43 protein-coding genes and 1 pseudogene (1 of these 44 only partly in view) are annotated in these 57,671 nt (G+C 73.4%); 19 read left to right on the plus strand and 25 right to left on the minus strand.

Translation table 11 applies throughout. The annotated features are described in order from the left end of the window. The 3 genes in view from FHS34_RS35310 to yczE are tightly spaced (at most 56 nt apart) and all read right to left on the minus strand, a layout consistent with a single transcriptional unit that may run on beyond the window. Positions 1-60: the beginning of an MFS transporter gene (locus FHS34_RS35310; protein ID WP_184973213.1), read on the minus strand. The gene continues 1,287 nt to the left of window position 1, outside the view; 60 of the gene's 1,347 nt are visible here — the first part of the coding sequence; the start codon lies at positions 58-60; its stop codon lies beyond the left edge, outside the window. Positions 61-116: 56 nt separating this feature from the next. Further along, a complete protein-coding gene (locus FHS34_RS35315; RefSeq protein ID WP_184973215.1) occupies positions 117-893 on the minus strand; it encodes a glycerophosphodiester phosphodiesterase family protein in 777 nt (258 codons plus the stop codon). Further along, entirely contained in the window at positions 890-1,633 is a 744-nt protein-coding gene (gene yczE, locus FHS34_RS35320; protein WP_245002520.1) for a membrane protein YczE, read from the minus strand. The genes FHS34_RS35315 and yczE overlap by 4 nt, the downstream gene beginning before the upstream one ends. A gap of 30 nt (positions 1,634-1,663) precedes the next feature. On the opposite strand from yczE, the gene FHS34_RS35325 reads away from it, so the two are divergent. Next, a complete protein-coding gene (locus FHS34_RS35325; RefSeq protein WP_184973217.1) occupies positions 1,664-3,172 on the plus strand; it encodes an SCO1417 family PLP biosynthesis transcription factor in 1,509 nt (502 codons plus the stop codon). Between the two features lie 162 nt (positions 3,173-3,334). Here the strand turns inward: FHS34_RS35325 and FHS34_RS35330 are convergent, their stop codons facing one another. After that, positions 3,335-4,942 (minus strand): ABC transporter ATP-binding protein, encoded by a 1,608-nt coding sequence (locus FHS34_RS35330; RefSeq protein WP_184973220.1) that lies wholly within the window; start codon positions 4,940-4,942, stop codon positions 3,335-3,337. A gap of 40 nt (positions 4,943-4,982) precedes the next feature. Next, positions 4,983-5,177: a hypothetical protein gene (locus tag FHS34_RS35335; protein ID WP_031174416.1), complete on the minus strand. Its 195-nt coding sequence runs from the start codon at positions 5,175-5,177 to the stop codon at positions 4,983-4,985. A 321-nt stretch (positions 5,178-5,498) separates the two neighbouring features. On the opposite strand from FHS34_RS35335, the gene FHS34_RS35340 reads away from it, so the two are divergent. From FHS34_RS35340 to FHS34_RS35360, 5 genes and pseudogenes are all read left to right on the plus strand, one after another. Then, positions 5,499-5,891, plus strand: a complete 393-nt coding sequence (locus tag FHS34_RS35340) for an ankyrin repeat domain-containing protein (RefSeq protein WP_184973222.1) — start codon at positions 5,499-5,501, stop codon at positions 5,889-5,891. Positions 5,892-6,191: 300 nt separating this feature from the next. Next, positions 6,192-7,610, plus strand: coding sequence for a HEAT repeat domain-containing protein (locus tag FHS34_RS35345; RefSeq protein ID WP_184973224.1), 1,419 nt, complete (start codon positions 6,192-6,194; stop codon positions 7,608-7,610). A gap of 311 nt (positions 7,611-7,921) precedes the next feature. Then, positions 7,922-9,049 (plus strand): glycosyltransferase family 4 protein, encoded by a 1,128-nt coding sequence (locus FHS34_RS35350; RefSeq protein WP_184973226.1) that lies wholly within the window; start codon positions 7,922-7,924, stop codon positions 9,047-9,049. After that, a complete protein-coding gene (locus FHS34_RS35355; protein WP_184973228.1) occupies positions 9,046-10,221 on the plus strand; it encodes a glycosyltransferase in 1,176 nt (391 codons plus the stop codon). Before FHS34_RS35350 ends, FHS34_RS35355 begins: the two co-directional genes overlap by 4 nt. Continuing rightward, a pseudogene (locus FHS34_RS35360) lies at positions 10,218-11,051 on the plus strand (SGNH/GDSL hydrolase family protein); the annotation flags it as partial. The gene FHS34_RS35355 and the pseudogene FHS34_RS35360, both read left to right, overlap by 4 nt. A gap of 239 nt (positions 11,052-11,290) precedes the next feature. On the opposite strand, the gene FHS34_RS35365 reads toward FHS34_RS35360, so the two are convergent. From FHS34_RS35365 to FHS34_RS35385, 5 genes are read right to left on the minus strand one after another with little or no spacing between them, the layout of a single operon-like run. Continuing rightward, a complete protein-coding gene (locus FHS34_RS35365) occupies positions 11,291-12,160 on the minus strand; it encodes a 5-oxoprolinase subunit C family protein (protein WP_184973230.1) in 870 nt (289 codons plus the stop codon). Then, complete coding sequence (locus FHS34_RS35370; RefSeq protein WP_184973232.1) at positions 12,157-12,774, minus strand: 5-oxoprolinase subunit B family protein; 618 nt, start codon at positions 12,772-12,774, stop codon at positions 12,157-12,159. The genes FHS34_RS35365 and FHS34_RS35370 overlap by 4 nt, the downstream gene beginning before the upstream one ends. After that, positions 12,771-13,529: a LamB/YcsF family protein gene (locus FHS34_RS35375; RefSeq protein ID WP_184973234.1), complete on the minus strand. Its 759-nt coding sequence runs from the start codon at positions 13,527-13,529 to the stop codon at positions 12,771-12,773. Before FHS34_RS35375 ends, FHS34_RS35370 begins: the two co-directional genes overlap by 4 nt. A gap of 48 nt (positions 13,530-13,577) precedes the next feature. Then, a complete protein-coding gene (locus FHS34_RS35380) occupies positions 13,578-14,408 on the minus strand; it encodes a putative hydro-lyase (protein ID WP_184973314.1) in 831 nt (276 codons plus the stop codon). A 5-nt stretch (positions 14,409-14,413) separates the two neighbouring features. Further along, entirely contained in the window at positions 14,414-15,733 is a 1,320-nt protein-coding gene (locus tag FHS34_RS35385) for an MFS transporter (protein ID WP_184973236.1), read from the minus strand. 126 nt (positions 15,734-15,859) lie between these two features. Here FHS34_RS35385 and FHS34_RS35390 point away from each other — a divergent pair, with 126 nt between their 5' ends. The 4 genes from FHS34_RS35390 to FHS34_RS35405 all read left to right on the plus strand — a co-directional run bounded on the left by FHS34_RS35390 (position 15,860) and on the right by FHS34_RS35405 (position 23,871). Continuing rightward, positions 15,860-16,567: a GntR family transcriptional regulator gene (locus FHS34_RS35390; protein ID WP_184973239.1), complete on the plus strand. Its 708-nt coding sequence runs from the start codon at positions 15,860-15,862 to the stop codon at positions 16,565-16,567. A 69-nt stretch (positions 16,568-16,636) separates the two neighbouring features. Further along, positions 16,637-18,166, plus strand: a complete 1,530-nt coding sequence (locus FHS34_RS35395) for a hypothetical protein (protein ID WP_184973241.1) — start codon at positions 16,637-16,639, stop codon at positions 18,164-18,166. Between the two features lie 136 nt (positions 18,167-18,302). Continuing rightward, positions 18,303-19,181 (plus strand): hypothetical protein, encoded by an 879-nt coding sequence (locus FHS34_RS35400; protein WP_184973243.1) that lies wholly within the window; start codon positions 18,303-18,305, stop codon positions 19,179-19,181. Between the two features lie 37 nt (positions 19,182-19,218). Further along, complete coding sequence (locus FHS34_RS35405) at positions 19,219-23,871, plus strand: hypothetical protein (protein WP_184973245.1); 4,653 nt, start codon at positions 19,219-19,221, stop codon at positions 23,869-23,871. Positions 23,872-23,938: 67 nt separating this feature from the next. Here FHS34_RS35405 and FHS34_RS35410 read toward each other — a convergent pair whose 3' ends face one another. The 8 genes from FHS34_RS35410 to FHS34_RS35445 form a co-directional block, all read right to left on the minus strand. Continuing rightward, on the minus strand, positions 23,939-25,492 hold the full coding sequence (locus FHS34_RS35410) for a GMC family oxidoreductase (protein ID WP_184973247.1): 1,554 nt from the start codon (positions 25,490-25,492) through the stop codon (positions 23,939-23,941). Between the two features lie 82 nt (positions 25,493-25,574). Continuing rightward, positions 25,575-27,146 carry an APC family permease gene (locus FHS34_RS35415; RefSeq protein WP_184973249.1) on the minus strand — a complete coding sequence of 524 codons (1,572 nt, stop codon included), beginning with the start codon at positions 27,144-27,146 and terminating at the stop codon, positions 25,575-25,577. Between the two features lie 19 nt (positions 27,147-27,165). Continuing rightward, positions 27,166-28,632 (minus strand): aldehyde dehydrogenase family protein, encoded by a 1,467-nt coding sequence (locus FHS34_RS35420; protein WP_184973252.1) that lies wholly within the window; start codon positions 28,630-28,632, stop codon positions 27,166-27,168. Continuing rightward, on the minus strand, positions 28,625-29,755 hold the full coding sequence (locus tag FHS34_RS35425; protein ID WP_184973254.1) for an aromatic ring-hydroxylating oxygenase subunit alpha: 1,131 nt from the start codon (positions 29,753-29,755) through the stop codon (positions 28,625-28,627). The genes FHS34_RS35420 and FHS34_RS35425 overlap by 8 nt, the downstream gene beginning before the upstream one ends. A gap of 10 nt (positions 29,756-29,765) precedes the next feature. Continuing rightward, positions 29,766-32,228, minus strand: a complete 2,463-nt coding sequence (locus FHS34_RS35430; protein ID WP_184973257.1) for a GcvT family protein — start codon at positions 32,226-32,228, stop codon at positions 29,766-29,768. 41 nt (positions 32,229-32,269) lie between these two features. After that, on the minus strand, positions 32,270-32,890 hold the full coding sequence (locus FHS34_RS35435) for an MBL fold metallo-hydrolase (RefSeq protein ID WP_184973316.1): 621 nt from the start codon (positions 32,888-32,890) through the stop codon (positions 32,270-32,272). Positions 32,891-32,892: 2 nt separating this feature from the next. Further along, on the minus strand, positions 32,893-33,978 hold the full coding sequence (locus FHS34_RS35440) for an S-(hydroxymethyl)mycothiol dehydrogenase (protein WP_184973259.1): 1,086 nt from the start codon (positions 33,976-33,978) through the stop codon (positions 32,893-32,895). A gap of 279 nt (positions 33,979-34,257) precedes the next feature. Continuing rightward, positions 34,258-35,097: an IclR family transcriptional regulator gene (locus tag FHS34_RS35445; RefSeq protein WP_184973261.1), complete on the minus strand. Its 840-nt coding sequence runs from the start codon at positions 35,095-35,097 to the stop codon at positions 34,258-34,260. Positions 35,098-35,397: 300 nt separating this feature from the next. Between FHS34_RS35445 and FHS34_RS35450 the strand changes: the two genes are divergently transcribed. Continuing rightward, entirely contained in the window at positions 35,398-35,721 is a 324-nt protein-coding gene (locus FHS34_RS35450) for a bifunctional 3-phenylpropionate/cinnamic acid dioxygenase ferredoxin subunit (protein ID WP_184973263.1), read from the plus strand. 103 nt (positions 35,722-35,824) lie between these two features. Continuing rightward, complete coding sequence (locus tag FHS34_RS35455; protein ID WP_184973265.1) at positions 35,825-37,042, plus strand: NAD(P)/FAD-dependent oxidoreductase; 1,218 nt, start codon at positions 35,825-35,827, stop codon at positions 37,040-37,042. Between the two features lie 85 nt (positions 37,043-37,127). Here FHS34_RS35455 and FHS34_RS35460 read toward each other — a convergent pair whose 3' ends face one another. Beyond that, positions 37,128-37,661 carry a hypothetical protein gene (locus FHS34_RS35460; RefSeq protein ID WP_184973319.1) on the minus strand — a complete coding sequence of 178 codons (534 nt, stop codon included), beginning with the start codon at positions 37,659-37,661 and terminating at the stop codon, positions 37,128-37,130. A gap of 419 nt (positions 37,662-38,080) precedes the next feature. On the opposite strand from FHS34_RS35460, the gene FHS34_RS35465 reads away from it, so the two are divergent. From FHS34_RS35465 to FHS34_RS35485, 5 genes are read left to right on the plus strand one after another with little or no spacing between them, the layout of a single operon-like run. After that, positions 38,081-40,888, plus strand: coding sequence for a nitrate- and nitrite sensing domain-containing protein (locus FHS34_RS35465; RefSeq protein ID WP_184973267.1), 2,808 nt, complete (start codon positions 38,081-38,083; stop codon positions 40,886-40,888). Continuing rightward, positions 40,885-41,319, plus strand: a complete 435-nt coding sequence (locus FHS34_RS35470) for a roadblock/LC7 domain-containing protein (protein ID WP_184973269.1) — start codon at positions 40,885-40,887, stop codon at positions 41,317-41,319. Before FHS34_RS35465 ends, FHS34_RS35470 begins: the two co-directional genes overlap by 4 nt. Before the next feature lie 9 nt (positions 41,320-41,328). Continuing rightward, on the plus strand, positions 41,329-41,724 hold the full coding sequence (locus tag FHS34_RS35475; protein WP_184973271.1) for a DUF742 domain-containing protein: 396 nt from the start codon (positions 41,329-41,331) through the stop codon (positions 41,722-41,724). 24 nt (positions 41,725-41,748) lie between these two features. Then, on the plus strand, positions 41,749-45,387 hold the full coding sequence (locus FHS34_RS35480; RefSeq protein ID WP_184973273.1) for a hydantoinase B/oxoprolinase family protein: 3,639 nt from the start codon (positions 41,749-41,751) through the stop codon (positions 45,385-45,387). Further along, a complete protein-coding gene (locus tag FHS34_RS35485; RefSeq protein ID WP_184973276.1) occupies positions 45,368-45,973 on the plus strand; it encodes a GTP-binding protein in 606 nt (201 codons plus the stop codon). Before FHS34_RS35480 ends, FHS34_RS35485 begins: the two co-directional genes overlap by 20 nt. A 118-nt stretch (positions 45,974-46,091) precedes the next feature. Here the strand turns inward: FHS34_RS35485 and glpK are convergent, their stop codons facing one another. The 5 genes from glpK to FHS34_RS35510 all read right to left on the minus strand — a co-directional run bounded on the left by glpK (position 46,092) and on the right by FHS34_RS35510 (position 52,226). Beyond that, on the minus strand, positions 46,092-47,612 hold the full coding sequence (glpK, locus tag FHS34_RS35490) for a glycerol kinase GlpK (RefSeq protein ID WP_184973278.1): 1,521 nt from the start codon (positions 47,610-47,612) through the stop codon (positions 46,092-46,094). A 94-nt stretch (positions 47,613-47,706) separates the two neighbouring features. Next, the gene (locus FHS34_RS35495; protein ID WP_184973281.1) at positions 47,707-48,456 is read right to left on the minus strand and encodes an MIP/aquaporin family protein; all 750 of its coding nucleotides are present in this window, start codon (positions 48,454-48,456) and stop codon (positions 47,707-47,709) included. Between the two features lie 349 nt (positions 48,457-48,805). After that, positions 48,806-50,458, minus strand: coding sequence for a GGDEF domain-containing protein (locus FHS34_RS35500; protein ID WP_184973283.1), 1,653 nt, complete (start codon positions 50,456-50,458; stop codon positions 48,806-48,808). Between the two features lie 134 nt (positions 50,459-50,592). Continuing rightward, positions 50,593-51,783 carry a lipid-transfer protein gene (locus FHS34_RS35505; protein WP_184973286.1) on the minus strand — a complete coding sequence of 397 codons (1,191 nt, stop codon included), beginning with the start codon at positions 51,781-51,783 and terminating at the stop codon, positions 50,593-50,595. After that, positions 51,780-52,226: a Zn-ribbon domain-containing OB-fold protein gene (locus tag FHS34_RS35510; protein ID WP_184973288.1), complete on the minus strand. Its 447-nt coding sequence runs from the start codon at positions 52,224-52,226 to the stop codon at positions 51,780-51,782. Before FHS34_RS35510 ends, FHS34_RS35505 begins: the two co-directional genes overlap by 4 nt. 222 nt (positions 52,227-52,448) lie before the next feature. Between FHS34_RS35510 and FHS34_RS35515 the strand changes: the two genes are divergently transcribed. Continuing rightward, a complete protein-coding gene (locus FHS34_RS35515) occupies positions 52,449-52,985 on the plus strand; it encodes an NUDIX domain-containing protein (RefSeq protein WP_184973290.1) in 537 nt (178 codons plus the stop codon). Positions 52,986-52,995: 10 nt separating this feature from the next. Here FHS34_RS35515 and FHS34_RS35520 read toward each other — a convergent pair whose 3' ends face one another. Further along, positions 52,996-55,359: a glycoside hydrolase family 31 protein gene (locus tag FHS34_RS35520; protein WP_184973292.1), complete on the minus strand. Its 2,364-nt coding sequence runs from the start codon at positions 55,357-55,359 to the stop codon at positions 52,996-52,998. 213 nt (positions 55,360-55,572) lie between these two features. On the opposite strand from FHS34_RS35520, the gene FHS34_RS35525 reads away from it, so the two are divergent. Continuing rightward, complete coding sequence (locus FHS34_RS35525) at positions 55,573-57,540, plus strand: acetoacetate--CoA ligase (RefSeq protein ID WP_184973294.1); 1,968 nt, start codon at positions 55,573-55,575, stop codon at positions 57,538-57,540. Positions 57,541-57,671 lie beyond the last annotated feature (131 nt).

Genomic DNA, 57,671 nt, shown 5'->3' on the forward strand with positions numbered 1-57,671 from the left:
CTCGCGTCTGCGCCCGGCGGTCTCGTCCGCCGTCCGTACCCGCACGGTGTCGGTGCCCACCCGTGCCCTCGCTTCCCCGCTGTACTGCGAAGGCTCGGGCCGGGACGGCCGGGCGGTCAGGCCCAGACGCCGCGCTCCTCCATGACCTTGCGCAACGTGTCGATGTGGTCGGTCATGATGCCATCAACGCCCAGGTCCAGGAGCCGGTGCATCCGCTCCGCCTCGTTGACGGTCCACACGTGCACCTGCAGCCCGCGCGCGTGCGCCACACGGACGAAGCGCTGGTCGACCACCTGCACGCCCGACTGGGCCTCCGGCACCTGCGCGGCCACGGCCGACCGGCGCACCGCGGCCGGCAGCCCCCAGGAGCGCAGCCGCAGGCTCAGCACCCCGCGTGTGCCGAACGAGGTGGCCAGCCGGGGCCCGGCCAGCCGCTGCGCCCGCAGCACCCGCGCCTCGGAGAAGGAGCCCACACAGACCCGGTCCCAGGCGTCCTCGCGCTCGATCAGCTCCAGCAGGGGCCGCAGCGCCGCCTCCGCCTTGATGTCGACGTTCCAGCGCACCGTGGGGAAGGTGTCCAGCAGCTCCTCGAACAGCGGCACCGGTTCCCGGCCGCCCACGCGCGCCTGCCGTACGTCCGCCCACGGCAGGTCGGCGATCCGGCCCGCGCCGTCGGTGACCCGGTCCAGGGTCGAGTCGTGGAAGGCGACCAGCCGGCCGTCGGCCGTGGCGTGCACGTCCGTCTCGATGTACCGGTAGCCCAGCTCCACGGCGCGCCCGAACTGCGCCACGGTGTTCTCCAGGCCGTCGGCCGCACCGCCCCGGTGGGCGAAGGCGATCGGCCCCGGGTGGTCCAGGTAGGGGTGGCGCAGGGGTGGTGTCGTGAGGGTCACGGACGCAGTATGACCCGCTCTGGTGTCGCGGCGGCAACGACCGTGCTGCCCCTTGGTGCCGACGGGACGGCGAACCACCGCAGGAACACCTGTGCCAGCGGGCCGATGGACACGGCGTACAGCACGGTGCCCACCCCGATGGTGCCGCCCAGCGCGAATCCGGTGACCACCACCGCCACCTCGACCGCCGTCCGTATCAGCCGGATCGACCGGCCCGTGCGCCGGTGCAGCCCCGTCATCAGGCCGTCGCGCGGACCCGGGCCGAAGCGCGCCGCGATGTACAGTCCGGTGGCCATGCCGTTCAGCACGATCCCCGCGACCATGAGCGGGATCCGCACCGCGAGGGAGCGGAGGTCCGGCAGGAGCGCGAGCGTGCCGTCCATGGCGAGACCGATGACGAAGACGTTGGAGACCGTGCCGAGCCCGGGCCGCTGGCGCAGCGGGATCCACAGGAGCAGCACGGCCGCGCCCACGATGATCAGCACGGCCCCGATGCTCAGTCCGGTCAGCTCCGCGAGCCCCTGGTGCAGCACGTTCCACGGCTCCAGCCCCAGTCCCGCCGCCACGAGCAGCGCCGAACTCACGCCGTACAGCGTGAGTCCGGCGTAGAGCTGGACCAACCGTCGTCCGAGACGGCGACCGGACACGGACGCGCCGGGAGTGGACACGAGATACCCCCCTGGGTGGTGGAAGTGGCCTGACGCATGACACTCTGTGGCTTGGAAGCAATCGTCATCCATGGCCAATCCGGGGAAGGTGGACTGATCTCCATGGCGCAGTGGACCTCGGCGGTGGGGGCCGCGCAACTCGCCCGGCTCCTCACCTCCCAGCAGGACCGCCCGGCCGGTCCCGGCACCCGCCGTCCCCCCGCCTATCGCGCCCTCGCCGACGGCGTCCGGCTGCTCGTGCTGGAGGGCCGGGTCCCGGTGGCCGCGCGGCTGCCCGCGGAACGCGAACTGGCCCTGGCCCTCTCCGTCAGCCGTACCACCGTCGCGGCGGCCTACGAGGCGCTGCGCGGCGAGGGCTTCCTGGAGTCCCGGCGCGGAGCGGGCAGCTGGACCGCCGTGCCGGCCGGCAATCCGGTCCCGGCCCGCGGCCTGGAGCCGCTCCCGCCGGAGTCCCTCGGCTCGGTGATCGACCTCGGCTGTGCCTCGCTGCCGGCCCCCGAGCCGTGGCTGACCCGGGCGGTGCGGGGTGCCCTGGAGGAGCTGCCGCCGTACGCCCACACGCACGGCGACTACCCGGCCGGGCTGCCCGCCCTGCGCTCGATGATCGCCGAGCGCTACACCGCGCGCGGGATCCCCACCATGCCCGAGCAGATCATGGTGACGACCGGTGCGATGGGTGCCATCGACGCGATCTGCCACCTCTTCGCGGGCCGCGGCGAGCGCATCGCCGTGGAGTCGCCGTCCTACGCCAACATCCTCCAGCTCATGCGCGAGGCCGGCGCCCGGCTCGTCCCGGTCGCGATGGCGGCGGGCCTGTCCGGCTGGGACATGGACCGCTGGCGCCAGATCCTGCGCGAGGCCGCGCCGCGCATCGCGTATGTGGTCGCCGACTTCCACAACCCCACCGGCGCGCTCGCCGACGAGGACCAGCGGCGCCGGCTGGTGGACGCGGCCCGCTCTGCCGGCACGGTCCTGGTCGCCGACGAGACGATGTCCGAACTCTGGCTGGACGAGGACTTCCGGGACGGCGGCATGCCGCGCCCGGTGTGCGGCTTCGACCCGGCGGGCTCCACGGTGATCACGGTCGGCTCGGCCAGCAAGGCGTTCTGGGCGGGGATGCGGATCGGCTGGGTGCGTGCGGCGCCCGACGTCATCCGCAGCCTGGTCGCCGCGCGCGCGTACGCCGACCTGGGCACGCCGGTGCTGGAGCAGCTGGCCGTGAACTGGCTCTTCAGCACCGGCGGCTGGGCGGAGGCGGTCGAGCTGCGCCGGGTCCAGGCCCGCGAGAACCGCGATGCCCTGGTGGCCGCCCTCCGCCGGGAACTGCCGGACTGGGAGTTCGAGGTCCCCCGGGGCGGCCTGACCCTCTGGGTCCGCGCCGGCGGCCTGTCCGGCTCCCGCCTCGCGGAAGCGGGCGAGCGGGCCGGTGTCCGTGTGCCCTCCGGTCCCCGCTTCGGCGTCGACGGCGCCTTCGAGGGCTACGTACGGCTTCCCTTCACCGTCGGGGGAGCGGTCGCGGACGAGGCGGCGGCACGGCTCGCCGCGGCGGCCCGCCTGGTGGAATCCGGCGCCACGGGCGGCGCGGAAGCACCCCGCACATTCGTGGCGTGACCGGGCACGCCCGCCGGTGCCGTGAGGCCGACGGTGCCGGCGGTTCCCCAGGGGCGCGGGGAACTGCGCGCCGGGCCGTCGGCGGCGCGCGGTCGCCGACGATGCCGCACCGGCCGAACCGGTGGGCGCTCACCCGGCGGCCGGTGGAGGGTCACGGATCCCTCAGCCCTCGGCCGGCACGGCCTCCGCGGTCACCGGTGTCTTCTCCTCCACCGGCTTGGTGAGATCCGGCTCCGCCCCGCCGGCAGCGGTCCGCGCCGGCAGCAGATCCAGCACCGCCTGCCGGTCGGCATCGCTCGTCGCGTCGTCGTAGGGGTCCGGCGTACGCGGCACCTGGAGCCGGTGCACCGGACCGGACCCCAGCCGGGCGTATCCCCGCCCGGGCGGCACCTGCGCGGGCGGCGTGGTGTGCGGCGGCGCCCCGAGCACCGCCTCCACCTGCTGCGGCGCGGCGGCCCCCAGCACGACACGCGCGCGCGTGTGCTGCCGTACCGCGTCGCTGAGCGTCTCCGCGTTGTCGAACTGTTCGGCCACGACCACGGTCACGTTCGCCGCGCGCCCGTGCCGCAGCGGCACCTGGAGCAGGGCCTGCGGATCCTTGCGGCCGTCCGCCGCCGCGAGGTGCGCGAACACGCCGGGCCGGTCCAGCAGGACCCACAGCGGGCGCCGGGTGTCCGCGGGCGGCGGGTCGCCCGCCTGCCGGGCCAGATTGATCGCGATCAGCCGCCGCTCGGTCTCCTGCGCCGCCCACTCCAGGCTGGCCAGCGCCCCGGCGAGGGAGCACTCGACGGCCAGTACGCCGTCCCGGCCGGTCAGGCAGGCGTACTCGCCGGTGCCGCCGCCGTCGACGATCAGCACGTCGCCGTACTGCAGGGCCTGCAGGGCGATGGAGCGCAGCAGCGTGGACGTGCCGCCGCCGGGGTGGCCCATGGCCAGCAGGTGCGGCTCGGTGGAGCGGATGCCGGTGCGCCAGACGACCGGCGGGACGTCGATCTTCTCCTCCCCGTACGAGAGAGGGAGGGTGCGCTGGACCTCACTGGGGTCGGTGTAACCGAGCACGGTCTCGCCGGGCGCGGTCACGAAGCGCTGGGCGGGAACGTCGGCGGGCAGCGGGGCGAGGACGGTGACGGCGAGCCGATTGCCCTCCTCGTCCCAGTCGAAGTGGTACTCGCGGCTCCGCCCCGCCTTCACGGTGAGCAGCTGCTCGATCCGCGCGCGGGCCGAGGGCTCGCCGTCCGGGAAGTAGGCGGGGTACCGGATCTCGAGGTGGGCGAAGCGCCCGGAGTCGTCGAACTCGTGCGCGGCGAAGGCCTTCTCCCACTCCCCGCCGTGCGCGTACAGCGGAGCCGGGTCGTCGGGGCCGGAGAAGTACGGCACCAGGGCCTCGTACAGCGCCTGGAGCCGTTCGGTCTGGGACTCGTCGGGCCCCTCGGACGCCGACGGGGCGCGGTCGCGGCCCTGCCAGCCCGCTGCCGCCATCAGGGTGATGACGGCGAGCAGCGGGCCGTACGGCACCAGGGCCACGACCAGGACGACGGAGGCCGCCAGGAACAGCAGCGGCCCGCGTTTGTCCTTGGGCGTGTCCGCCCATCTGCGCCGGCCGGCCGCGGCCAGCAGGCGCAGCCCGCGCGTGACGGTGATCAGCGGGTGGAGGACGTCGGTGGCGCTGTCGGCCGCCGTCCGGGCCAGCTCCCTGCTCCGGGCGAGCTGCATCCGGGCGATCTGGGCGCTGTCCTTGCTCAGAATGCGGGGGAGGGGGCGCCGGGCCACTGCTGACTCCTGATCGTGCGTGCGGGTGGGGTGGGCGGGGTCAGAACTTGAGGCCGCCGAGGAGGCTGGCGAGACTCTCGCCGCCGGCCTTGATGCTCGGCGCGATGGCCGTGCTCGACAGGTAGAAGCCGAACAGAGCCGAGACCGTGGCGTGCGAGCCCTTCAGTCCGTCCTTGCGGAAGAAGAGAAAGACGACGACGCCGAGCAGGAACACGCCAGACAGGGAGAGGATCATTTCGGGCCTCCTGGTGTCGAAGGTGGGGGACAGTCACCATGAGTTCTTCCAGGATCACAGGATGTATCCATACGATTAAAGGTGCAACCGGGTGAAAAACGGCAGATTTCCCTCACTTGGCGGAGCCGGCTCCGCCCCGGTTGACCAGGCATGTCGCCCGCCGTGAGGCCCGTCGCTGATCTTTACCTCGGGCACATCGGGTCATGTGCCGCGCAAGCCAGTACGCTGGCGATTCACTCGTACGGCTGCGTTCCCTCGCTGTCGTACGCTCGCTCAGTTCCCCAGCAGTCCCCGAACGTGCAAGGAGAGGCGGTCCCGCCGATGAGTGAAGCCCCCGACCCCGAGGTCGTGGAGCTGGCGACCAAGATCTTCGATCTGGCCCGGCAGGGGCAGACCGAGGCGCTCGTGGCGTATGTCGACGCGGGTGTTCCGGCCGACCTCACCAACGACCGCGGCGACTCCCTGGTGATGCTCGCCGCCTACCACGGTCACGCCGACGCGGTGCGCGCGCTGCTCGCCCGCGGGGCGGCGGCGAACCAGATCAACGACCGGGGCCAGACCCCGCTCGCGGGCGCCGTCTTCAAGGGTGAGACGGACGTCATCAAGGCCCTCCTGGAGGGCGGAGCCGATCCTTCCGCGGGCATGCCGTCGGCCGTCGACACGGCCCGGATGTTCGCCAAGACGGAACTGCTGGAGCTGTTCGGAACACACTGAACCACGTGTCCTGACCAGGTACGACACAGATAACGGGGGAGGCGGTAAAGGGCCGCCGGAAATACGGTCGCGGCAGCACACAGCGCGGGTCATCATGACGTCGTGATTCACGGACGCGATGGCTGGGCAGGTGTTGCCGCACCGCGCGGACCGTGACGCGGTCCGCATGGGCCACCGACGAGAGGCAGAGAGAGATGGTCTACAGCAAGCAAGAGACGGCGGGCGCTCCGACGTTGTGTCACGCGGCCAGGTAATGCGTGTTTCCCGGTTGCGTCGACGCTTGATGTGAGGCTGTTTCCCATGTTCGATCCGGTCATAGCGCCCAGCGGTACGCTGCTCGGGCTGCTCCAGCGCGGCCGTGGCGACGGCACGCTGCACGCGCTCACCGCCCCGCGCGCCGAAGCGCTCGCGGCCCTCAACCACTGTGTGCTGCGCGATCCCCGCCACGACTGGCAGGTGGAGAACCGCTCCCTGTACTACGCGCGGCTCTACCTCGACCTGAACGGCGAGCTGGACGCCGTCGAGGCGCACCTGTTCGCCGCCGAGGACGTCCTCGACACCGAGGAGTCCCGCACCGGCCTGGCCCTGGCGGTCCTCGGGCACCTCGCCTCCTACGGCAGGCGGGACGCCCTGGAACTGCTGCGCAGGTACGCCGCGCACGGTTCCAACTGGGCCTGGGCCCTGGACGAGCTGGCCCTGCGGGACGACGACGCGGGCCTGCGCGCCCTCGCCGCCCCCGTCCTGGCCCGTTTCACCACCGACGCCGAGGGCGAGGCCGAGCTGGCCGCCGCCGTGCGCGACGCCTTCGAGCCACGGCCCTGGCGGCTGTGGGCCGACGACCCGCGCCCGTCGGTCGCCACGCGGGTGCGTGCCGCCCAGGAGGCCGGCTGCTTCGACCGCTGGCAGCGGCAGATGCGTCCCACCGGGCCCCGCCCGGGCTGGAGCGTCCGCGCCGTCTTCGAGTGGGCCCAGCAGGGCATGGAGCGCGGTGCCGCCCTCCATGTGCCCGCCGCCCGCTGTCTGGCCGCCGTGGCCGGCCCCGAGGACCGGCCCGAGATCCTCCAGGCCGCCAGGACCGGCATCGACGGAGCCCGCTGCACCGCTCTGCGCTACCTCGCCGACAGCGACGACCCAGGCGCCCTCGACCTGATCGAGGCCGCGGTCGCCGACGGCACGACGGCCGTCGTGGAGGCGGCCGTCGACGCCTTCGAACGGATGCGCGGTGTCGCCGCCGTCGACCGCGCCCGCGGCTGGGCCCAGCGCCCCGACGTGCTCGGCGCCGCCGCCGGCCGCATGCTCGCCTGCCGGGGCGGCGCCCGGGACCGCGACCTCGTCCTCGCCGCCCTCCGCGAGGCCGTGCGCGGCGAGGGACCCGACGCGGCCACCCTGTGGACCCTGGTCGACGGGACCGGACGCCTCGGCATCGCCTGCGCGGCCCCCGTCCTGCGGCACGTCTACCGCGAGACGGCCTCCTCCCACCTCCGCGGCCGCGCCGCCCGCGCGCTGGCCGCCACCGACCCCTCCTTCGCCACCGGCTTCGCCGTCGAGTGCCTGTGGGACTGCGAGGAGACCACCCGCGAGATCGCCGCCCGGCACGCCGAGACCGGTGACACCCGGGTCGTGGAGCGCCTGCGCCGCCTGGCCGCCGACCCTGCCGAGGAGGACGAGGTGCAGACGGCGGTCCGCAGCCGCTTCGGACCCGACGCGACGCTCGGCTGAACCACGCACCGGCGCGGCCACGCACCGGCGCGGCCACGCACCGGCGCGGCCACCCACCGGCGGGGCCGCACACCCAGGGCCGCACACCGGCCGGGCCCTGAGCGGGCCGAGCCCGCGCCGGCCGGTCCGCACCCGCACATCCGGCCCGGGCGGACGACCGCCCGGGCGGTGAACACCGGGTGACTCGCAGGTCAGGCGGCCATGACGGCAGCCTGACCTGCTCGGGTGGGCAGCCATACGCTCATGGGACGTTCCCCGCGCGGAAAGATCGAAGTCGACGCGGGCACGTCCGGCGCGGCGACAACACCCGTATGCGTGTCGTCATCGTGACCGAATCCTTTCCCCCCGATGTGAACGGCGTGGCCCACTGCGCGCTCCAGACCGCCCGGCACCTCGTAGATCGCGGTCACCATCCGCTCGTCGTCGCCCCCGCTCCCGCTCCCGGCAGCCGCCCGGACACGGACGCCCCGTGCCCGGTCGTCCGGATCCCCTCCCTCCCGCTCCCCGGCTATCCCCAGGTCCGCGTCGCCCTGCCCAGCCGGCGCCTGGCCGCGGCCCTCGTCTCGCACCGCCCCGACGTGGTCCACCTGGCCAGCCCCTTCGTCCTCGGCGTCCGCGGCATGGCGGCCGCCGCCCGGCTCGGCACCCCCGCCGTCGCCGTCTACCAGACCGACCTGGCCGGATACGCGCGTACCTACATGGGCGCAGGAGAGGCCGCCGCCTGGCGGCGGATCCGCTCCGTGCACGCCGCCGCCGACCGCACCCTGGCCCCCTCCAGCGCCGCTCAGTCGGACCTGGAGGCGCACGGCGTACCGCGGGTGCGGTTGTGGCCGCGCGGCGTGGACACCGCACGTTTCCGGCCAGAACACCGCGACGAGGCGCTGCGCCGCGAACTCGCCCCGAACGGTGAACTGATCGTCGGCTACGTCGGCCGGCTCGCCCCCGAGAAACACGTCGGACTCCTCTCCGGAGTCTGCGGGCTGCCCGGCCTGCGGCTCGTGGTCGTGGGCGACGGTCCGAGCCAGGCGCACCTGACCGAGGCCCTGCCCGGCGCCACCTTCCTGGGCCGCCGCACCGGCGACGAGCTGGCCCGGATCTTCGCCTCGCTGGACCTGTTCGTCCACACCGGACCCTTCGAGACCTTCTGCCAGACCGTCCAGGAGGCCATGGCCAGCGGTGTCCCGGTGGTCGCGCCCGCCGCCGGCGGCCCGCTCGACCTGGTCGCCCACGGCCGCACCGGCCTGCTCGTCCCGCCGTGCGACGCCACCGCCGTCCAGGAGGCCGTCCGGGCCCTGGCCGCCGATCCCGCGCGGCGGGCCGCGTACGGCGCCGCCGCCCGCGCCATGGTCGAGGGCCGCACCTGGGCCGCGGTCGGGGACCAGCTGATCGCCCACTACGACGACGTTCTCGCGACCCGGAAGACGGCGGTGGCGGCATGACCGGAGCATCCCTGCGCATCGTCCGCCTCGCCAACTTCGTCGCCCCCGCCTCCGGCGGCCTGCGCACCGCCCTGCGCGAACTCGGCAGGGGCTTCCGCGCGGCCGGCCACGAACCCGTCCTGATAGTGCCGGGCGAACGGCACACCGACCACGACACCGAGCAGGGCCGCGTCATCACCCTGCCCGGCCCGCTGCTGCCCGGCACCGGCGGCTACCGCGTCCTCACCGACAAGCGGCGCGTGGCCGCCCTGCTGGAGGAGCTGGCCCCGGACCGCCTGGAGGTCTCCGACCGGACCACCCTGCGCTGGACCGGCCGCTGGGCCCGCCGCGCGCGCGTGCCCGCGATGATGGTCTCCCACGAGACCACCGACGGCGTGCTGCGCACCTGGGGACTGCCCGAGCAGCTCGCCCGGCGCGCCGCCGACTCCCTCAACACCCGCACCGCGCACGTCTACTCGCGCGTGGTGTGCACCACCGAGTTCGCCGAGCGCGAGTTCGTGCGCATCGGCGCGCGCAACGTCGTACGCGCCCCTCTCGGGGTCGACCTGATGGAACGCCACCCCGCTCTGCGCGACCCCGGCCTGCGTGCCCGCTACGCGCGCGCGGACGAGGAGCTGCTCGTGATGGCCTCCCGGCTGTCGGTCGAGAAGCGCCCCGGCACGGCCCTGGACGCCCTGGAGGCGCTGCTGCGCCGCCGACGGCGGGCGGTGCTCGTGGTCGCCGGGGACGGGCCGCTGCGGGCCCGGCTGGAGCAGCGGGCACGGGACCGCGGGCTCCCCGTGACCTTCCTGGGGCACGTCTCCGACCGGGCCGCCCTCGGCGCGCTGCAGGCGTCCGCCGACGTGTGCCTCGCGCCCGGCCCCGCCGAGACCTTCGGACTGGCCGCACTGGAGGCCATGGCGTGCGGCACGCCCGTGGTGGCGAGCGCCTCCTCGGCACTGACCGAGGTCATCGGGTCCGCCGGGGCCACCGCGAACGACACCGGAGAGGCGTTCGCGGACGCCGTGGAGCGGCTCCTGGACCGCGGTACGGCCGAGCGGCGGGATGCGGCACGCGCGCGTGCGGAGTGCTTCGGCTGGGGAGCCGCCGTGGAGGCGTTCCTGACGGCCCACGACGCCGAGGTCCTGCGCCGCGCCGGCGGCCGTCCCGCCGTGCCGGAGGCCGCGGCATGAGACCCGTCCGCTTCGTGTCCCTCGGGGACTCGCTGACCGAGGGCGTGGGCGACCCGGTCGGTGCGGGATGGCGGGGCTGGGCCGCGCTGCTGGCGTCCTCCCTCACCGAGGACGGCGAGCAGGTACGGTTCACCAACCTCGCGGTCAGCGGGGCACAGACCCGGGACGTGCTGGAACGGCAGACGCCGGCCGCCCTGGAGCTGCGCCCCGACCTGGTGTCCGTGGTCGTCGGGGTCAACGACACCCTGCGCCGCACCTTCGACATCCACGCCGTGGCCGCCCGCCTCGACCAGGTCTATGCGGCCTTCGCCCGCCAGGGCGCCACCCTGCTCACCGCCTGTCTGCCCGACCCCGGGGCGATGCTCGGGCTCCCGGACGCCCTGGCCCGTCCGCTGGCCCGCCGGCAGCGGGCGGTCAACGACGTCGTCCACGCGCTGTCCGACCGCCACGGCGCCGTCCACCTGCACGCGGCGGACGGGATCTGGGTCACCGACCGCACGCTGTGGAGCGCGGACCGGCTGCACCCGGGCGAGCGCGGTCACCGGCAGCTGGCCGCCCGCTGCCACGCGCTGCTCGTCGAAGCGGGCCGGGCGACCGGACAACCCCCCTCGCCCGAGCCGGAGTTCCCCGCACCGACCCGCACGGCGAGCCTGTGGTGGCTGGCCACGGCCGGGACCGGCTGGGTGGTGCGGCGCTGCAACGACCTGCTGCCGCAGCTGCTGCGCCTCGCCGCCGACGAGCTGCACCACCGCGCCCGCGGCATCGGCGCCCGCCTGGACCTGCGCGCGTCGGCGGACGTCTCCGCGGCCCTCGCGGCCCTGCCGACGGCCCCCGGAGCCGATGCCGGGGCACACCGGTGCCGCACCGGCGAGCGCGCGGCCGAACCGGAACGGACGGCCTTCGAAGCCGGGCCGGAACAGGCGGCCTCCGAAGCCGTGCCGGTGCAGCGGTGCCGGACCGGTGAGCAGGTGGCCGGGCCGGAGGAGGTGCTCGCGGCCGTGCCGGTGCGGCGGTGCCGCGCCGGCGGGAGCGCGGAGGCGCCGGAGCAGGACGCCGAGGCCGTCGGGGCTCAGCGCCGCCGCACCGGCACGAACCGGACCGGGGTGCCCGGCAGCGCCTGTGCGGCGGGCGGCAGGTCGCCGGCGCGGACCACTGCGATCACCGGGTAGCCGCCGGTGGTCGGATGGTCCGCCAGGAACACCACCGGGCGCCCGTCCGGCGGCACCTGCACGGCGCCGAGCACCATGCCCTCGCTGGGGAGTTCACCGGGCCGGGCCCGCTCCAGGGCGGGCCCCTCGGTGCGCAGGCCGATGCGGTTGCTCGCGGCGGAGACCCGGTACGCGCGCGTGCTGAGGTCCCGGACCGCCCGTGCCGTGAACCAGTCGGCGCGCGGCCCCAGGGTGACCCGGAGCACGAGTTCGGCGGGCGGACGCGGCTGCGGCACACCGTCCACGCGCGCGGGCGGCCCGGCCGGGGCGCCCAGCGGCAGCACCATGCCGTCCGCGAGCGGGGCCGGGCCCAGGCCGGACAGCAGGTCGGTGGCACGGCTGCCGAGGACCGGCTCGGCGGCGATGCCGCCGGAGACGGCCACATAGCCGCGCACACCGGCCGTGGCGGCGCCCACCTCCAGGAGCTCGCCCGCCGGTACCACGACCGGGGCGCCCCAGGCGGCCGGGCGTCCGCCGACCGTCACCGGACAGGGCGCACCGCCGACCGCGACGCGCACCATGGAACGAGGGCGCAGCGCACAGCCGTCGAGGGTGGTCTCCAGGACGGCGGCGTCCGGCGGATTGCCGACGAGCCGGTTCACCAGAGCGGCGGCGGACGGGTCGAGCGCTCCGGAGCGGGGCACACCGAGATGCGCGTAGCCCGGCCGTCCACGGTCCTGCACGGTGGTCAGGGCCCCGGCCCGCACCACGAGGAGCGCACGGTCGGTCACGCGCCCTCCACCGGTACGAACCGCACACGTGTCCCCGGCGCCAGCAGCGCGGCCGGCACGCGCGCGTGGTCCCAGAGGACCGCGTCCGTCGTGCCGATCAGCTGCCAGCCGCCCGGCGAGGAGCGCGGGTACACGCCCGTGTACGGCCCGGCCAGCGCCACGGCACCCGCGGGGACCGCCGTGCGCGGGGTGGCGCGGCGCGGGACGTCGTAGCGGTCCGGCAGCCCGGTGAGGTAGCCGAAGCCGGGGGCGAAGCCGCAGAAGGCCACCGTGAACTCGGTGCCGGCGTGGATGCGGACCGCCTCCCGCTCGGTCACCCCCCAGTGCGCGGCGACCGCCGCGAGGTCCGGGCCGTCGTAGCGCACGGGGAGTTCGATCAGCGCACGCGCGCGTGCGGTCGATTCCGGCACCTGAGCGGCGGTCAGTTCCGCCGCCCAGCGGGCCGGGTCGGCCAGGCCGTCGAGCAGCACCGTGCGGGCCGCCGGGACGATCTCACGGACGGCGAGCGCGCCCGCCGCGCGGCGGCGCAGCAGCTCCGCGTGCAGATCCCGCGCCTCCGCGCCGGAGGACACCTCGACGAGCAGCGCGTCGTCGCCGACGAGGAGCGCCCTCACGCGAACGCCTCCACCCGTACGCCCGCCGCCAGCAGCCGCTCGCGTACCCGGCGGGCCAGACCGACCGCGCCGGGCGTGTCGCCGTGCAGGCACAGCGACCGGGCGCGCACCCGGATCCGGGCGCCGGAGTGCGCGACGACCGCACCGGAGCGCGCGAGGCTCACCGAGCGTTCGACGACGGTGTCCGGGTCGGTCAGCACGGCGCCCTCGCGGCCGCGCGGCACCAGCGTGCCCTCGTCGGTGTACGCCCGGTCCGCGAAGGCCTCCGTGACGGCCGGCAGCCCCGCCTCCGCGGCCAGCTCCAGCAGCCGCGAACCGGGCAGGCCCAGCACCGGCAGCGAGCCGTCGGCCAGGCGTACGCCCTCGACGACCGCGCGGCCCTGCTCCGCGTCGTGCACCACCCGGTTGTAGAGCGCGCCGTGCGGCTTGACGTACGCCACGCGCGCCCCCGCCGCCCGTGCGAACACCTCCAGGGCGCCGATCTGGTAGGCCACTTCGGCCGCCAGTTCGGCGGGCGGTACGTCCATCGCGCGCCGTCCGAACCCGGCGAGGTCCCGGTAGGAGACCTGCGCGCCGATCGTCACTCCTCGCTCGGCCGCCAGCTCGCACACCCGGCGCATGGTGGCCGCGTCCCCGGCGTGGAAGCCGCAGGCCACGTTGGCGCTGCTGACGACGGACAGCAGCTGCTCGTCATCGGTCAGCCGCCAGCGGCCGAAGCCCTCGCCGAGGTCGGCGTTCAGATCGATCGCGGTCATGGTGTTCTCGTGTCTCCGGTTCTCGTGGGAATTCCGGGCGGGCCGGACTCAGCCGACGCCGGCCAGCCGGTACTGCTCGTCGCGGGCGTCGGTCAGGAACATCCGACCCGGTGCGTGCGTGATCGCGAACGGCGGCCGGGAGGCCGTCACGGCCGCCTGCGGAGTCACCCCGCAGGCCCAGAACACCGGGATGTCGCCGTCGGCGAGGGCGACCGGGTCCCCGAAGTCGGGCCGGTCCAGGTCCTCGATGCCGAGGGCCGCGGGGTCCCCGCAGTGCACCGGGCCGCCGTGCACGGCCGGCAGCAGACTGCTCTCCCGGATCGCGGCACCCAGATGCTCGGGCGGCACCGGACGCATGGACACGACCATCGGCCCGCGCAGCCGGCCCGCCTCCCGGCAGGCCCGGCCGGTCACGTACATCGGCACGTTCCGGCCCTGCTCGACATGCCGGATCGGCACGCCCGCCCGGGCCAGCGCCCACTCGAAGGTGAAGCTGCAGCCGAGCAGGAACGACACCAGGTCGTCTCGCCAGTACGCGCGCGCGTCCGTGGGTTCGTCCACCAGCTCGCCGTCCTGCCACACCCGGTAGCGCGGCAGGTCGGTGCGCAGGTCGGCGCCCTCGGCGAGGACGGTCCGCGGGGAGCCGGCGTCCGTGACGTCGAGCACGGGGCAGGGCTTGGGGTTGCGCTGGCAGAACAGCAGCATGTCGTAGGCCCAGTCGGCGGGCACCGCGATCAGGTTGGCCTGCGTGTGGCCCGCCGCGACCCCGGCGGTGGGTCCGGCCAGGCCCTCGCGGAAACGGGCCCGCGCGGCTTTCGGGCTCCACGCGTGCGCGTGGGCGTCGACGGTGAGGACGGGACGGTCGCCGCTACGGTTCACCCCGGTCACGCCAGCTCCTTCCCGCGCGTCTCCGGCAGTCCGAGCAGGGCGAGCGCGGCGAGGCCGTAGCCGATCGCGCCGAAGACCAGCGCGCCGCCGACGCCCCAGCTGTCCGCCAGGAAACCCACCAGGGTCGGGAACACCGCGCCCACCGCGCGGCCCGTGTTGTACGTGAACCCCTGCCCCGTGCCGCGCACCGCCGTCGGGTACAGCTCGCTCAGATAGGAGCCGAAGCCGCTGAAGATGGCCGACATGCAGAAGCCGAGCGGGAAACCGAGCACCAGCAGCAGGGTGTCGGCGCCCTGCGGGATGTGCGCGTACGTCAGGACGCACAGCGCCGACAGCAGCGCGAACAGCCAGATGTTGGCGCGCCGGCCGAGCCGGTCGGTCAGCTGGCCGCCGGTCAGGTAGCCGAGGAAGGCGCCGGAGATCAGGAAGGTCAGATAGCCGCCGGTGCCGACCACCGACAGACCGCGTTCGGACTTCAGGTACGTCGGCACCCAGGTCGCCAGCGTGTAGTAGCCGCCCTGTACACCCGTCGACAGCAGGCTCGCGAAGACCGTGGTGCGCAGCAGGCCCGGGGCGCCGTCCCGGGCCGGCCGGAAGATCGCCGCGAACGAGCCGCGCCGCGGGTCCTGTTCGCGGGCCGCCGCCGCGGTGGGGGCGTCGTGCACCCGGCGGCGCAGCCACACCACGAGCAGGGCCGGCAGCGCCCCGGTCCAGAACATCACCCGCCAGGCCAGGTCGTCGCCGGCGAAGGAGAAGACCAGCGTGTAGACGATCGCCGCCAGTCCCCAGCCGATCGCCCAGGAACTCTGGACCGCGCCGAGCGTACGGCCCCGGTGGCGCGCGCTCGCGTACTCGGCGACCAGGATCGCGCCGACCGCCCACTCGCCGCCGAAGCCGAGGCCCTGGAGGGCACGGAAGACCAGCAGGGTCTCGTAGGTGGGCGCGAAGCCGCAGGCGACGGTGAAGACGGCGTACGTGATCACCGTGATCATCAGGGCCCGGACCCGGCCGACCCGGTCCGCGAGCACGCCCGCCGCGGCGCCGCCGACCGCCGAGACCACCAGCGTGACGGTGGTGAACAGGCCCGTCTGTCCGCTGTTCAGGCCGAAGTACGCCGAGAGCGCCACCATGCTCAGCGGCAGTGTGAAGTAGTCGTAGGAATCCAGCGCATATCCGCCGAAAGCTCCGGCGAACGCGCGCCGCCCGCGAGGGCCGAGGGCGTGCAGCCAGCCGAACGCGCCGTCCTCGGCGGGCTGTTCGGCCGGCGCCGGCCGTACGCCGGCGGGTGCGGATCCGGGCGGTGGGGTCGTGCTCATGGGCACCTCGCAGAGGGGGACGGAGGGTGCGGGGAAGTGAGCCGTGCGGAGCACCGTAGAGGATCGTTCAACGATCCTTCAATACCCGCGTTGTCTCGTCCCGGTGTCTGCGATTGAATTCCGGGCATGGCAGAGCAGCTGACGGGACTGGCCGGCGACCGTGTCCTCCTGGGCCGGACGAGCACCGCGGAGCGGGTTTCGGACATCCTCAGGAGCCGCATCTCCGAGGGGTACTTCCCGCCCGGCACCCGGCTGTCGGAGGACAGCATCGGCGGGGCGCTCGGCGTCTCCCGCAACACCCTGCGCGAGGCGTTCCGGCTGCTCACCCATGAGCGCCTGCTGATCCACGAGCTCAACCGGGGCGTGTTCGTCCGGGTCCTGACCGTCGAGGACGTCGAGGACATCTACCGCACGCGCTCCCTCGTGGAGTGCGCCGTCGTCCGCGGCCTCGGCGAGCCGCCGTACCCGCTCCAGGGACTGGCCGCGGCCGTCGCCGAGGGCGAGCGGGCGGCCGTCGACAGTGACTGGAAAGCGCTGGGTACCGCCAACATCCACTTCCACCGGGAACTGGTCGCCCTCGCCGGCAGCGAGCGCACCGACGAGCTGATGCGCAGCGTCTTCGCCGAGCTGCGGCTCGCCTTCCACGTCGTGGACGACCCGCGCCGGCTGCACGAGCCCTACCTCACCCGCAACCGCGAGCTGCTGCACACGCTCCAGGCCGGCGACCGGCGGGGCGCGGAACGGCTGCTGGACACCTACCTCGCGGACTCGCTGGAGCGGGTGGTGGAGGTCTACCGGCGCCGGGTGGGCGAGGACGGCACCGGCGCGTCTTGAGCCTCTGTGACGGCCGTCGCTTCTGCGTCGTTTGGGTTGTTGTCAGACCGAGGACCTAATCTGTGCACCGTGACTTCGCCTGCATCGACGGACAGCGTTCCGCCCCAGCTCAGCGCGGGGCCGCGCCCGGCTCCGGGTCCGGCCGCCGACGAGGGGCTGGCGCGTCGGCTGCGCGCGCTCGCCTGCACCGCGCCGCTGCACGACCTGGACGCGCGCAAGGCCAACCTGGCCGGCGAGTACTCGGTGTACGGAATGGCCGAGGTGGCACTGTCCGCCATCGACCTGGTCACGCTGAACATGGACTTCGACACGGGCGCCGACCACGAGCAGATCGTGGCCCGGCTCGTCCCGCGCATCGCCGCCCAGGCCCCGCACCGGCCCGCCGCCGAACACGAGCGGGTGGCCCGCTGGGTCCTGGAGAACCTGATCAACGTCGGCAGCGTCGACCGCGGCTTCCGCGCCGTCTACGGCACCTTCGCGCCCGACGGCACCTACGTCCGCCGTGACTACGACTTCAAGCTCATCGAGGAGGTCCCCGGCCCCGGCGGCACGGTCTACCTCCGCACCACGGACGAAGCGGTCAACGTCCTGGTCGGCGCCCTCGACACCGACGTCACCAGCGCCCAGATCGCCGCCGAGGTCAAGCTGGAGGTGCTGATCAGCCGCGGCCGGCTCGCCGACGCCCAGCTCGCCGCCGAGCAGGCCCGCTACCGCACGGTCCAGTACTCCGAGACGCTCCGCCGGGCCCTGGACGCCACCCGGCGCAACGTCCGCGCGGTCGACTGGCTGAACGCCGTCCCCGACATGATCGCCGAGGCCCTGGACCACGTGGCCGAGCGCTACCGCCACGAGAACGCCATCCTCACCAACATCCGCAAGGCCCGCGACGAGACCGAGGACCCCGAGAACAAGCGCCGCGCCGCCGAGCTGGTCGACATCGTCAAGGACTGCATCCGGCGCCACACCCAGCTCCAGTCCCGCCTGCTGGAAGCGGGCCCGCTGTTCCGCGCCGAGCAGGACCGGCAGGCCTTCGCCACGCCCGCCACGACATCCGGCACCGACCTCTACGGCCATCTTGTCGCCCCCACCCTGCCGCTGCCCCTGGAGCAGGCGATCCGGGTCACGGACGCGTTCTTCGCGCACGGCACGGGACTGCGCACACCGGTGTCCGTCCGGGTCGCCGACCTCGTCGACATACTGCTGACGCCCCCCGTGGAACGGGAACACCTGGGCGCGGAGATGCCCGAACCCGACCTGATCGCGACACCGGACGACAGCCGGTTCAGCGAGGAACAGCTGGCCGCGGCGACCGACCTGCTGGACCTGCCGGCGGACGCGCCGCGGAGACTGTCGGGGCTGCTCGCCGAGGCCCGCCGGACCGGCGACCCCGACCTGGCCTACCTCGTCGCCCTCCTGGCGGTCCACGCGGCCAGCCCCGCCGTCGGCACCGCCTACCGGCAGGGCGAGCAGAAGCTGCTGTTCGCCGTGGACGACGGGACCGAACTGGACGATCCCGAGTTCGGCGGCGCGGACCTCATCGTGGGAACCGCGCTGCTGGACGCGGCGGGGATGGCCGCCGACCGGACGGAGGCCGCGTGATGGTCGCGCCGGTGGCCGGACGGCGGTCCGCCGCGGCCGGTCGCGCCCCGCGGCGAAGCCGCGGACCGATACGGCCCCGCGCCCTCCACGGGGCGCCTGTCCCCAGCCCTGTTCCCGAGACCGAGGAGTTGCAGTCGTGAGCGAGCCCGCCGAGTGGAGCGAGGCGGAGCCGTCCGCCCCGCCGGCGTCCCCCGCCGTCACCCCGGCCGACGCCGCTGACGCGGCGCGGCTCGTCGCCTTCGGACTGCAGCCCAAACTGGCGCCCGCGCGCGACCAGGAGTACACCGAGCTGCTGCGGCGCCACCGCGACGACCCGGCGTTCGCCCGGCTCGCCGACGCCGTCGCCGCCGGCCTCGGGCTCGTCGTGCTGGAGGTGTCCCCGCGCGCGGGGATGGCCGTGACCGCCGCCGAGGACTCCGTCTTCGCCGTCCGCATGGGCGACTACGCGCGTCGCACCGCCGCCGACTCCGGCGACCGCTTCCTGCACGGACTCGCCCATCTCGCCGCCGCCGCGCTGGCCTTCCCGCGCCCCGAGGACCTGGCCGACGACTCCTACATCGGACGCGTCACCGTCAACGGCGTCGACGCCTTCGTCCGGCAGGCCTGCCGCCGGCTGGAGGAGCGCGCCGCGGAGCAGGGCGAGAACACCGACCCGGCCACGGAGGCACCCGGTCTGGAGGCCGCCTGGCGGATCTGGGCCAGACGCAGCGCCACCGGCGCCACCAAGGACGCCCGCCGGCCGGCCGCCTCCACCACCGGCATCGTGGCGAAGGCCCTCGCCTTCCTCACCGACTCGGGCTTCCTGCAGCGCACCGGCGACGAAAGCGGCGGCACCTACCGCACCACCGCCCGCTACCAGCTCCAGGTCCGCGACATGGCCGGCAGCGCCGCCCTGGCCGAACTGCTGGAGCTGGGCGTCGTCCCGGTCACCGACGGTACGGCCACCCTGCTGCCCGCCGAGGACACCGACGACCTCGACCTGGTCGCCGACGCCGGTCTGCCGTTCCACTCCTGAACCACCGCACCTTTCACCAGACTTACGAGAGTCCGCCATGTACGAGCTGTCCCGGGTCCGCCTCTACTCCATCGGTCCCGCCGGTGCGCGCTACGCCGACACCGTGCTTGACCTGCGGGGTGTCGGCGAGCCCGTGCCCGACCCGGCGCCCACGCAGGCGGAGTTCTTCGAGGAGGAGCCGTCCGGCCCGCCGCGCCGGCCCGCCCCCGCGGGCGTGCTGTTCCTGGAGAACGGCGGAGGCAAGTCCGTCCTGCTCAAGCTGATCTTCTCGGTGATGCTGCCGGGCCACCGCAACACCCTCGGCGGCGCCAGCTCCGGTGTGCTGCGCAAGTTCCTGCTCGCCGACGACTGCGGCCACGTGGCCCTGGAGTGGCAGCACGTGCAGACCGGCGAGTGCGTGGTCGTCGGCAAGGTCAGCGAGTGGCGCGGACGGCAGGTCTCCAACGACCCGCGCAAGTTCGCCGAGGCCTGGTACTCCTTCCGGCCCGGCCCCGGCCTCAGCCTGGACAACCTCCCCGTCGCCGAGGCCACCGCCGTACGGCCGGCCGCCGAGGGCACGTCCGGCGCCCAGGGCCGCCGCCGCACCATGAAGGGCTTCCGCGACGCCCTGACCGAGGCCGGCAAGGCATACCCCCACCTGGAGGTGCACTGGGAGGAGATCCACGACCGGTGGATCGAGCACCTCGGCGACCTCGGCCTCGACCCCGAACTCTTCCGCTACCAGCGCGAGATGAACGCCGACGAGGGTGAGGCGGCCGGTCTCTTCGCGGTCAAGAAGGACTCCGACTTCACCGACCTGCTGCTGCGCGCCGTCACCGACACCCGCGACACCGACGGCCTCGCCGACCTCGTCGGCGGCTTCGGCAACAAGCTCGGCCGGCGCGCCGAGCTGATCGCCGAGCGCGACTTCACCGCCGGTTCCGTCGACCTGCTCGGACGGATCGTCGAGGCGGCCGGGACACGCGCGCGTGCGCGTGACGTCCACACGGGTGCCGAGCGCCGCACCCGCACGCTGGCCCGGCGGCTGTCCGCGCGGGCCGTGCGCGAACGCGTCCGGGCCGCCGACCTCGCCCAGCGGGTCACGGCCGCCGCCTACGCCGTCACCCATTCCGAGGGCGCCCGCGAGCGCAGCGCCCTCATCGCCGCCGAACTCGCCTTCCGGCACGCCTCCCTGGCCCTCGCCGCCGCCGAGAAGTCCGCCGCCGCGCAGAAGCGGGAGCTGGCCGACGCCCGCACCCTGCACTCCGCCTGGCAGGCCGCCGAGGCCGTGCTGCGGCACCGCGCCGCCGCCGACCGCGTCGCGCGCGTGTCCGCCGCCATCCAGGAGGCCGAGCGGGACGCGGCCCCCGCGCTCGCCGCCCGCGCCAAGGCCGCCGTGGACCTGGTACGCGCCCTGCACGCCGCCGCCGCGAACGCCGAGGCCCTCGCCAACGAGGAGGAGGAGCGGTCCGCCGCCCTCCAGGAGGTCAGCGACTCCGCCTACCGGGACTCCACCTCCGCCGCCACCGAGGCGCAGCGGGCCCGCAGCGAGGCCGGGCACCTGCGCCAGCGGCTCGCCGAGGTCGAGCAGGAGACCGCCGAGGCGGTCCGCGCGGGCTGGCTGGACGACAGCGCCCCGGACGCCGACCCGGCGCGGGCCGCGCTCGCCGCCAGCGACGCCGAGAAGACCGCCGTGGCCGCCTGGGACGCGGCCCGCGAGGCCGCCCGCAAGGCCACCGAGCACGCGCGCGAGGCCGCCTCCGCCGAGTCCCGCGCCGAGCTGACGGCGGCCCGCGCGGCCGACGCGGCGACCGCGGCCGAGCGGGCGCACGAGGCCGAGCGGCGCCTCGCCGAGTCGCTGGCCGCCGAGGAGCGGCTGGCGGAGCTGCTGAGCCTGCCCGGCACACCCGGCGCGGCGCGCGTCCCCGGACCCCGCTCGGGAGCGGACGACGGCACCCCGGCCCCCGAGGAGCGCCCCCGGACCGCCGGTGAGGGCGCGTTCGGACCCGAGGAACTCGACCGCTTCGCCGACGAGTTGCGCGAACTCCTCGACGACGCCGTGTCGAGCGCCGAACGGCACCTTTTCGACCTGCGTACGGCCGCCGCCGACGACGCCCGGATCCTCGGCGCCCTCGGTGACGGCGGACTGCTGCCGCCCGGCCCGGACGTGGTGGCCACCGTCGAGTTCCTCGGCGAGCACGGCATCCCGGCCCTCCCCGGCTGGCGCTACCTCGCGCAGGCCGTCGACCCGGCCGACCACGCGCGCGTGCTCGCCGCCCGCCCCGAACTGGTCGACGGTGTGATCATCACCGACCCGGACACGCACGCGCGTGCCCGCGAGGCGCTCGGCGACGCCGCCCTGCTGCCCCGCTCGGCGGTCGCCGTCGGCACCGCCGCCGCGCTGCTCGCCCCGCCCCCCGCCGCCGGAGCCACCCCCGGTGACGTGTTCCTCGTACCGCCGAACCCGGCCATGCACGACGAGCACGCCGCCGACGAGGAACGGCAGGCCCTGCGCGCGCGGGCCACCGAGCGCGACGAGGAGATCCGCTTTCTCGCCGCCCGCCTCGGCAAGGACCGCGAACTGGCCGCGCGGGTCGCCTCCTGGCGCACCGGCTGCCCCGCCGGGCACCTCGTCGGGCTGGCCCGGGCCGCCGAGGAGGCCCGCGCCTTCGCCGAGGAGGCCGAGGCCGAACTCGCCGAGGCACGGACCGTGCGCGCGGAGGCCGACGAGACCGCGGCCGAGGCCACGCAGGTCCGCGACGAACGGCAGGAGACCGCGCAGAAGGCCCGGCGTGCCGCCGACGCCCTCGCCGGCCTCGCCTTCCGGCTCCGCGAGCGCGCCGGCTGGCAGGCGAAACTGCGCGAACTGGCCGACGACGCCACCGAGTCCGAGGCCCGCGCCCAGACCTGCCTGGAGCGCGCCCGCGCCGCCGACGAGGACCGCCGTGCCACCCAGCGCGCCGCCGACGACGCCCGCCGCACCGCGCGCGCCCTGCGTGCCGAGCGCTCCGAGATCGCCGGTGCCCCCGACGACGTACCCGTCGACGAAGTGGACGCCCCGCAGGCCTCGCTGCCCGCCCTCCGCGAGGCCTACCGGGCCGCGTCCCAGCTGTACGAGAAGGTCGGCGTCGGCGCCGACCTGCGCGCCGAGCAGGCCCGCGCGGAGAGCGACGAGAGCGCCGCCCGCGCCGAACTGGACCGGCTCAGCAACAAGGTCCGTACCCGCGCCGAGCAGCTGCTCCAGTCACCCGACGGCTCCGACGGGCCCTCCCGGCAGGCCGCCGCCGCGCGCGCGGAGGAGCTGGTGCAGCTCCTGGAGACCCGTATGTCGACCGCCAGCGAGCAGCTCGGCCGGCTGCGCGGCGAGGCGGAACGGCACGCGCCGGAGGACGGCGGGGCGCACACCGAGCTGCCCGGGCAACTCGTCCCGCGCGACGCCGAACACGCCCAGGCGCTGCTGCGCACCGCCACGGCCGAACTCGCCGCCCGCACCGAGGCGCTGGCGGAGGCCCGCGGGGCGCACGCGGAGCTGCTGGACGCCCACCGCGCCGCCGAGGACGCGGCCGGCGGCTTCGACGAGATCGCCGCGATGCTCCGCGACCTGCTGCGCGAGCACACCCCCGAGGAGGAGCAGGAAGAACCCGAGGCGTACCCGGGCAGCCTGGAGGAGGCCCGGCACTCCGCGGCCGAGGCGCGCCGCTCGCTGCGTGGCTGTGCCGCCGATCTGTCCGCCGCCGAGGCGGCCGTGCGCGAGGCGAGCGACGTCCTCGTCCGGCACGCCAACTCCACGCGCTACGAGCAGGTCCGCACCCCCGCCCGGCAGCAGATCCGCGAACTGCCCGCCGCCGCGCTGCCCGAGCACGCCCAGAAGTGGGCGGACGCGTTCGCCCCCCGGCTGCGTGTCCTGACGGACGAGCTGGCCCAGCTGGAGCGCAACCGCGACTCGATCGTGGACCGGCTGCGCGGCCTCGTGGAGTCGTCCCTGGCGACCCTGAGATCCGCCCAGCGGCTGTCCCGGCTGCCGGAGGGGCTCGGCGAGTGGTCCGGGCAGGAGTTCCTGCGCATCCGTTTCGAGGAGCCCGACCAGGCCACGCTCACCGAACGGCTCGGCGAGGTCGTCGACGACGCCACGCGCGCGGCCGTGAAGAAGAACTCCGACCTGCGCCGCGACGGCATGTCCCTGCTGCTGCGCGGCGTCGCCGCGGCACTGCAGCCGAAGGGCGTGGCCGTCGAGATCCTCAAGCCCGACGCCGTGCTGCGCGCCGAACGCGTTCCCGTCGGCCAGATGGGCGACGTGTTCTCGGGCGGCCAGCTGCTCACCGCCGCCATCGCCCTGTACTGCACGATGGCCGCGCTGCGGTCGAACGACCGGGGGCGGGACAAGCACCGGCACGCCGGCACGCTGTTCCTGGACAACCCGATCGGCCGCGCCAACGCCACGTACCTGCTGGAGCTCCAGCGGGCCGTGTCCGACGCGCTGGGCGTCCAGCTGCTGTACACCACCGGCCTGTTCGACACCACCGCCCTGGCCGAGTTCCCGCTGGTCATCCGGCTGCGCAACGACGCCGACCTCAGGGCGGGCCTTAAGTACATCAGCGTGGAGGAGCACCTCCGGCCCGGTCTGCCCCAGCAGCCCCGGGCCGGAGAGGCGGTCCACAGCGAGATCACGGCGACACGGATGTTCAAGAAGCCGGCACCGAACGCCCCCTAGGGGCGCGGGGAACTGCGCGACCGACCACATCGGACCCGCAGCCGCCCCACGTCCTCGGGCGGCCGGGCTATGACGCGTCGGCCTTCAGGAGGTCCGCGCACTTCTCCCCGATCATCATCGTCGTGACGCACGGGTTGACGGCGATCAGGTCGGGCATCACCGAGCCGTCCGCGACGCGCAGCCCCTCGACCCCCTTGACCCGCAGCCGCGCGTCGAGCGGGGCCGCGGGGTCGTCGTCGGCGCCCATCCTCACCGTGCAGGAGGGGTGGTAGACGGTGTTGTGCGTCTTGCGGATGTAGTCGAGGAGTTCGTCGTCCGTCCGCACGTCCGGACCCGGCGCGAGTTCCGCGCCCGCCCAGCCGCTCAACGCCGGCTGTGCGGCGATGCGCCGGGCCAGCTTCAGCCCGTACGTCATCACCCGCACGTCGTGCTCGTCCGTGAAGTAGCGGGGGTCCACCCGGGGCTTGTCCCGGTAGTCCCGGGTGCGCAGCCGCACCGTGCCGCGCGACCTCGCCTTCGTCACGTTGGGCGTGAGGCAGAAGGCGTTCTCCGAGGTCGGGTAGCCCCAGCGCGCGGTGTTCATGTCGAACGGCACGGATCCGTAGTGGAACATCAGGTCGGGCCGGTCCAGGCCGGGCTCGGTGTCGTAGAAGATGCCCGCCTCCCACCACTGGCTGGAGGTGGCGGGCATGGGCTGTCGGGCCTCCCACATGATCACGCCCTCGGGGTGGTCCTGGAGGTTCTCGCCGACGCCGGGGGAGTCCGCCACCACCTCGACACCGGTCTCGCGCAGATGCCCGGCCGGACCGATACCGGACAGCATCAGCAGCTTCGGTGAGTCGATCGAGCCGCACGAGACGATCACCTCGCGCCGCGCCCGTACCGTGCGCGTGTGCACCAGATCGGGGTCCAGGTACTCGGCGCCCACGCACCGGCGCCCCTCCAGCACCAGCCGCTTGGCCCGTACCCCGGTCCGGACGTCGAGGTTCGGGCGCTTGCCCAGCACGGGGTGCAGATAGGCCACGGAGGAGGACTGACGGATGTTGTTCTCGTCGGAGTTGATCTGGAACCAGCCCGCCCCGCGCACCACCGTCTTCCCGGTGTTGAACGGGACCGTCGGTATGCCGGCCTGGGCACACGCCTCCAGCAGGGCGGCGCCGCACGGGTCCCCGCCCTTCAGCGTGCGCAGCCGCACCGGGCCGGTGCGGCCGTGGTGGTCGCCGGGCGCGTCGTTGTTCTCCAGCCGCCGGTACAGCGGGAACAGGTCGGCCGCGCTCCAGCCCGTGCATCCCCGGGCCGCCCAGTCGTCCAGGTCCTCCGCGGGCGCCCAGAAGGCGATGCAGGAGTTGTGCGAGGAACAGCCGCCCAGCACCTTCGCGCGCGCGTGCCGCATGAAGCTGTTGCCGTGGGCCTGCGGCTCGACCGGGTAGTCCCAGTCGTAGCCGGACTCCAGCAGCCCCATCCAGCGCTCCAGCCGGAGGACGTCGTCGTCGCCGACGTCGCTGGGGCCCGCCTCCAGCACGCACACCGTCACCGAGGGGTCCTCGGAGAGCCGGGCGGCCACGACGTTGCCCGCGGTGCCGCCGCCGACCACGACGTAGTCGAACTCATCGATGCTCATGTGACCTCCTGGCCAGTCGGAATCAGGCGTGATCAGGCGTGATCAGGTGCGATCGGGCGTGATCGGGCGAAATCAGGCGGGGTCAGTCGGACGCCGGGGCGGCGAGGGGAGCGTCCGGGGCGGCGGGCGCGGCCTCCAGGCGGTGCTCGGCGAGCACGCCGGTGCGGTGCCGCTGGACGAACCAGTAGTAGGCGAAGCCCCCGCCCGCGATCACCGCGACGAAGAGGACCGCACCCCAGCGCAGGTACCAGTGGTACGGCGCGGCCGCGTTGTAGACCGAGGCGCGCGGCCAGATCAGGTTGACCGTCATGGCCGCGCCCCAGACCACGGCGACGATGTTGACGAGCAGCCCCCAGCGGCCCAGCGAGAACCGGCCGTCGCCGGCCGGCTGCCACCTTCCGCGCAGCCGGGCCACCAGCATCGGCGCGGTCACACCCAGATAGGCGAGGTAGATCATGATGATGCCGATACTGGTGACGACCGTGAAGATCTGTGGCTGACGGATGTTGACCACGAGGATCGCCAGCGCCAGCACGCCGATGATCACGGCCGGCAGCACCGGGGTCTGGAACCGGGGACTGACCCGGGCCATCAGCGAGGACGCGGGCAGGTTGTTGTCCCGGGCCATCGCGAACGCCAGCCGGATGGCGGCGGTGTGCACGGCGAGCGCGCAGACCGTGACCGCGATCAGCACGCACCACAGCATCGCCTTGCCGGCCGTCGGTCCGAGCACGTCGAGCACGATGTACTGCAGGCCGTCCGTGGACAGCTTGTCGCCCTTGAGGCTGGAGACGCTCATCAGGGCCAGCAGGAGCACCAGGCCGCCCAGGACGAACGAGGCGACGATGGCGCGGATGATCGCGCGCGGGGCGTTCCGGGACGGGTCCAGGGACTCCTCACCGAGCGAGGCGGCGGTGTCGAAGCCGTACATGACGTACGCGGACGCCAGCGAGGCCACCAGGAAGGCGCCCAGGTAGCCCGTTGAGTAACCCGATCCCGTGTGGTTCGTCTGCATGACGACCTGAGGACCACGGGTGATGTGGACGGCGAACAGGATGATCAACACAACGGTCGCGATCAACTCGATGAACACGCCCGCCGTGTTGATCGTGGCCATCAGCTTGACGCCGAACGCATTGACCAGCGTCGTGAAGAGAATCAACACGGTTGCCAGGACGACCGCGTTGGTCGCCACGTCGTACGTGCCCGTGCCGTCCCCCACGAACTGGAACACGGACGAGATCTGCGGCAACGTCAGCTGATAGGCCAGGGCGACCGCCGCGATGGACACGATGGACGCGATCAGCATCATCCACCCGGCGAGCCAGCCGAGATGCGGACTGCCGATCTTCTTCGACCAGTTGTAGACCGAGCCGGCCACCGGATAGCGGGCGGCCAGTTCGGCGAAGCACAGGGCCACCATGAACTGGCCGGCGAACACCATCGGCCACGACCACCAGTAGGCCGGACCGCCGCTGCCGTATCCGAAGTAGAACAGCTGGAAGGTACCGGTCAGGATCGAGATGTAGCTGATCCCGGCGGCGAAGGTGTGGAAGTTGCCCAGAGTGCGCTTGAGCTCGGGCCTGTAGCCGAACTCGGCGAGTTCGGTGTCGTCGTGGTGGTGGGGGCCTGGTGATTGCTCGGTGGTCGTCATGAGCGGACTCCTCTGGCTGTCAGTCGAACCAGCCCTGGGGTGCCGGCGCGGTGTTGCGCCAGATGTGTTTCGTCTCGCGGTACTCGGCGAGCCCCGCCGGTCCGAGTTCACGCCCGAACCCGGACTGCTTGTAACCACCCCACTCGGCCTGCGGCACGTACGGGTGGTAGTCGTTGATCCAGACCGTGCCGAGCCGCAGCCGGCCCGCGACCCGCGCGGCCCTGGCCTCGTCGCCGGTCCACACGGCGCCCGCGAGGCCGTAGACCGAGTCGTTGGCGAGCCGGACGGCCTCCTCCTCGGTGGTGAACCGCTCGACCGTCAGCACCGGCCCGAAGGACTCCTCACGGACCACCGACATGCCGCTGGTGCACTCGTCCAGGACGGTCGGCAGATAGTAGAAGCCCTCGTCGTAGCCGGGGCCGGAGGGCCGCTCGCCGCCGCACCGCAGGACCGCGCCCTCGGCGAGCCCCCGTGCCACGTACGCCTCGACCTTCGCGCGGTGCGCCGCCGAGATCAGGGGTCCGGTCCGCGCCCGCTCGTCGAACGGCCCGCCCGGCCGGATCCGCCGCGCCCGCCGCACCACCTCGTCCACGAACCGGTCGTGCAGCGCGTCCTCGACCAGCAGCCGGGCCCCGGCCGAGCAGACCTGCCCGGAGTGCAGGAACACGGCCGTCAGCGCCATGTCGACGGCCGCCTCGAAGCCGGCGTCGGCGAAGACGACGTTGGGGTTCTTGCCGCCGAGTTCGAGCGCGACCTTCTTCACCGTGCCGGCCGCCACCGCCATCAGCCGGCGGCCGGTCTCCAGCCCGCCGGTGAACGAGACCAGGTCGACGTCCGGATGTCCGGCGAGCGGGGCGCCCGCCTCCGGACCGGCCCCCAGCACCAGGTTCGCCACCCCGGGCGGCAGCCCCGCCTCGGCCAGCAGACGCACCAGGTGGACGGCCGTGTGCGGGGTCAGCTCGCTGGGCTTGAGCACGAAGGTGTTGCCGGCCGCGAGCGCGGGGGCGACCTTCCACGCCGTCTGCAGCAGCGGGTAGTTCCACGGGGTGATCAGGGCGCAGACGCCGACCGGTTCGTGCACCACCCGGCTGTCGACGTCCGCCCGCCCGGTGTCGATCACACGTCCCGGTTCGCTCGCGACCAGCCGCCCGAAGTAGCGGAAACAGTTGACGACATCGTCAATGTCGTACGCGCTCTCCACCAGCCGCTTGCCCGTGTCCAGGGACTCGGCTCGGGCCAGGGCGTCCTTGTCCCGGGCCAGCAGACCGGCGACCCGCAGGAGCAGATCGCCGCGCTCGGCGGCCGGCGTGTGCGGCCAGGCCCCGGTGTCGAAGGCGCGCCGGGCCGCCGCGACGGCCTCCGCGGTGTCCTTTCCGCCGGCCTCGTCCACGACCGCGACCAGGGAACCGTCGGCGGGACACCGGATCTCCCGGGTGCGCCCGTCCAGGGCGCCCCGCCACGCGCCGTCGATGAAGAGATCAGGCATGGGTCTCTCCCAGCCCGGCCAGCAGCCACTCGTGGAAGATGCCGATGTGGTGCTCGTTCGGGACCAGCACCCCGCCCCCGCGGTACGCGCGCGAGGCCATCGCCGGCTGGGTGCGCTCGCAGGCCTCGAAGTCCTGGACGTTGACGCGGTGGAACAGCTCCACGGACTTGGACACGTCCGCGCCCGAGGCCACCACCTCCGGCGCGTACAGCCAGTCGCACTCCACCACCGTGCGGTCCTCGGCCAGCGGGAACATGCGGTGCAGGATGACGTGGTCGGGAACGAGGTTGACGAACACGGTCGGCTTGATCGTGATCGCGTAGTAGCGGCGGTCCTGGTCGGCGGTCACCTCGGGGAGCCTGCCGAAGCCCGCGCTGCCGTCCACGGTGAAGCCCCTGATCCCCTCGCCGAACTCGGCGCCGTGGCCGACGTAGTACTGGGCCGCGTAGCCGTCGGCGAACTCCGGGAGCACCTCGGTGAGCTCGGGGTGGATCGTCGCGCAGTGGTAGCACTCCATGAAGTTCTCGACGATCAGCTTCCAGTTGGCCTTCACGTCGTAGGTGACGCGCTTGCCGAGGGCCAGCCGCTCGGTGCCGTAGTGCTCGATCGCGGCGGCGTCGCCGAGCCGCTCCACGGCCGCGTGCATCACCGTGTCCTCGAAGGAGGGCGGTTCGTCGGCGAGGCACACCCAGGCATAGCCCAGCCACTCGCGCAGGGCCACCTTGATCAACCCGTACGCGACTCGATCAACGTCGGGCATCTTGATCAAGTTGGGCGCGGCGATCAACGTGCCGTCGAGGTCGTACGTCCACGCGTGGTACGGGCACTGCAGGCTGCGCCGCACCTCGCCGGACTCCTCCGTGCACAGCCGCGCGCCGCGGTGCCGGCACACGTTGAGGAAGGCGCGCAGCTCGCCGGTGCGGGTCCGGGTGACGACGATGTTCTCGCGCCCCACCTGGACCGTGCGGAAGGCGCCCGGCCTGTCCAGGTCGGCGCTGCGCACCGCGCAGAACCACAGGGACTCGAAGAGGTTCTCCTGCTCCTGGCGGAAGACGTCCGGGTCGGTGTAGTAGTGGCCCGGAAGTGTCGCGATGAGGCTGGGAGAGATCTGACTCGGGGGCACAGGACGCCTCCTATCGGCGGATGCGGGTCATCTCCGGGTCGAACAGCGGCTCGTCGGCGACGGTGGCCGGGACCTTCTCGCCGAAGTACTCGACGTGCACACCGGTACCGGTGGCGAGACCGGCCGGCAGCCAGGCGTAGGCGACGCACCGGCCCAGCGTGTAGCCGTACGAGGCGCTGGTGACGTAGCCGGCCGGTGCGCCGTCGGCGTAGACCGGCTCCTTGCCGAGGACCACGGCGGCGGGGTCGTCGAGCAGCAGCGGGGTGAGCCTCCGGGAGGGTTCGCCGGCCCGCTGGAGCGCCGCCTTGCCGACGAAGTCCTCCTTGTCCATACGGACCGCGAAGCCGAGGCCCGCTTCGAAGGGGGAGTGCTCGTCGGTCATGTCGGTGCCCCAGGCGCGGTATCCCTTCTCCAGCCGCAGGGAGTTGAAGGCCGAGCGGCCCGCGGCGACCACACCGAGGTCCTGCCCGGCCTCCCACAGCGTGTCCCAGAGCCGCAGGCCCAGGTCGGCGGTGGTGTACAGCTCCCAGCCCAGCTCGCCGACGTAGCTCAGACGCATCGCCGTCACCGGCACGTGTCCGAGGCAGGTCTGCTTCGCCCGGAAGTAGCCGAACCCCTCGTGGGAGAAGTCGTCGCCGGTCAGGGGCTGGACGAGGGCGCGGGCGAGGGGGCCCCAGACCCCGATGCAGCAGGTGCCGGAGGTGAGGTCGCGGACCTGCACGCCGTCGGGGGCGTGACGCAGGAGCCGGTCCAGGTCGGCGGGGGAGTTGGCGCCGACCTGGAAACGGTCGGGGGCCAGCCGGGCGACGGTCAGGTCGGAACAGATGCCCCCGGTCTCGTCCAGGAGCAGGCTGTAGGTGACCGCGCCCGGCTTCTTGCGGAGGTTGTTGCTGGTCATGCGGTCGAGGAAGGCGAGGGCGCCCGGACCGGTCACCTCCAGACGGCGCAGCGGGGTCATGTCGTACAGGGCGACCTTCTCGCGGGTGGCCCTCGCCTCGGCGGCGGCGACGGGGGACCAGTAGCGGGCCGACCACGCGTCGCGCTCGGGCAGGTCGCCGAGGGCGTCGACGAGCGGGGCGTTCGCCTCGTACCAGTGCGGGCGCTCCCAGCCGTTGCCCTCCAGGAAGAAGGCGCCGAGCTGCTGCTGGCGGGCGTGGAAGGGGCTGACGCGCAGGGGCCGTGGCCGCTCCATCGGCTGGAGGGGGTGGAGCACGTCGTACACCTCGGCGAACTGCTGCGCGCCGCGCTCGCGGACGTACGCCGGTGAGCGCTGCGCTTCCTCGAAGCGCGTGAGGTCGCATTCGTGCACGTCGACGGACGGCCGACCGTCGACCATCCACTCCGCCAGCGCCTTCGCCACCCCGGCCGAGTGGGTCACCCAGACCGCCTCGGCCAGCCAGAAGCCCCGCAGCGGCCGCGCCTCGCCGAGCACCGGCATGCCGTCCGGCGTGAAGGAGAAGACCCCGTTGAACCCGGTCTCGATCTCCGTCCCGCGCAGGGCGGGCAACAGCCGGCGGCAGTCCTCCCAGCTCGGCTCCCAGTCCTCGGCCGTGAAGGGGTGGGAGGACGGCATCTCCATGTCCCGGGCACGCGCCTCGTCGTACGCCAGGACGGAGAACGGGTCGACCGGTATCGGCCGGTGTGCGTACGAACCGATCCCGATGCGGTCGGTGTGCTCACGGAAGTACAGGTCACGGTCCTGGAAGCGGAGGATGGGACGGGACGCCTCGGCCGTGGCACCGCTCAGCTCGGGCAGCGGCCGCGTCTTCGCGTACTGGTGGGCGAGGGGCTGCAGCGGTACGTCGAGACCCGCCATGCGGCCGATGACCGGACCCCAGAATCCGGCCGCGGACACGACGTGGTCGGCCGGGAAGGCGCCCCGGTCGGTGACGACGGCGGTGACCCGGCCGTCCCGCCGCTCGATGCCGGTGACCGTGTGCCGGTCCAGGAACCGGGCGCCGCGTGCGGTGGCGCGGTCCGCCTGGGCGCGGGCGGCGAGGAGGGCCCGGGCGAGGCCGTCGTCCGGGGTGTGGAAGCCGCCGAGGACGACCGAGTCGTCCAGCAGCGGCCACAGTTCCTTGCACCGGGCCGTGCTCACGATCTCGCCGCGGATGCCCCAGGAGGCCGCGTAGCCGGCCCTGCGGTGCAGATCGGCCAGGCGCTCGGGGGTGGTCGCGAGTTCCAGGCCGCCGACCTGGTCGAAGCAGCGGACGCCGTCGACCTCGAGGGAGCGGAACTTCTCGACCGTGTACCGGGCGAACTCCGCGAGGGTCTTGGACGGGCTGGTCTGGAAGACCAGCCCGGGGGCGTGCGAGGTGGAGCCGCCCGGGGCGGGCAGGGGGCCCTGTTCGAGGACGGTGACGTCCGTCCAGCCGCGGGCGGTCAGCTCGTCGGCGAGGGAACAGCCGACGATGCCGGCTCCGATGACGACGACACGGGGTCCCTGGGACCGTTTTTCGGGGGTGCTGGACATGCCCCTCCTTGTGGCGGGGATGGCGGGTGCGGGGAGGCCGCTCAGGCGGCGGGGACGTTCGGCCGCTCGGCGGCGATCGTCGTGTCGGGGCCGTGGCCGGTGTGGACGACGGTGACGCCCGGAAGGGTCAGCAGCCGGGTGCGGACGGACGCCTCGACGGTCGCGCGGTCGGAGCAGGGGCGGCCGGTCGCGCCGGGGCCGCCGTGGAAGAGGGTGTCCCCGGTGAAGACGGCGTCGAGGAACGGGGCGTACAGGGAGCAGCTGCCCCAGGTGTGGCCGGGGGTGTGGAGGACCCTCAGTTCGATGCCGGCGACGGGCAGCACGAGGCCGTCCGACAGTTCGCCGTCCGGCTTGCGGGACGGATGGGTGCGGAGCCACAGTTCGTGGTCGGCGGGGTGGAGCAGCACGGGCGCGCCGGCCAGCAGGGAGAGCGCGGGCGCCGCGGCGATGTGGTCGTCGTGGGCGTGGGTGCAGACGACGGCGGTGACCCGGCGGCCGGCGACGGCCCGGTGGATCGCCTCGGCGTCGTGCGCGGCGTCGACCACCAGCACCTCCTCGTCGTCGCCCACCACCCAGACGTTGTTGTCGGCCTCCGACGTCTCACCGTCCAAGGTGAAAGTGCCCGAGGTGACGACCCGTTCGGCCCGTACGGGCCCGCGCACGCTCACAGGACCACCACCGAGCGCAGCACCTCACCGCAGTGCATCTTGCCGAACGCCTCCTCCACCTGGTCCAGGGCGATCGTCTCGGACACGAAGGCGTTGAGGTCGAGCAGGCCGTAGAGGTACTGGTCGATCAGGAACGGGAAGTCCCGGCTCGGCAGACAGTCGCCGTACCAGGAGGACTTCACGGCGCCGCCGCGCGAGAACACGTCGATCAGCGGAAGCTCGATCTTCATCTCGGGTGCGGGGACGCCGACCTGGACCAGCAGGCCCGCGTGGTCGCGCATGTAGAAGGCCTGCAGGAACGTCTCGGGGCGGCCCACCGCGTCGATCGCGATGTCCACGCCGTGCCCGTCGGTCAGCTCCCGGACCGCCTCGACCGGGTCCGTGCCCCGGGAGTTGACGGTGTGCGTGGCGCCGAACTTCTCCGCCTGGTCGAGCTTGCGGTCGTCGATGTCGACGGCGATCACCTTCATGGCGCCGTTCAGGCAGGCGCCCGCGATGGCCGCGTTGCCGACGCCTCCGCAGCCGATCACGGCGACCGAGTCACCGCGGCCGACACGGCCGGTGTTGACCGCCGCGCCGTAGCCGGCCATCACCCCGCAGCCGATGAGACCGGCCGCCTCGGGCCGCGCGGCCGGGTCGATCTTCACCGCCTGGCCCGCCGCGACCAGCGTCTTCTCGGCGAAAGCGCCGATTCCGAGGGCGGTGGTGAGCGGGGTGCCGTCCCGCAGCGTCATGGGCTGTGCGGCGTTGCGGGAGTCGAAGCAGTACCAGGGCCGGCCGCGACGGCAGGAACGGCAGCCGCCGCACGGCGCGCGCCAGGCCAGTACGACGTAGTCACCCGGCTTCAGGCTTGTGACGCCCGGGCCGACCGCCGCGACCGTGCCGGCCGCCTCGTGACCCAGCAGGAAAGGGAAGTCGTCGGTGATCGCGCCCTCCCGGTAGTGGAGGTCCGTATGGCACACCCCGCACGCCTGCACGTCGACGAGCACCTCACCGGGTCCCGGATCGGGGACGACGATCGTCCGCACCTCCACGGGTGCGCCCTTCTCCGCAGCGACTACGGCACGGACCTCGTGTGGCACGACAAGCTCCTCTGCTGTTGCGCATTGCACGATGGGTTGCGTGATGGGGAACATATTGAGAACGCCGTCACGGGGCCGTCAAGGGGCGCGCGTTAACCCTTGGCAAAAGCAGGGCGGGCGGCGAAACCTCTCGGACACACGACGGCGCGGGACCGGAACGACCCGGTCCCGCGCCGTCGTTCGGGCCGTGCGCGCGGGGGCCCGTCGGGGCGGAGCGACCGGAGGGGGAGTCCGGCGCGGCCGGCGCGGCCGGAGCCCGGGACCCGGGCCGCCCCGTGGTCAGAAGCCGTAGCCCATGCGCCGGGACAGCTCGGCGCCCGCCGCGACCGTCCGCTTGGCCACCTCCGGCAGCCGGTCGGCGTTGAGCCGGTACACCGGCCCCGAGACGCTGACCGCCGCGATCACCTTGCCGTCGTGCGAGCGCACCGGCGCCGCGACGGCCGCGAGCCCCAGCTCCAGCTCCTCGATCGTGACGCCGTACCCCTGCTGGACCACCGCCTCCAGCTCGGCGCGCAGCATCGAGGCGCCGGTGACCGTACGGTCCGTGAACCGGGGCAACGGCCGCGCCAGCAGGCCTTCGCGCAGGGTCGGCGGCATGTGCGCGAGGAGCACCTTGCCGCTGGAGGTGGCGTGCAGCGGGGTGCGTCTGCCCAGCCAGTTCTGCGCCGTCACGGACGCGGTGCCGCGGGCCTGCATGATGTTGACCGCCGCGTCGTCGTCGAGCACGGCGATGTTGACCGTCTCGCCCAGCTCGTCGGCGACCTCCCGGCAGACCGGGACGCCCTCCTGGGAGATGTCGAGGCGCACTGCCGCCGCCCCCGCCAGGCGCAGTACGCCGGCCCCCAGGTAGTACTTCCCGCGGTCCTTGGCCTGCGCCACCAGTCCGCGGTTCTCCAGGACGCCGAGCAGCCGGAACGCCGTGGACTTGTGGACGTCCAGTTCCTCGGCGATCTCGGTGACGCCCGCCTCGCCGTGCCGGGCGAGGATCTCCAGCACGCTCACGGCGCGGTCCACCGACTGCACCGCACTGGCCGCTCCGCGGCCGTTCTGCCTCTCCGGGGCCTCTGGGTTCCGCGTGGTCTCCTCGCTGCGGTCAGACTGCTTCTGCGTGCGGGTCATGGCTCAACTCTCACCACCTGACGGCCCGGTTCGGGCCGCATCTGCGGGAAGCCCTTGACGCGACGGTCGTCCCGCCCGGATTCTGTTGCGCATAGCGCCAGATCGTGCGCTATGCGAAACATCATGTTACCGAAGCGTCCGGATCCCGGAAGGGTGCCGGACCACCCGGACCGATGACGGTCCGTCACTCCCTTGCCGCTTCACCGGGCCGGACCGATGTGGGTCCGGATGCCCGGCAGCACCCTGACGCCTGCATCGAGCAGGTCCCGGACCGGGCGTCCGGGACCGAGAGGGGGGCCCGTGATTCCCGTCTGCCGCCTCGAAGACCTCCCCGAGGGCGAGTCCGTCCGCGTCCCGACCGTGCCACCGATCGCCGTCTTCCACACCGAGGGCGGCGAGCTGTACGCCATCGACGACACCTGCACCCACCAGGACGCGTCGCTTTCCGAGGGCTGGCTGGAAGGCTGTCTGGTCGAGTGCCCGCTGCACGCGGCCTCCTTCGACCTGCGCACCGGCGAACCGGCCTGTCTGCCGGCCCGGCGCCCCGTGCGCACCCACCGCGTCACCGTGGAGGACGGCGTCGTGCACGTCCACCTGGGCGCGGAGGAAGGCACGGCCGCATGAACACCGCCGGACCTCCCGCCCCGTCCGTGACCGGCCGTCCGGCCGGTGCGGCACCGCCCCGGCCACCCCGCTCCACCGCCCTCGACGCCAGGAGCCGCGCCCTATGAGGACCGTGACCATCGTCGGCGCCTCGCTCTCCGGGCTCTACGCCGCACGCGAACTGCGCGCCCAGGGCTTCGACGGCCGGCTGGTGATCGTCGGCGAGGAACCCCACCAGCCCTACGACCGCCCTCCTCTCTCCAAGGACTTCCTCGTCGGCCGCGCCGACGAGAGCAGCCTGGCCCTCACCGACGCCGACGAGACCGCAGGACTCGACGCCGAGTGGCTGCTCGGCGTCCGCGCCCGCGGGCTCGACGCCCGTGGCCGCACCGTCCTCCTCGACGACGGCCGGACGGTGCCCACCGACGGCGTCGTCATCGCCACCGGCGCTGCCGCCCGCCGGCTGCCCGGCGACGGCCTGGCCGGCGTGCACACCCTGCGCACCCTGGACGACGCCCGTGCCCTGCGCGCCGACCTCGCCCGGGGCTCCCGCGCGGTCGTCGTCATCGGCGGCGGCTTCATCGGCGCCGAGACCGCCTCCTCCTGCGCACGGCTCGGTCACACGGTCACGGTGGTCGAGGCCGCCCCGCTGCCGCTCCTGCCTCAACTCGGCGCCGACATGGCCGCGGTGTGCGCCGCGCTGCACCGCCGTAGCGGCGTGAAACTGGTCACCGGGACCGGCGTGGCCGCACTCCGGGGTGCCACCACCGTCACCGGAATCGACCTCTCCGACGGCCGCACCCTGCCCGCCGACATCGTGATCGTCGGCATCGGCGCCGTCCCCAACACCGCCTGGCTGACGGGATCGGCCCTCGTCCCGCACGACGGAGTGCTGTGCGACGACGGCTGCGTGACCGCCCTTCCCCAGGTCGTCGCGGTGGGCGACGTCGCCCGTGTGGGCGGTGTCCGGGCCGAGCACTGGACCTCCGCCACCGAGCAGCCCCGCGCCGCCGTGACCAACCTGCTCGCCGGCCGCACCCTCGTGACCGCCCGGACCGTGCCGTACTTCTGGTCCGACCAGTACGACTCCCGCATCCAGTTCACGGGCCGGCACCGCGAGGGCGACACCGTGCACATCACCGAGGGTGGGATCACCGAAGACGGTCTCCCCGGCGAGTCCGGCTTCCTCGCCCGCTACGAACGGGAGGGCCGCACCGTCGCCGTACTCGGAGTGGACCGGCCCCGCGCCTTCCTGCGGGCCCGGCGCGAACTGCAGAGGGAGCGGCGCCGGGACGAACACCCCGGGCAGGGGCGGCGGACGCCGGAGACTGCCGTGCTGTGACGGGCGGTGCCGACGCCAACGCCGGGGCCGGGCCGCTCTGGCTGCGCTCGGCCCGCGCGCCGACGCCGGGTGCCGCCCCGACCGGTCAGGAGTGCGACAGCTGCCCGGCGCCGCCCCTCCGGCGTATCCGCTCCTGGTCCCGCAGGGCCGCCCGCTCCCGGCGGTGGTGAGCGCGCCGCTCCCGGCGAAGGGCCCGGGCCGTGCTGCTCGGCTCGGAGACCACGCCGTACCGCTGGCTCCACACCTGGCGGGTCACCCACACGTCGACCACCGCCCAGGTGGCCGCCACCGTGCTCACCACACCGCTGATCACCATCGGGAACGCCAGCCAGGAGCCGGCCAGCGTGCACAGGAACGCCACCATCGCCTGTATCAGCGTCACCGCTATGACGAGGACGGCGCGCACCGCCGCCGCCCGCACCGGGTCCGGCATCGGATGCCGGCGAGCCGGCACCTCGACCCACAACGGCCGGTAGTCCTGGCGCTGTTCGTCCCCGGCCGGCTCCCCGGCGCGCCCGGGGCCCGGACCGCCGTGATCCGGCGACCTCCGGCCCCATCGTGCCTGCGAGCGTCCCGCCACGCTCTCCTCGGGCGACTCACGCCGCTCCGCCGTGCCCATCACCGTGTCACTCCCCACCGCCGACAGACCTCCCGCCCGGGCGTCCGAAGACCCCCGCTCCCCAGTGGGTGCCCGGCTTGCGCTGCTTTACGCCGCCGGGGCGCGGCATGCGGCTCCTGTGGCCCATTCCGCCCCCAATTCCCATAGAGAAGGACGAACGAGACCGCGCGAAGATTCCCAAGTTGCGAAAAAATCCGGCCAACCACCCCTGCGTGAGGGCATCGACGACCGGAAATGCATGCTCGGAACACGGTGGCAATCTCCCCCAATGCCCGGACAACTCGCCATGTCTCGACGCCGGTGCGGAAGTTCACCTTCCGGACGTGTCTTCGAGTTAACTGTGAGGCGGTAGTAGGCTCGCGCCGTTTGTTGACGGACATGAGCACCCCCGGCCGGCGGGGGTCGAGCTGGGGGAGGCCATGCGCTTTCGCGGGAAGTCGATCCGCCGGAAGATCGTGGCGCTGCTTCTCGTGCCGCTGGTGTCCCTGACCGCCATCTGGGGCTTCGCCACGGTACTCACGGGGCGCGAGGCGGCCCAGCTGTTCCGCGTGTCCGATGTCGTCGAGAACATCGGCTACCGCACCGAGGACACCGTCCGCGTCCTGCAGCAGGAGCGCCGCCAGACCCTCGTCTACCTCGCCGACCCGAGGGCGTCCGAGGCCCTCACGGCGCTGCACCGCACCCGCACCGCCACCGACCGGGCGATCACCACCATCCGCGGGAACGCCGAGGACCACCGGTCCGGCCTGGACGACGACGACAGCGAACACCTGACCGCCGTCCTGGACGCCTTCGACGGGCTCGACTCCCTGCGCCGCAGCGTCGAGGAGGGCACCGTCACCCGCGCCCAGGCGTTCGACCTGTACAACCGCCTCGTCGACCCCTGCTACGCGCTGCTCGCCTCCCTCGACGGCATCGACGACGTCGAGGCCGACAAGCAGGCCCGCGCCCTGGTCAACGTCACCCGAGCCCGCGAGCTGCTCTCCCGCGAGGACGCCTTGCTCGGCTCCTCCCTCGTCGTCGGCCGGCTCACCCCCGACGAGGCCCGTGACATCTCCGACCTCGCCGCCCAGCGCACCCTTCTGTACGACATCAGCCTCCCGCTCCTGCCCTCCGCGGAGCGGGAACGCTATGAACGCTTCTGGAAGAACGCCACCACGGCCCCGCTGCGCGTGGCCGAACGGGCCGCCATCGCCGCGGACTCCGGCACCCCCCGCGGTGTCACCGCGAAGGGCTGGGACTCCGCCGCGGCAACGGTCCTGGACGAACTCGGCACCCTCGACGACCAGGTGGGCGACCGCTTCCAGGACCGCATGCGCCCCGTGGCCGTGACCGTCATCGTGCAGGCGGCCGTCGCGGGCCTCCTCGGGCTGGTCGCACTCCTGGTCTCCGTCGTCCTCTCCGTCCGGGTCGGCCGGACCCTCATCCGCGACCTGCGCCAGCTCCGCATGGAGGCACACGAGGCGTCCGGTGTGCGGCTGCCCAGCGTGATGCGCCGGCTGTCCGCGGGCGAGCAGGTCGACGTCGAGACCGAGGTGCCCCGCCTGGAGTACGACAAGAACGAGATCGGCGAGGTCGGACAGGCCCTCAACACCCTGCAGCGCGCGGCCGTGGAGGCCGCCGTGAAGCAGGCCGAACTGCGGTCCGGGGTGTCCGAGGTCTTCGTCAACCTCGCCCGCCGCAGCCAGGTGCTGCTGCACAAGCAGCTCACCCTGCTCGACAGCATGGAGCGCCGGACCGAGGACACCGACGAGCTCGCCGACCTGTTCCGCCTGGACCACCTCACCACCCGCATGCGCCGGCACGCCGAGGGCCTGGTGATCCTCTCCGGCGCGGCGCCCTCACGGCAGTGGCGCCGGCCGGTGCAGCTGATGGACGTCGTCCGTGCCGCCGTCGCCGAGGTCGAGGACTACGAGCGCATCGAGGTCCGACGGCTGCCACGGGTCGCCGTCACCGGACCCGCCGTCGCCGACCTCACCCATCTCGTGGCCGAACTCCTGGAGAACGCCACCGTCTTCTCACCCCCGCACACGGCCGTCCAGGTGATCGGCGAACGGGTCGCCAACGGCTTCACCCTGGAGATCCACGACAGGGGCCTCGGGATGACGGCCGAGGCGCTCCTGGACGCCAATCTGCGCCTCGCCGAGACTCCCGAGTTCGAACTCTCCGACACCGACCGGCTCGGCCTGTTCGTGGTCAGCCGCCTCGCCCAGCGCCAGAACGTCCGCGTCTCCCTCCAGCCGTCACCGTACGGCGGCACCACCGCGGTGGTGTTCATCCCGGACGCGCTGCTGACCGACGACGTCCCCGACACCAACGGCATCGGCTTCCGGCTCGACCGCGAGCGTCCGGCACAGGGCACCGGCCAGACGCCGGGCCGGCTGTCCGGGCGCTCCGAGGCGCCGCTGCAGCTGCCCGGCCTGCCGACCTCCCTGCTGGACGGACCGGTGGAACTGGAGGCGCCCGTCGATCTCGACGCGCTGGACGGCTTCCCCGGCGCCCTCGACGACGAGGACAGCGAGCGCGGCGGCCTGTTCCGCTCCCGTGGCTCCCGCCCTGCCGAGGACGAGCAGGCGGCCGCCGCGCAGGCCGACCGGGGGAGGCGTGCCGAGAGCGGCGGGCCCCTGCCGCTGCCGCGGCGGCAGGCACCCAAGCTCGTCAGCTCGCACGGCAAGCCCGTCACCGACCAGCGGCCCCGCCGCGGCGAGCCGGACCGAGCGCCCTCCGCGGCTGCGCACCGCCCCGACACGGGAGGACTGGCCCCGCTGCCGGCCCGCCGCCGTGGCACGGGCTCCCGGCGCCCCACCGGAGTCACCGGCCAGCCCGAGGACCGCCCGGCGACGGCCGCCGAGACCGCCGGGGAGACCTCGCAGGCCCCGGCGCTCCCCAGGCGTACCCGGCCCGAGGCGCCCGGCACCCACGGCCCGGCGGACACGGCAGCGCCCCTCGCCGGCGGCCCCGCACCCGCCGGGGACACGAACCCGGAACCGGCCGCCGGGGCCCTGCCCCGGCGCGTACGCCAGGCCAGCCTGGCTCCCCAGCTCAAGCAGGACACCCAGCGGCGCACCGAGCGCACGGCACAGCCGGCCGACCGCGATGCCGACGAGGTCCGCAGCCGGATGGCCTCGCTCCAGCGCGGCTGGCAGCGCGGCCGGGAGGAGAACGCCGCGGGCGACGGGGCCCGGGACGGCACAGCACAAGGAACGACTAAGGGGGACGGTCGATGACCGCACCGAAGGCCACCGGCCACACGCCGACGAACACGGGGGAGCTGAACTGGCTCCTCGATGACCTCGTCGACCGGGTCGCCAGCATCCACAAGGCCGTCATCCTGTCCGGCGACGGGCTGCCGACAGGGGTGTCCAAGGACCTGACCAGGGAGGACGGCGAGCACCTGGCCGCCGTGGCGTCCGGCTTCCACAGCCTCGCCAAGGGCGTCGGGCGTCACTTCGACGCGGGTGGCGTCCGGCAGACGGTGGTGGAGCTGGACAGCGCCTTCCTCTTCGTCACCGCCGCCGGGGACGGCAGCTGCCTCGCCGTCCTCTCGGACGCCGACTCCGACGTCGGACAGGTCGCCTACGAGATGACGCTCCTGGTCAAGCGGGTCGGCGCGCATCTGGGCACCGCCCCACGCACCGATCTGCCCGCAGGCGGGTAGTGGGATGACATGAGCGGAGACGGTCAGGGAAGAAGCCACTGGTTCGACGACGAGGCCGGGCCGGTCGTCCGGCCGTACGCCATGACGCGTGGCCGTACCACGAGCGCGGCCCAGCACCGCCTCGATCTGATCGCCGTGGTGGTCACCGAGCCCGGCACCGGCGACCCCGAGACGGACCCGACGCTGTCCCCCGAGCATGTGGACATCGTCGGGCTCTGCCGGGACGAACCGCAGTCGGTCGCCGAGCTCGCCGCGGAGCTCGACCTGCCCATCGGTGTGGTCCGCGTCCTCATCGGCGACCTGGTGCACGCCGAACTCGTCCACGTGTCCCGGCCGGTGCCCCCGGCCGAGCTGCCGGACGAAAGTATTCTGCGCGACGTGATCAACGGCCTCCGGGCGCTGTGAGCGGCGTGGAAGCGAGGTAGTGACATGACTGGCTGGCAGTTCTGGGTCGACCGGGGCGGTACCTTCACCGACATCGTCGCGCGTCGCCCGGACGGCCGGCTGCTCACACACAAACTGCTGTCCGACAATCCGGCCCGGTACGCCGACGCCGCCGTGGCCGGGGTGCGCGAGCTGCTCGGCGACTCCCAGGACCCCGTCGACGCCGTCCGCATGGGCACCACGGTCGCCACCAACGCCCTGCTCGAACGCAAGGGCGAGCGGACCCTCCTGGTGGTCACCCGCGGCTTCCGCGACGCCCTGCGCATCGCCTACCAGAACCGCCCCCGAATCTTCGCCCGCCGCATCGAGCTGCCCGAGCTGCTCCACGAACGGGTCGTGGAGGTGGACGAACGCCTCGCCGCCGACGGCACCGTCCTGCGCGCCCCCGACCTGGACGCCCTGGCCGGCCCGCTCCGGGAGGCGTACGACGACGGGATCCGCGCGGTCGCCGTCGTCTGCCTGCACAGCCACGTCCACCCCGGCCACGAGCGCGCCATCGGTGAACTCGCCGCCCGTACCGGCTTCCCGCAGATCTCGCTGTCCAGCGAGGTCAGCCCGCTGATGAAGCTCGTCCCGCGTGGCGACACCGCCGTCGTCGACGCCTACCTCTCGCCCGTGCTGCGCCGCTACGTGCGGCACATCGCCGATGAGCTGCGGGGCGTACGGCTGATGTTCATGCAGTCCAACGGCGGACTGACGGAGGCCGGACGGTTCCGCGGCAAGGACGCCGTCCTCTCCGGCCCGGCGGGCGGCATCGTCGGCATGGCCCGCATGTCGCAGCGCGCCGGATTCGACCGCGTCATCGGCTTCGACATGGGCGGCACCTCCACCGACGTGTCGCACTTCGCCGGCGCCTACGAGCGCGTGTTCACCACGCGGATCGCGGGCGTCCGGCTGCGCGCCCCCATGCTCGACATCCACACGGTCGCCGCCGGCGGCGGCTCCGTCCTCCACTTCGACGGCTCCCGCTACCGGGTCGGCCCCGACTCGGCCGGCGCCGACCCCGGCCCCGCCTGCTACCGGGCCGGCGGCCCGCTCACCGTCACCGACGCCAACGTGATGCTCGGCCGCATCCAGCCCGCCCGCTTCCCCGCCGTCTTCGGACCCGACGGCGACCAGCCGCTGGACGCCGCCCTCGTCCGTGACCGGTTCAGCGCGCTCGCGCGTGAGATCCACGACCGCACCGGCGACGACCGCACTCCGGAGCAGGTGGCCGAGGGGTACCTGCAGATCGCCGTCGCCAACATCGCCAACGCCGTGAAGCGGATCTCCGTCCAGAAGGGGCACGACGTCACCCGCTACGCCCTGACCACCTTCGGCGGCGCAGGCGGCCAGCACGCCTGCCGCGTCGCCGATTCGCTGGGCATCCGCACCGTCCTCGTACCCCCCATGGCCGGCGTCCTCTCCGCGCTCGGCATCGGCCTCGCCGACACCACGGCCATGCGCGAGCACTCCGTGGAGGCCCCCCTGGACGCGGCCGCCATGCCGGCCATCCGCAAGACGGCCGAGGACCTCGAGGCCGCCGCACGCGCCGAACTCCTCGCCGAGGACGTCCCGGAGGACCGCATCCGGGTCACCCACCGTGCCCAGCTCCGCTACGACGGCACCGACACCACCCTCACCGTCGAGCTGGCCGGGCCCGACGCCATGAGGCACGTCTTCGAAGAACGTCATCGCGCCACGTACTCCTTCACACTCGACCGCCCCGTCGTCGTGGAAGCCCTCTCCGTCGAAGCCACCGGCATCACCGCACCCCCCGATCTCTCCGCCCTCGCCCCGTACGAGGGCCGCTCGGGCGCGCCCGGCACCGCCCGCCTCCACACCGGCGGCGGCTGGCGCGACGTACCCCTCCACCGCCGCGAAGCCCTTCCTCCCGGCGAGACCGTCACCGGCCCCGCGATCATCACCGAGGCCGGCACCACGACCGTCGTCGACGACGGCTGGCGGGCCGCCGCCACCGATGACGGGCATCTGCTCATGGAACGCACGGCGATTACGCAGAGTTCCGATCTCGACACGGAAACCGATCCAGTTCTGCTTGAAGTCTTCAACAACCTCTTCATGTCGATCGCGGAACAGATGGGCGCGCGGCTGGAGTCGACGGCCCAGTCCGTCAACATCAAGGAACGCCTGGACTTCTCCTGCGCCCTGTTCGACCCGGACGGAAACCTGGTGGCCAACGCCCCCCACATCCCCGTACACCTGGGCTCCATGGGCACCAGCGTCAAGGAGGTCATCCGCCGTCGCGGCTCCGCCATGCGGCCGGGCGACACCTACGCCGTCAACGACCCCTACCACGGCGGCACGCACCTGCCGGACGTCACCGTGATCACCCCCGTCTTCGACACCGACCGGGCGGCGGACACGCAGCGTGAGCCACGGCTCCTCTTCCATGTCGCCTCCCGCGGCCATCACGCCGAGATCGGCGGCATCGCCCCCGGCTCCATGCCGGCCCACAGCCGCACCATCGAGGAGGAGGGCGTCCTCTTCGACAACTGGCTCCTCACCGAGAACGGCCGCTTCCGCGAGGAGGAGACCCGCCGGCTGCTCACCGAGGCGCCGTACCCCTCCCGCAATCCGAAGACCAACCTCGCCGACCTGCGCGCCCAGATCGCCGCCAACCGCAAGGGCGTCGACGAGGTCCGCCGCATGATCGAGGAGTTCGGTCTCGACGTCGTCCAGGCCTATATGCGGCACGTCCAGGACAACGCCGAGGAATCCGTCCGCCGCGTCATCGACGCCCTGGACGACGGCGAGTACGCCTACGAGACCGACTCCGGCGCCGTCGTCCGGGTCAGGGTCCGGGTCGACCGGACCGGACGCCGGGCGGCCATCGACTTCACCGGCACCTCCGCGCAGCTCGCCACCAACTTCAACGCGCCCTCGGCGGTCGTCGACGCGGCCGTCCTGTACGTCTTCCGCACGCTGGTCGCCGATGACATCCCTCTCAACGACGGCTGCCTGCGCCCCCTGGACATCATCGTGCCGCCCGGGTCGATGCTCGCTCCCGAACCGCCCGCCGCCGTCGTCGCCGGCAACGTCGAGACCTCGCAGGCCATCACCGGCGCCCTCTACGCCGCCCTCGGCGTGCAGGCCGAGGGCTCCGGCACCATGAACAACGTCACCTTCGGCAACGAGCGGCACCAGTACTACGAGACCGTCGCCTCCGGATCAGGCGCCGGCGACGGCTTCCCCGGCGCCGACGTGGTCCAGACCCACATGACCAACTCCCGGCTCACCGACCCGGAGATCCTGGAGTGGCGACTGCCGGTCCGGCTGGAGGAGTTCGCGGTCCGGCGGGGCAGCGGCGGCGCGGGCCGGTGGCGCGGGGGAGACGGCGCCGTGCGCCGCGTCCGGTTCCTCGAACCGATGACCGTCTCCACGCTCTCCCAGCACCGACGCGTGCCGCCGTACGGCATGGCCGGCGGTGCCCCCGGAGCGCTCGGCGCCAACCGGGTGGAGCGGGCCGACGGCTCGGTCACCGAACTCGGCGGGAGCGGCTCGGCCGACGTCGCACCCGACGACGTACTCGTCATCGAAACCCCCGGTGGCGGCGGCTACGGCCGACCGTCGCCCGAACCCCATCAAGCAGGAGAAGAGACCGATGATCTTCGGGCGTTCTGAGCGCGGCAAGCCTCCGGTCGAGCCCGTCACGCTCAAGATCCTGGTGGCCGGCGGCTTCGGCGTGGGCAAGACGACCCTCGTCGGCGCGGTCAGCGAGATCAGGCCGCTGCGCACCGAGGAACTGCTCACCGAGGCCGGGCGGCCCGTCGACGACACCGCCGGCGTCGAGGGCAAGCACACCACCACGGTGGCCATGGACTTCGGCCGCATCACGCTGCGCGAGGACCTCGTGCTCTACCTCTTCGGCACGCCCGGGCAGGAACGCTTCTGGTTCATGTGGGACGAGCTGTCCGAGGGTGCCCTCGGCGCCGTCGTCCTCGCCGACACACGCCGTCTGGAGGACTGCTTCGCGGCCATCGACTACTTCGAGCGGCGCTCCATACCGTTCCTCGTCGGCGTCAACTGCTTCGAGGGGGCCGACCGCTACCCCGCCGAGTCCGTCCGCCAGGCCCTCGACCTGGACGACGACGTGCCCGTCCTGCTGACCGACGCCCGCGACCGGGAGTCGGTCAAGGAGGTGCTCATCGGGCTCGTCCGGCACGCGATGGAGTACGCGGCCGACCGCCGCCGGGCCGTCACCGGCTGACCGGCCGGACCGGACCGTCGGCGCCGGCTCACAGGCACGGCCCGTACCCCCGCCGACCGGGGTACGAGCCGTGGTCCTGTGCGGAGTGCGCACGCGCGCGTGCGGCGCCGCTGCGCCGTTACACCCCGTCCTCCTCCAGCCAGCCGAAGCTCTTCTCGACCGCCCTGCGCCAGTTGCGGTACTCGCGGTCGCGGACCGGCGCCTCCATCGCGGGTGTCCACTCCGCGTCCTTGCGCCAGTGCGACCTCAGCTCGTCCAGGTCGTTCCAGACGCCCGTGGCCAGCCCGGCCGCGTACGCGGCACCCAGACACGTCGTCTCCGGCACACGGGGGCGGATCACCGGCACGCCGAGGACGTCCGCCTGGTGTTGCATCAGCAGGTTGTTCCGGGTCATGCCGCCGTCGACCTTCAGCGCGGTGATCCGCACACCGGAGTCCTGGTACATCGCGTCCACGACCTCCCGGGTCTGCCAGCTCGTCGCCTCCAGCACCGCGCGCGCGAGGTGGGCCTTCGTGACGTACCGGGTGAGGCCGGTGACGACTCCGCGCGCGTCGGAGCGCCAATAGGGCGCGTACAGACCGGAGAACGCCGGCACGACGTAGGCGCCGCCGTTGTCGTCGACGCTCGCCGCCAGTGTCTCGATCTCGTCGGCGCTCCGGATGATCCCGAGCTGGTCGCGGAACCACTGGACCAGTGCACCCGTTATCGCTATGGACCCCTCCAGGCAGTACACCGGCGGCTCCCCGCCGATCTTGTAGCCCATCGTCGTCAGCAGCCCGTTCTTCGACGGCACCGGCCGGTTGCCGGTGTTCAACAGCAGGAAACTGCCGGTGCCGTAGGTGTTCTTCGCGGTGCCGACGTCGTAACAGGCCTGCCCGAACACGGCGGCCTGCTGGTCGCCCAGCGCCGAGGCCACGGGCACCCCCGACAGCTGTCCGACGGCCGTGCCGTACACCTCGGCGGAGGACCTGATCTCCGGCAGCACGGCCTCCGGCACGTTCATCGCGGACAGGACGGAGGGATCCCACTGGAGGGTGTCCAGGTTCATCAGCATGGTGCGGCCGGCGTTCGTGACGTCGGTGACGTGCCGGCCGCCGTCCGGGCCGCCCGTGAGGTTCCAGATCAGCCAGGAGTCGATGGTTCCGAACGCGATCTCACCGCGCTCGGCACGCCGGCGCAGACCGGGCACCTGGTCGAGCAGCCAGGCCACCTTCGGCCCGGAGAAGTAGCTGGCCAGCGGCAGCCCGGTCCGCTCGCGGAAGCGGTCCTGGCCGTCCGCGCCGCCCAGTTCGCCGCACAGGGCCGCGGTGCGGGTGTCCTGCCAGACGATCGCGTTGTGGACGGGCTTGCCCGTGGCGCGGTCCCACAGGACCGTGGTCTCCCGCTGGTTGGTGATGCCGAGAGCGCTCAGCCGGCCGGCGTGCAGCCCCGCCCTGGCGAGCGCCCCGGCCACCACGGCCTGCACCTTGGACCAGATCTCGGTGGCGTCGTGCTCCACCCATCCGGGTTTGGGAAAGATCTGCCGGTGTTCGCGCTGGTCGACGGCGACGATCGCGCCGCTGTGATCGAAGACGATGCAGCGGCTGGACGTGGTGCCCTGGTCGATGGCGGCGACATACGTGTCGGCGGTGTCCGTCATGGCTGTCCCTGGGTCGCTGGGTCGGGTCGCTGTTCCGAGGCCGCGGGGATCGGGGGCCGGGGTGGTGGAAGCGGGGAGGGGGGAACCGGTGGGATCAGAAGGCCGCGTTGTAGAGGAGGCCGGCGAGCGCTCCGCCGATCAGCGGACCGACGACCGGTATCCAGGCGTATCCCCAGTCCGAGGTGCCCTTGTGGGGGATCGGCAGGAAGGTGTGCACGATGCGCGGGCCGAGGTCGCGGGCCGGGTTGATGGCATAGCCCGTGGGGCCGCCGAGGGAGAGACCGATGCCCACGACGAGCAAGGAGACGATCAGTGCGGTGGTGCCGGACTCGCCGAGCCCCTCGGTGAGCCCGAAGGCGAGGATCGGCAGGACGAGCGCGACGGTCGCGATGACCTCGGTGACGAGATTGGCGAGCGGGTTACGGATCTCCGGGATGGTCGAGAAGATGCCGAGGGTCGGAACGGGTTCGTCGGCGGTGCCCTCGGTGGTGCCCTCCGTGCGGACGTTGGCCTGGAACTGGGCGAGATACACCAGATAGGCCAGCACCGCGCCGAGCATGGCTCCGACGATCTGCCCGAGCAGGTAGACCCAGACCTTGCCCCACTCGCCGGTGTCGATGGCGATCCCGATGGTGACCGCCGGATTGAGGTGACCACCGGAGAGGGGCGCGGCGGTGTACGCGCCGGCGAGCACACCGAAGCCCCAGCCGAAGGCGATCACGACCCAGCCCGAGGCCCGCGCCTTGGAGTACCTGAGGGTGACGGCGGCGCAGACTCCGGCACCGAAGAGGATCAGAATCGCGGTGCCGATGATCTCGCCGACGAAGATGTCTCCGTTGCTCATGGCGGCTCCCTTGGCGCCGTTAGGGGGCGATCGGCCCCGGCCCTGTCGTGCAGGACGGTTACCTTGGCGACTTCAGCCGAAGGCAGGGAGGGCCCCGCGCCCCGCCCGGCGTCCGTGACGAGCGTGCCGTCGCAGCCGGATCGCCCTGGAGAGCCGGGTCGTGGAGCAGGACAGACCCGCGCCGCGGTGCCTGATAACACCGAGAATGTATGGCGATGTCGGCTGACACCGGGAAGTGTTCACCGGCGCCCCGGGGGCGTCAAGGTTGCCGACGGCGACGGTGGCACCGACCTTCGCTCCGGCGTCGGCGAGGCGGGTGTGCCGCAACGGACATAAGGGCCTGGGACGTTCACCACCGAGGCTCGGCGGTCGCGTATCCGGCCTGCGCCGGTGCCGGTCCCGGGCCGCCGCGCCGGACCTCGTGGCCGGGGAACCCGGCGCGCCCGAGCACCCAGCTCGCGCCGTTCAGCTCCTTGGCCGCCTTCTTCAGCGGAGCGAGCTGGGCGGCGGCCTGGTGATGGTCGCTCACACTGCCCGGACCGCAGACGACGGTCGCCAGGGACAGCGTGACGGACCGGCCGCCCGCCGTCCAGGACGCGTCCAGCACGGCGGCCACCAGCGGATCGAGCGCCTCCTCGTCGGCCAGCACCAGGAAGTCGTCCCCGCCGATGTGCCCCACGCGCGCGTGCCCCGCGACGGCCCGCTGGAGCGCGCTGCCCACGGCACGGATCAGCTCGTCGCCGGCGGCGAACCCGGCTCCGTCGTTGACCTGCTTGAAGTGATCGATGTCCAGCCAGCTGAGCGCGAACGCCCGTCCGGCCGAGATCCGCCGGTCCACCTCGCCGACGATGGTGTCCGAACCGGGCAGCCGGGTCAGCGGGTTGAGCCCCGCCGCCTCCTCGACCCGGCTCTCGGCCAGCGCCCGCACCAGGTCGGCCAGCCGTACGACCCCCACGCACCGGCCGTGTCCGTCGAGCACCGCCACGTCGTCCGAGGTCCGGTCCCGGCCGCCGACCGCCACCACGTCCAGTACCTCCCATGCCGTCGCGTCGACGCCCACCGTGCGGGGCGCGTCGCTCAGCTTGAAGGCCGGCCGGTCGGCGTACAGGGCGTGTCCGTAGCGGCCGGACATGGACAGCAGGAAGCGGGACCGGTGCACCGACCGGACGGGCCGGCCGAAGGGGTCCGCCAGCAGCACCCCGGAGACGTCCGGGGAGCCGGTCAGCAGGGCCCGTACCTGCCCGGCCGAGGCGGTCAGCGGCAGCACGGCGGCGGGGCGCACGAACTCCCGCACCGACGGCCCGGAGCGGGGCGCGGTCACCGCACCGGGAGCGAGGGGCGGTACGTATACGTCCGCCGCGGGAATCCGGGCCGGGGGTGCGAACAGCTCGCCCTGGGCCAGCTGCGCGCCGGCGGCCAGGGCCGCCGCGCACTGGAGCTCGGTCTCCACGCCCTCCACCGCGACCAGGGCGCCCAGTTCCTCGCACAGCGTCCGCATCGCCCGCACGGCGGCCGGCCGCGCCAGCAGCGAGGCGTCGAGCTTGACCAGGTCGGGGGAGAGGTCGGTGAGCAGCCTGAGCGGTACGTCCCCGTCCCCGATGCCGTCCGCGCTGATCCGGAAGCCCTGCTCGCGCAGCGAGGCCACCGCCTCCAGCAGGGCACGCTGCGGCACGTGCGTGTAGGGCGGGACGATGTCCAGGGTCACCTCCCAGGGCAGGCGGCCCGCCGCGCGCACGGCGTCGTGCAGCGGGGTGAGACCACCCAGGTCGGCGAGCGTGGCCGCGAACACGTTCAGGTGCAGCGGCAGCAGCGTCTCCTTGTGCGCGGCCGCCCGGAGGGCCAGCACGGTCAGCCTGCCGTCGAGTTCCGGGTCCCGGCGGGCCTCGGCCAGGACGTCGCCGGTTTCCGGGCGGGCGAGTGTCTCCAGTGCGGTGACCGCGCCCGTCCTCAGGTTGACCACCGGCTGGAAGGCGAAGCGGAGAGTATCCGTCCAGGAGTGCACGGGAGCATGATGGCGCTGCCCGCGCACGCCCAGGCCCAGTTCATAAGACGTTCACGCAGGATTCCGGGGTGATCACACAGCGTGCGCGACCCCATGGTTCCCTCGTGTCGCAGAGGGCGCGCGCCCGGTGTCGCTCACCGCACGGCGACCACCGAGGACCCGTGCCCGAACAGCCCTTGGTTGGCGGTGATGCCCACCCGCGCCCCGGCCACCTGGCGGTCGCCCGCCGCACCGCGCAGCTGCCAGGTCAGCTCGCAGACCTGGGCGATGGCCTGGGCGGGCACGGCCTCGCCGAAGGAGGCCAGGCCACCGCTGGTGTTCACGGGTGTCCGGCCGCCCGGGGCGGTCGCGCCGTCCCGGAGCAGTTTGGCGCCCTCGCCCTCGCCGCACAGGCCGAGGTCCTCGTACCACTGCAACTCCAGTGCGGTGGACAGGTCGTACACCTCGGCCAGGGACAGGTCCTCGGGGCCGATGCCCGCCTCTTCGTAGGCGGCGCCGGCGATGGACGCCCGGAAGGTCTGGGCCGGGGGTGCCACCGAGGCCGCCGAGTCCGTGGCGATGTCGGGCAGGTCCGGCACCGTGTTCGGGAAACGGGGGGTCACCGTCGACACCGCCCGGATCCGCACCGGCCGGGTGACACCGTGCCGGTGCGCGAAGTCCAGGCTGGACAGCACCAGCGCGGCCGCGCCGTCGGAGGTGGCGCAGATGTCCAGCAGCCGCAACGGGTCGGCGACCACCGCCGAGGCGGCCACCTCCTCGGCGGTGACCCGCCGGCGGTAGCGGGCGTACGGGTTGAGCGCCCCGAGGGCGGCGTTCTTCACCTTGACCAGTGCGAAGTCCTCGGGTGTGTCCCCGTGCACCGCCATCCGCCGCCGCGCGTACAGCCCGAAGTACGCCGGATTCGTCGCGCCGAGGAGGCGGAAGCGCAGCCAGTCCGGATCGTCGGGGCGGTCCCCTCCGGCGGGCCGGAAGAAGCCCTTGGGGGCGGCGTCCGCGCCCACCACCAGGACCGTGTCCGCGAGGCCGGCGAGGATCTGGGCGCGGGCCGCGGCGATGGCCTGGGCCCCGGATGCGCAGGCCGCGTACACGCTGGTCACCCTGGCTCCCTGCCAGCCCAGGGCCTTGGCGAACGTGGCTCCCGCGACATACCCGGGGTATCCGCCGCGCACCGTGTCCGCGCCCACGACGGAGCCGATCTGGCGCCAGTCGAGACCCGCGTCCACGAGGGCCGCGCGGGCCGCCGCCGTCCCGTACTCCACGAAGCCGCGACCCCACTTGCCCCAGGGATGCATGCCCGCCCCGAGCACCGCCACGTCCGCTGTCATGCCGCCACTCCCGTCGGCCGCCAGTGCCAGATGGTCCAGGTCGTCTCCGCGTCCTCGTGGAGCACTCCGGGGACGGCCTCCACCTCCATGCCCACCGTCAGGTCGGCGACGGTGACCCCGGGAGCCGCCTGCCCGAGCACCACGATCCGTTCGGCCTCCAGCTCCACCGCGATCAACGCGTACGGCTCCCACGGAAGTTCCGGGTTGCTCACGTAGGGTGACGGCGGACGGTATCGGCTGTCGGTGTACGACCAGATACGCCCTCTTTGTGACAGCGGGACCTCTTCCAGCGAACCGTCCGGGCAGTGCGGATTGCGGCAGTGGACGTCCTCGCGCGGGAAGAAGACCGAGGCACAGGCCGTGCAGCGGGTGCCCAGGAGGCGGAAGCCGTCACCCTCACCGGTGAACCAGCCGGCGACCGCGGGCTTGCGTATGTGCGGCAAGGACCCTCCTCATGACGTTATCTGACGAAGCGTCAGAAGTGTGCCACGGGCAACCGTAAATGGGCAGGTGGATTCTGTGAACCGAACGGCCCGGGACGGCGTCGTGATACAGGAGGGGCGGCCGGGACCGACGGGGGTGATTCCGGCCGCCCCTCCTGATTCGCCCGTTCCTGCCTCGTCACCACCGGAACACGTCCCTCCCTGATCGGCTACAGTCCGCGCGTGTCCGAAACTCAGCACCCAACTGTCAACTCCGCGCCCGGCGCATACTGTTCGAGTTGCGGAGCGCCCTATGGAGAGGGCATCTCCGGCTGGCCGCGCACCTGCCCGTCCTGCGGGGCCGCCGCCTACCGCAACCCGCTGCCGGTCGCGGTCGCGCTCCAGCCCGTGTACGACACCAAGGGCACGGCCCTGGTCGTCATCACCCGAACCATCGCCCCCGCGCGCGGAGGCACGGCCCTGCCCGGCGGCTACATCGACGACCGCGAGGACTGGAAGCACGCCGTCGTCCGCGAACTCAAGGAAGAGACGGGTATCGAAGCGGCCGCCCGCGACGTGCGGCTCGTGGACGCCATGAGCTCACCCGACGGCCACCTCCTGCTGTTCGGCCTGCTGCCGGAACGCCCGGCCGACGGACTGCCCCCCGCCGGTCCCACGGACGAGACCGAGGGCCGGCGGCTGCTGCGCAGGCCCGAGGAACTCGCCTTCCCGCTGCACACCGTGGCCGTCAGGGCCTGGTTCGAGGGCCGCTACGGCTGAGCCGGGCGGCTCAGCCCAGCCCCCGCACACGCACCGGGTAGGGCGGCTCCGTCACGCCGTCCTCACCCTCCCGGGTGACCACCACCCGGGCGCCCTGCCGGCGGGCGACGTAGCGCTCGATCTCCGGCTCGTCCCACCCGTCGCCCGCGTCCGGCACCACCAGACCGCCCCCGGTCCGCCCGCGCGCGGGCGCCCACACCTCCAGCTCCAGCCCCCCGTCGGCGCCGCGCACGGGCAGCACCGCCCCCGCGCGCGCGAGCACCGGTATCCGGGACAGCGGGGCGTCCACGACCACCCGCGCCGGCCCCTCGTACGCCTTCTCCGTCACCGTGTGGTACCAGCGGCCCCGCGGCAGCTGCACCGTCCGCCGCTCGGCACCCGGGTCAAGGACCGGCGCCACCAGGAGACTGTCGCCCAGCAGAAACGTGTCCTCACTGTCGCGCAGAGCCCGGTCCTCCGGCGCCCCCCACCACGACGGCCGCACATAGGGCGCGCCCGTCCGCCGGGCCAGATGCGCCAGCGTCACGAAGTACGGCAGCAGCCGCCGGCGTTCCAGCAGCGCCACGCGCGCGTGCTCCAGAACCTCGGCACCGAACTCCCAGGGCTCCCTGCGCCCCGCCCGCAGACTCGCGTGCGTCCGGAACAGCGGCAGATACGCGCCCAGCTGGAACCAGCGCAGATACAGCTCCGGTGACGGACTGCCGTCGAAACCACCCACGTCCGGACCCGAGTACGGCACCCCGCACAGTCCGAGCCCCAGCACCAGCGACAACGACGCCCGCAGCCCCGGCCAGCCCGTCGCCACGTCCCCCGACCAGGTGCCCCCGTACCGCTGCAGCCCCGCCCAGCCCGCGCGGGAGAACACGAAGGGCCGCTCCCCGGGCACCAGCTCACGCAACCCTTCGCAGGCCGCCCGGGCCATGCACAGCGCATACACGTTGTGCGCCTCCCGGTGGTCACCGCCGTGCCCCTCCAAGGCGTGCCGGGCCGAACGCGGCAGCGTCGACTCACCGAACGCGCTGAACGACGTCGGCTCGTTCATGTCGTGCCAGAACCCCGCGAAGCCCTGCCGCAGCCGCTCCTCGTAGAGCCCGCCCCACCACGCCCGCACACGCGCGTCCGTGAAATCCGGGAACACCGACTCGCCGGCCCACACGACACCCCGCACCGCACGGCCCTGCGCGTCCCGCACGAACGCGTCCACGGCCGAACCACTCTCGAAGACGGCGTCGCCCGGCGTCGCCCGCACCGCCGGATCGACGATCGACACCAGCCGGATCCCGTCCCGGCGCAGCTCCTCCGCCAGCACCGGCAGCTTGGGGAAACGCTCCTCGTCGACGGTGAACACCCGGTGGTCGTCGTAGTGATCGATGTCGAGGTGCACGGCGTCCAGCGGCAGCCCACGCTCCTGGTAGCCCGCGATGATCCGGCGCACCTCCTGCTCACTGCCGAAACCCCACCGCGCGTGATGGTGCCCCAGCGCCCACGCCGGCGGCAGCGCGGGCGCACCGGTCAGCGAGGCCCACGTGTGCAGCACGCGCGCGGGAGTGCCGACCATCACCCAGCAGCGCAGCGGACCGCCGTCCATGCGCACCTCGCAGCGCCCCGCCCGGTCGTGCCCGGAGCCGGCCCCCTCCGCGCCCTCCCGCAAGACCACCGTGCCGTCCCAGGTGGTGTCGTGGAACACCAGATGCGTGCCCGCGTCAGCCACCACCACCTGCACCGGCATCGTCAGATACAGCGGATCTTCACCGGGGCCGAACGCACGGCCGGGATCGGTGTTCCACAGCCGGTACCCGCCGTCGCGCAGCCGGGGACCGGACGCGCGCCCGCCCAGGCCGAAGAACCGGGCGTCCGCCGCCACCTCCGACCGCTGCAACCACCGCCCCGGACCCCCGCCGACCGGCTCCCACCAGCGTGGCGGCAGATCCCGCCGCAGCGTCACCCCGCCCGGCGTGCACACCTGCACCGCGCCGTGCCGCGACACGACGACCGTCACCCGCTCGGCCACCACCCGCCAGCCGCCGTCCTTGTCCGGCTCCAGCACCGCCCGCGGATCCGGCTCGGGACCACTACTGCCCGCGAGGGCGTACGACGGCCGCGCACCCGCCCCGTCCCACCCCCAGAAGACCGCCCCGTTCACCGCCACGACGATCCGCAGCTCGGAGCGGCTGAACCGGATCAGACCACCACCCGGACCGGGCTCCACGCCCTGCACCTGCCCCGGCACCCGGGCCCGCTCGGGTCCACGGCGCGGCAGCCCCGCGGCGTCGAGACGCCTCCTGCGCCACGCCGCCCGGACGGTACGCAACCCCCGAGCCGCCCTCCCCGAACCGACCACACTCACCGAACGCACCAGGTCACGACCGTCCATGCTGCTCACCCTGCCACCGAGCGCCCCGCGCGCGCGTGTCGTTCAACTGCCGTTCACCCATGCCGCGACCACATCTTCATGACGTGGACTATGTGGGGCGCACCCTGGTGTAGAAGTCGATCACATGGCATCGTCCCTGTCAGCCGCGTCACGCGCACACCCCAGCCCGTGCGCGGACCGACGCCCACGACGCGCACAGCCCGGGAGCCTCCCATGTCGACCGCGAACCCCCAGCCGCTCTGGCAGCCTGATCCCGAGAGGATCGCCCAGGCCCGCATCACCCAGTTCCAGGCATGGGCCGCCGAGCACCACGGAGCCCCGGCCGAGGGCGGCTACCCGGCCCTGCACCGGTGGTCCGTCGACCAGCTGGACACCTTCTGGGAAGCCGTCACCGAGTGGTTCGACGTGCGCTTCTCGACGCCCTACGCGCGCGTGCTCGGCGACCGTGCCATGCCCGGTGCCCAGTGGTTCCCCGGCGCCACCCTCAACTACGCCGAGCACGCCCTGCGCGCCGCGGCCGACCGCGCCGACGAACCCGCCCTGCTGTACGTGGACGAGTCCCACGAGCCGCGCCCGGTGACCTGGGCCGAGCTCCGCCGCCAGGTCGGCTCCCTCGCCGCCGAACTCCGCGCGCTCGGCGTACGCCCCGGCGACCGCGTCAGCGGCTACCTCCCGAACATCCCCCAGGCCGTCGTCGCCCTCCTCGCCACGGCCGCCGTCGGCGCCGTCTGGACCTCCTGCGCCCCCGACTTCGGCGCCCGCAGCGTCCTCGACCGCTTCCAGCAGGTCGAACCCGTCGTCCTGTTCACCGTCGACGGCTACCGCTACGGCGGAAAGGAGCACGACCGCCGCGAGACCGTCGCCGAGCTGCGCCGCGAGCTGCCCACCCTGCGCGCCGTCGTCCACATCTCGCTGCTGGGCACCCAGGCCCCCGAGGGCGCCCTGGAATGGTCGGCACTGACGGCCGGCACCGCCGAGCCGGTCTACGAACAGGTGCCCTTCGACCACCCGCTGTGGGTGCTGTACTCCTCCGGCACGACCGGCCTGCCCAAGGCCATCGTCCAGTCGCAGGGCGGCATCCTCGTCGAACACCTCAAGCAGCTCGGCCTGCACTGCGACCTCGGCCCCGAGGACCGTTTCTTCTGGTACACCTCGACCGGCTGGATGATGTGGAACTTCCTCGTCTCCGGCCTGCTCACGGGCACCACGGTCGTCCTCTACGACGGCAGCCCCGGCTACCCGGACACGGGTGCCCAGTGGCGGATCGCCGAACGCACCGGAGCCACCCTCTACGGCACCTCCGCCGCCTACGTCATGGCCTGCCGCAAAGCCGACGTCCACCCCACCCGCGACCACGACCTGTCCTCCGTGAAGTGCGTGGCCACCACCGGCTCCCCGCTGCCGCCGGACGGCTTCCGCTGGCTGCACGACGAGGTCCGGGACGACCTGTGGATCGCCTCCGTCAGCGGCGGCACCGACGTCTGCTCCTGCTTCGCCGGCGGCGTACCGACACTGCCGGTGTACACCGGCGAACTCCAGGCCCCCAGCCTCGGCACCGACCTGCAGTCCTGGGACCCCAGCGGCCGCCCCCTCATCGACGAGGTCGGGGAACTGGTCGTCACCAACCCCATGCCGTCCATGCCGATCCACTTCTGGAACGACCCCGACGGCAGCCGCTACCACGACAGCTACTTCGACACCTACCCCGCTGTCTGGCGCCACGGCGACTGGATCACCCTCACCTCACGCGGCACCGTGATCATCCACGGCCGCTCCGACTCCACCCTCAACCGGCAGGGCGTCCGCATGGGCTCGGCCGACATCTACGAGGTCGTCGAGCGCCTGCCCGAGATCAAGGAATCCCTGGTCATCGGCATCGAACAGCCCGACGGCGGCTACTGGATGCCGCTGTTCGTGCACCTCGCACCGGGCGCCGTCCTGGACGAGACACTCCTGGACCGCGTGAAGCGGGCCATCCGCGAACAGCTCTCGCCCCGACACGTCCCGGACGAGATCATCGAAGTCCCCGGGATCCCGCACACCCTCACCGGCAAGCGCATCGAGGTCCCGGTCAAGCGACTCCTGCAGGGCACCCCCCTGGAAAAGGCGGTCAACCCCGGCTCCATCGACAACCTCGCGCTGCTCGACTACTACGAGGAACTGGCCCGCAAGCGCGCCTGACACACCGGACGACAACCCTCCGCACACGGTCCCGGACCCGCTTCACCCGGCAGCGGTGTCCGGCACCGCGTCCGCGGTTCGCCCTCACAACGCTGTGACCTGCGCAGTCAGATATTCACCCCCCGCACGGT

The sequence above is a fragment of the Streptomyces echinatus genome, assembly GCF_014203595.1.
Classification (GTDB): Bacteria; Actinomycetota; Actinomycetes; order Streptomycetales; family Streptomycetaceae; genus Streptomyces; species Streptomyces echinatus.

Coding starts and splice junctions, on each gene's coding strand:
- yczE (WP_245002520.1), bottom strand. CDS start 1,633: ATGGATGACGATTGCTTCCAAGCCACAGAGTGTCATGCGTCAGGCCAC.
- FHS34_RS35325 (WP_184973217.1), top strand. CDS start 1,664: ATGGCGCAGTGGACCTCGGCGGTGGGGGCCGCGCAACTCGCCCGGCTC.
- FHS34_RS35335 (WP_031174416.1), bottom strand. CDS start 5,177: ATGATCCTCTCCCTGTCTGGCGTGTTCCTGCTCGGCGTCGTCGTCTTT.
- FHS34_RS35340 (WP_184973222.1), top strand. CDS start 5,499: ATGAGTGAAGCCCCCGACCCCGAGGTCGTGGAGCTGGCGACCAAGATC.
- FHS34_RS35345 (WP_184973224.1), top strand. CDS start 6,192: ATGTTCGATCCGGTCATAGCGCCCAGCGGTACGCTGCTCGGGCTGCTC.
- FHS34_RS35350 (WP_184973226.1), top strand. CDS start 7,922: ATGCGTGTCGTCATCGTGACCGAATCCTTTCCCCCCGATGTGAACGGC.
- FHS34_RS35355 (WP_184973228.1), top strand. CDS start 9,046: ATGACCGGAGCATCCCTGCGCATCGTCCGCCTCGCCAACTTCGTCGCC.
- FHS34_RS35375 (WP_184973234.1), bottom strand. CDS start 13,529: ATGACCGCGATCGATCTGAACGCCGACCTCGGCGAGGGCTTCGGCCGC.
- FHS34_RS35385 (WP_184973236.1), bottom strand. CDS start 15,733: ATGAGCACGACCCCACCGCCCGGATCCGCACCCGCCGGCGTACGGCCG.
- FHS34_RS35390 (WP_184973239.1), top strand. CDS start 15,860: ATGGCAGAGCAGCTGACGGGACTGGCCGGCGACCGTGTCCTCCTGGGC.
- FHS34_RS35405 (WP_184973245.1), top strand. CDS start 19,219: ATGTACGAGCTGTCCCGGGTCCGCCTCTACTCCATCGGTCCCGCCGGT.
- FHS34_RS35410 (WP_184973247.1), bottom strand. CDS start 25,492: ATGAGCATCGATGAGTTCGACTACGTCGTGGTCGGCGGCGGCACCGCG.
- FHS34_RS35415 (WP_184973249.1), bottom strand. CDS start 27,146: ATGACGACCACCGAGCAATCACCAGGCCCCCACCACCACGACGACACC.
- FHS34_RS35420 (WP_184973252.1), bottom strand. CDS start 28,632: ATGCCTGATCTCTTCATCGACGGCGCGTGGCGGGGCGCCCTGGACGGG.
- FHS34_RS35430 (WP_184973257.1), bottom strand. CDS start 32,228: ATGTCCAGCACCCCCGAAAAACGGTCCCAGGGACCCCGTGTCGTCGTC.
- FHS34_RS35445 (WP_184973261.1), bottom strand. CDS start 35,097: ATGACCCGCACGCAGAAGCAGTCTGACCGCAGCGAGGAGACCACGCGG.
- FHS34_RS35455 (WP_184973265.1), top strand. CDS start 35,825: ATGAGGACCGTGACCATCGTCGGCGCCTCGCTCTCCGGGCTCTACGCC.
- FHS34_RS35460 (WP_184973319.1), bottom strand. CDS start 37,661: ATGGGCACGGCGGAGCGGCGTGAGTCGCCCGAGGAGAGCGTGGCGGGA.
- FHS34_RS35465 (WP_184973267.1), top strand. CDS start 38,081: ATGCGCTTTCGCGGGAAGTCGATCCGCCGGAAGATCGTGGCGCTGCTT.
- FHS34_RS35470 (WP_184973269.1), top strand. CDS start 40,885: ATGACCGCACCGAAGGCCACCGGCCACACGCCGACGAACACGGGGGAG.
- FHS34_RS35475 (WP_184973271.1), top strand. CDS start 41,329: ATGAGCGGAGACGGTCAGGGAAGAAGCCACTGGTTCGACGACGAGGCC.
- FHS34_RS35480 (WP_184973273.1), top strand. CDS start 41,749: ATGACTGGCTGGCAGTTCTGGGTCGACCGGGGCGGTACCTTCACCGAC.
- FHS34_RS35485 (WP_184973276.1), top strand. CDS start 45,368: ATGATCTTCGGGCGTTCTGAGCGCGGCAAGCCTCCGGTCGAGCCCGTC.
- glpK (WP_184973278.1), bottom strand. CDS start 47,612: ATGACGGACACCGCCGACACGTATGTCGCCGCCATCGACCAGGGCACC.
- FHS34_RS35495 (WP_184973281.1), bottom strand. CDS start 48,456: ATGAGCAACGGAGACATCTTCGTCGGCGAGATCATCGGCACCGCGATT.
- FHS34_RS35505 (WP_184973286.1), bottom strand. CDS start 51,783: ATGACAGCGGACGTGGCGGTGCTCGGGGCGGGCATGCATCCCTGGGGC.
- FHS34_RS35520 (WP_184973292.1), bottom strand. CDS start 55,359: ATGGACGGTCGTGACCTGGTGCGTTCGGTGAGTGTGGTCGGTTCGGGG.
- FHS34_RS35525 (WP_184973294.1), top strand. CDS start 55,573: ATGTCGACCGCGAACCCCCAGCCGCTCTGGCAGCCTGATCCCGAGAGG.